The following is a 56,563-nucleotide window of genomic DNA, read 5'->3' as shown; positions in this document are numbered from 1 at the left end:
GCGCGTCAGCCCTGAAGGGCCTGCCAGAACTCGTCGAAGGACATCCGTCCGTCGCTGTCGGTGTCCTTGGCCTTGATGACCGCCTCGGCGACCGGGCCGGTGACGAACGGGTCGCCCATCTCGGCCATCGCGTGCTTGAACTCCTCCGGCGTGACCTGGCCGTCGCCGTCCGCGTCGAACCGGTCGAACGCCGCCCTGGCCTTCTCCATGTCTGCCATGTGAGGTGCCCCCTTCGTGGTGCTGCGCAGTGCTGCGCGGTGGTGATACCTGGTGATCTGACCTGCGTACATTAGCGGACCGTCAAGAGGCGTCCGGCCGCGCCCTCCGCCGGGCCAGGTAGTGGGCGGTACGGCTGCCGGGCGCGTCCGCGACCTCGGCCGGGGTGCCCGCCGCCACGATCCGGCCGCCGTCCGCGCCGCCGCCGGGACCGAGGTCGATGACGTGGTCGGCGCCGGCCACCACCCCCATGTCGTGCTCGACGACCACCACGGTGTGGCCGGCGTCGACCAGGCCGTGGAGCTGGCGCAGCAGCACCTCGGTGTCGGCGGGGTGGAGCCCGGTGGTGGGCTCGTCGAGGAGGTAGAGGGTGTGGCCGCGGCGGGTGCGCTGGAGTTCGGTGGCGAGCTTGATGCGCTGGGCCTCGCCACCGGAGAGCTCGGTGGCGGGCTGGCCGAGCCGCAGATAGCCCAGGCCCACGTCCTGGAGGGTGCGCAGGCTGCGGGCGGCGGCCGGGATGTCGGCGAGGAAGTCCGCGGCCGTGTCCACGGTCATCGCGAGGACGTCGGCGACGGTGCGGTCCCGGTAGGTGATCTCCAGGGTTTCCGGGTTGTAGCGGGCGCCGTGGCAGGCGGTGCAGGGCGCGTACGTACCGGGCAGGAAGAGCAGTTCGACGGCGACGAAGCCCTCGCCCTGGCAGGTCTCGCAGCGGCCGCCGGCGACGTTGAAGGAGAACCGTCCGGCGGTGTAGCCGCGGGCGCGGGCCGCGTCGGTGGCGGCGAAGACCTTGCGTACGGCGTCGAAGAGGCCGGTGTAGGTGGCGAGGTTGGAGCGCGGGGTACGGCCGATCGGCTTCTGGTCGACGCGCACCAGCCGGTTGATCGCCGACAGGCCCTCGGCGCCGCTGAGTTGGGCGCGGGCCATCGGCCCGGCCTCGGCCGCGTCCTCGCCGGCCTCGGGCGTCCCGTCGCCGAGGTGCTCCCGCACGGCCTCCGCGAGCACCCGGGTGACCAGCGTCGATTTGCCCGACCCCGAGACGCCGGTGACGGCGGTGAAGACGCCGAGCGGGAAGGCGGCGTCCAGACCGCGCAGATTGTGCAGGGTGACACCGCGCAGCGTGAGGGTGCCCGCGGGGCGGCGCACCGTGCGCGCGGCCGGCGGTGCGGTGTCGAAGAGGAAGCGGCGGGTGGCGGAGGCGGTGGCGTCCGCGAGCCCGGCGACCGGCCCGCTGTGCAGCACCTGTCCGCCGTGTTCCCCGGCGCGCGGGCCGATGTCCACGATCCAGTCGGCGCGCCGCACCACGTCCATGTCGTGCTCGACGACGAACAGCGAGTTGCCCGCCTCCTTGAGCCGGCCGAGCACCGTGAGCAGGGACTCGGTATCGGCCGGGTGCAGGCCGGCGGACGGTTCGTCGAGGACGTAGACGACGCCGAAGAGGCCGGAGCGCAGCTGGGTGGCCAGCCGCAGCCGCTGGAGTTCACCGGCGGACAGGGTGGGCGCGGGCCGGTCCATGCTGAGGTAGCCCAGCCCGAGTTCGGTGAGCACCTCGATGCGTGCCACCAGGTCGCGGGCCAGTGTGGGGGCCACCTCGTCGTCCGCCCGTGCGGCGGTGGGGCGCAGCAGCCCGGCGAGGGCGCCGAGCGGCATCCCGGCGAGGGCGGCGATGTCCTGGCCCTCGAACGTCACGGCCAGCGCCTCGGGGCGCAGCCGCCGCCCGGCGCACACCGGGCAGGGCTCGGCGACCATGAACCCCTGGACGCGCTTGCGCAGGGTCTCGCTCTTGGAGTCGGCGAAGGTGTGCAGCACATAGCGCCGGGCGCTCATGTACTGGCCCTTGTAGGGGCGTTGGATCCGGCCCACGTCGCGTACGGGGTGGACGGTGACGACGGGCTGTTCGTCGGTGAACAGGATCCAGTCCCGGTCGGCCCGCGGCAGCTCGCGCCACGGCCGGCCGATGTCATGGCCGAGGGCCGCGAGGATGTCTCGGAGGTTCTTGCCCTGCCAGGCGCCGGGCCAGGCGGCGATGGCGCCCTCCGCGATGGAGAGCGCCGGGTCGGGGACGAGGGACTCCTCGGTGACGCGGTGGACGGTGCCCAGGCCGTGGCACTCCGGGCAGGCCCCGGCCGCGGTGTTGGGCGAGAAGGCGTCGGAGTCGAGCCGTTCCGCCGTGCCCTCCGGGTAGTCGCCGGCGCGGGAGAAGAGCATCCGCAGGGTGTTGGAGAGGGTGGTGACGGTGCCGACCGAGGAGCGGGAGGTGGGCGCGGAGCGGCGCTGTTCCAGGGCGACCGCGGGCGGCAGTCCGGTGATGTCCTCGACCTTGGGCGCGCCGACCTGGTGGATCAGCCGCCGGGCGTAGGGGGCCACCGACTCGAAGTAGCGGCGCTGCGCCTCGGCGTAGAGGGTGCCGAAGGCGAGGGAGGACTTGCCCGATCCGGACACCCCGGTGAACGCGACCAGCGCGTCCCTCGGGATGTCCACATCGATGGTGCGCAGGTTGTGCTCACGGGCGCCGCGCACCCGTACGTACGAGTCGGCCATCCCTCCATGATCGGGCACGGCCGGCTCCGGCCGGTCACCGCCTCGGGGTGTCTCCGCCGGCGGCCGTGGCGGCGCCGATCCGCTCGCGTGCCTCCTCCCAGGGCAGCGGGGTCGCGATGACCGCGCGCAGCGCCCGGAGCTGCCGGGGCGGGAGCCCGGCCGCCAGGACGCCCACGGCGCGCCCGCCCCGCCCGTAGAGCGCGAGGAGGCGCCGCTCCGCCCGGTCCAGGACGGTGGTCTCGACCCGGTCGGCATCCGCGGTCAGCCCGTACGCCTGGAGCTTGAGGTCGTACTGGTCGGACCAGAAGTACGGCACGGGGGCGAACGGGCGCCGCTCCTGTATGGGCGCGTCGTTTCCGGCACCGGGGGCGGCGGGGGCCGTCGCGTTCAGTTCGGCCAGGAGGTTGCGGGCGGCGGCCATGCCCTGTTCGGTGGCGTTCATCCGGTGCTCGAACCGCAGCGGCCGGCCGTGCACCGGGTGGTCCCAGCGGGCCACGTCGCCCGCGGCGTAGATGCCGGGGGCGGCGGCGCAGTAGGCGTCGCAGCGCAGCCCGTCGGTGGTGTCCAGGGCCGGGTCGGTCAGCCACTCGACGGCGGGCCGGGCGCCGATCGCCAGCAGCACGAGGTCGGCGGGGAGCCGGCTGCCTCCCCCTCCCCCGGCGGCTGAGCCCGCACTGCCCGGGAGCCCCCCATTGGCCAGCCGTACGGCGGTGACCCGCGGGTCACCGGTACCGGCCGGGCCGCCGGCGGGCGCCGTCTCGAACCCGTCCACCACCCCGGTGCACAGCCGCACGCCCCGGGCCCGGTGCTCCTCGGCGAGCAGCGCGCCGACCTCGGTGCCGACGGCGGCGGCCATCGGTGTCTCCTCGATCCCGACGAGGGTGACCTCATGTCCCAACTCCCGTGCCACCGCGGCGGCTTCACAGCCCAGTACGCCGTTTCCGACGATCACCAGCCGGCGCCCGCGGCCGGCCAGCCGGGCGCGCAGCGCCAGCGCCTCGTCGAGGGTGCGCAGGGTGTGCACACCGGCGATGCGGTCGGCGCCGGGCAGGGTACGGGCCGCGACGCCGGTAGCGATGATCACGCCGGCGCAGCGGAGCTCCCCCACTCTCGACCTTGCTCGAGCGGGCGGGACCCCCACCCCACCGTCGAGAGTGAGGGTGCGGGTCGCCACGTCGAGGCCGGTGGCCCGGGTGCCGAGCCGCAGATCGAGGTCCAGCGGGGCGAGCTGCTCCTCGGTGCGCAGCCGCAGCCGGTCCGGCTCCCAGGCGCCGTGCAGCAGCTGCTTGGACAACGGCGGCCGGTCGTACGGGAGATGGGGTTCGGCGCCGATGAGGGTGAGCGGGCCGCGCCAGCCGCCGCGGCGCAGCGCCTCGGCCGCGGCGAGGCCGGCCGCGGAGGCGCCCACGACGGCGATCGGCCGGGTGGTCATGCGGGCACCTCGCTCACGGCGGCCGGGCGGAGGACATCAAGGGTGATCTTCATGCCAGCAGGCTCCAGGGGAGTCGCCGCGGGGTGAAGACGGAATCCGGCCGTGATCGAACCGGCGGGCGGCGGTGCCGGTGTCACCGCTCCGCGGGCTCACCGCCCCATCGTCAGCCCGTCGGCCGCGGCGCCCCGGCTCAGCACCGCCGCGCCGATGCTCCTGCGGATCCGGTCGTGCCCGCGGGTCGTGGCGAGATTGCGCACCCGGACCCGCGCCCCCTGCTGAACGAACTGCGGGACGTACTCGGCCGCGGTGACCCGCCAGCGCCCGCCGGCGTGGTGCGGCGGCGCGAACCGGAAGCGGGCGATGCTGCCCCAGTTGCCGCCCGGCTGCTTCATGACGCCGGAGAGCTGGTCACCGAGGCCGTAGACGACCCAGGTGCCGTTGACCTTCTCATACGGCTGCGGGGTGTGCGCACGGGTGCCGACGATCAGATCGATGTCGGGCCGGCCGCCGGTCTCGGAGGCGGTGAGCACCCGGGCCAGCCCGGTCTGCCGCGCGTCGGGGGCCGTTCGGTACTCCGTGCCCCAGTACGGGCTGACGACCACGACATCGGCGCCGGCCCGGCGGGCCGCCCGGGCATCCCTGATGATCCGCCCGGCGTCGAGCAGATTCACCGTCCACGGTGCGTACGCCGGACGCCGCGCGCTCCCGGTGCCGTAGGTGTACGCGAGGTGGGCCACCCGTGCGCCGCCCGGGGCCCGCAGCAGCGCCGGACGGGCCGCCTCGGCGGCGTCCCGGGCCGAGCCGGCATGGCGCAGCCCGACCGTGTCCAGCGCCTCCAGGGTGCGCCGCACACCCGGCACACCGCGGTCGAGGGCATGGTGGGAGGCGGTGGCACAGGACTCAAAGCCGGTCGCCTTCAGTGCGGTGGCGATCTGCGGGGGCGCCTGGAGGACGGGGTAGCCGGTGAAGGGCCCGGTCAGCGGTCCGAGCGGGGCGTCCAGATGACACAGCGCCAGGTCGGCGGCGGAGATGACCGGCCGCACGCCCTTGAGCATCGGCCGGTAGTCGTACCCGTCGTGCGGGGCGTCCCGCCGGGCCGTGGCGAGCACCTCGCGGTCGGAGGGGTGCACGTCCCCGGCGGCTACGAGGGTGAACGGCCGCCGGCCGGCGGCCCGGTTGACGGGGGCGCCGGCATGGGCCCGCGGGGTGGGTTCCGGGGAGGGCCGCGGGGCGGGCCGGGGGTCTTGGTGCGGGCGGGTGCAGCCCACGGCCAGCGCGGCGAGCAGGGCGACGGCTGCATACCGGGTGTACGCGCTCATCCCCGACAGATATCAGCAGGGACATGACCGGAAATGCCGCAAGGCGCCGATGTCCGCGGCTCTCCCCCGTACGGACTCACTCCTGCCGCCATCGGGCGGCCGGACGGCTCACGGGTTGTCCGGCTCCGTCTCCCCGGTGAGGGCCGTGGCCTCGTCCCGTGCGGCCTGTGCCTCGGCCGGGCGGTCCAGCGCGGTCAGCACATCACCAAGGGTCTGGAGGGCGCCGGCGAGATGGTGGCTGCCGAGGAGGCCGGCACAGGCACGGTGGAGGTCGACGGCTTCCTGAGCGAACGGCAGCCCTTCGGCCGGGCGGTCCAGCCTTTCCAGCATCTCGCCGAGGGTGTGCAGCGAGAGCGCGAGGCCGGCCTGGTAGCGACGGTCGTCGGTATGGGCCTCGACCACCGTCCGCCAGCGGTCGGCGGCTTCCCGGGCGAACGGCAGCGCCTCCTCCGGGCGGTCCAGCTGTAGCAGCAGCCGGACGAGGCCCCGCAAGAACAGGGCGAGCCCGAGGCCACGACGCGGGTCCGCGTCAGCCGCCGCCCGGTCACGGCCGAGGGCGACGGCTTCCTCGACATACGGCAGCCCCTCGGCCGGGCGGTCCAGCTGCCCCAGCAGCTCGCCGAGGAGGCACAGCGACCGGGCCAGAGCGATACGACGGAGGAGGGGTTCCGCTTCCGCCTCCACCGGCTCGCGACGGAGCGCAATGGATTCCTCAAGGAGCGGCAGCGCCTCGGCCCGCCGGTCGTGATCCTTCAGCCAGGCGGCGTGGTGGTACAGGGCGGCGGCGAGGGCGGGGCGCCGGCCTGGGTCGGCCTCGGCCAGGTCACGGTAGAAGGCGACGAGTTCCTCGGGCTCCTTCTCCAGGGCGAGGGCCTCGTCCCGTGCGGCCTGCGCCGCGGCCGGCCGGACCAGCGTCGTCAGCAGCTCACCGAGCGTGCCGAGGCAATCGGCGAGGAGGGCGCGATGGCGCGCGAGTTCGACGTCGGCCAGGGGGCGGCAGATCGCGACGGCTTCCTCGACGTGCGGCAGCCCCTCGGCCGGACGGTCCACCTTCGCCAGCAGCTCGCCCAGTTCGCGCAGGGACCGCGCCAGCGCGAGGCGGTAGCGAGGGTCCGCGTCGGCCTCCGCCTGACCGCGGTGCGTGGCGACGTCCTTCCTGGCCGCCCGGAGCTGTCCGCCCCACCGCAGCCTCGCCGGCATCGCGCCCCATCGGCGCCCCGCTCTCCGCACCATCGCTCCACCGTTCCCGGAACCGGCCCGCCAGGGCGCGCTCCGTCCGTCGCCTACCTGTGGACCGGCCGGTCCGGTGCCGCGGACCAGCACCTCCGCGCCCCGGCCGAGCCGCCGTCCGACGGCCGGAGCACGACGGACACCCGGGCCGCGGTCCACCACCGTCTTCCCTCCGGCCAGCCTTGATCAGCTCCGCGGCCCGCAGCGACCGCCATGCGGGTAATTCCGCGCGCGGGCCCCCGCGTGCCGCGCCCACCCCACCCGCCACAATCGGCCATCCGGGGACACTCCCCGGCGTCCCGTCGAAGGCGCGCCTAACCTCGGCCCCATGAATCGTGGATCCCCCCGCGACCGTGCCCCGCTCCATGTGACGGTGTGGGACGAGGCGACGCCCGGTGCGCCGCGGGCGGTGCTGGTGCACGGCACGATGAGCTGGGGCACGGAGTGCTTCGCGGCGCAGCGGCCGCTGGCCGGGCGGTTCCGCCTGGAAGTCGTCGACCGGCGCGGCTTCGGCGACAGCCCGGACACCGAGCGGAGCGACTACGCGCTCGACGCCGAGGATCTCGGCCAACTCCTGGGCCACGAGGCCCACTTGGTGGGTCACTCCTACGGGGCGGCCGCCGTGATGCTGGCCGCGTCGGCCCATCCGGCCGCGGTGCGGTCCCTCACCCTCATCGAGCCGTCCCCGCTGCGCACCGCGGCCGGCGATCCCACCGTGGCGGCGGCCCTGGAGCGCATCCGGGCGTCCTTCGGAGACCTCGACCCCGAGCTGAGCCCGGAGGACTATCTGCGGCACTCCACCGAGCCGTACGGGCTGCCGGTGCCGGAGCCGACCCCGCGGCTGCTGCGCGCGGTGCGGTCGGCGATGCGCGAGCGTCCCGTGTGGGATGCGGAGCTCCCGCTCGGTCCGCTGGCCGGGGCCACCATGCCCAAGACCGTCATCAACGGGACCTGGGACACCGCCCACCCCGACCACCGGGAGTTCACCGGCACGGCGCTGATGGCCTGCGGCGCGTACCTCGCCGGGGCGATCGGCGCCCGCCATGTGCGGGTGTCCGGCGCCGGCCACGCGCCGCACCAGGACCGGCCGGACGAGGTGAACGCCGTTCTCGCCCGGCTGTGGCGGAGCTGACCCGGGCGCCCGGGACCGGCCGTGCCGGGAGCCGGGCCGCTCCGCTCCTCTCCGCCCCGCCCCGCCCGTCAGGCGACGTCGATGCCGTACTCCTGCACCAGCGCCTCCAGGCCGCCGGGGAAGCCCTTGCCGCCCCCTACGAAGTCCCAGTCGCCGCCCGCCCGTTGCCGGAACGAGCCGAGCACCAGCGCGGTCTCGCCGCGGCGCCCCTCCGAGACCTCCAGCTGTCCCAGCTCCTCCCCCGACGCGTCCAGCAGCCGGATCCGGGCGTCGGTGAAGCCGGAGAGATCGGCGTCGGGGTTGACCTGGGGGTCGATCGCCGCGACCAGGACCAGCCGGTCGGCGTCCGGCGGCAGTGCCTCGAACCGCACCTGTAGCGCGGCCCGGTCGGGTGCGAAGCCGGGCAGCATCCGCACCGAGCCGTCCGGGTTGCGCGGGTTGTTGTAGAAGACGAAGTGGTCGTCGCTCAGGACGCTGGTCCCCTTGCACACCAGGGCGCAGACATCGAGGGCGACCTCGCCGGACCAGTTCATGCCGAGGACGTTGTGGTCCGGCGCCTCGTCGGCGGCGGCGGGGCCGGCCGGAGCGTCCGTGCCGAGCCGTCCGCGCAGCCCGTACCGGCCGAGCAGATCGACGAGTTCGGAGCCGGCGATCAGGCCGATCGGTTTGCCGTTGGCGAAGGTGTGGGAGCCGGGTCCGAAGCGGGAGGTCGTCACCAGCACGCCCTTGTTGGCGCCCTCGGCCTGGACCGTGCCGTAGAGGTCGCGCACGGCGGTCGGCGGGACGGTGTGGCGGTAGCGCTTGACCTGCACCACGATCTTGCCGCCGCGGATCGGGTCGGGGTCCAGCGCGTCCACATCGACCCCGCCGTCGCCGGAGCGCTGGGTGGTCACGGCCTGCATGCCCATGGCGCGGAACAGCTCGGCGATCAGGTTCTCGAAGGCGAGCGGGTCCATCTCGTACAGATCCGGTTCGCTGTCGGTGCCGTGGGCGACGACCTCGCCCCCGACGTCACCCGGCAGGCGTCCGGGGCGTACCGCGGTCCGCTGGTCGGGGCGCGCGGCGAGCTGCCCGCGCAGCCCCTCGGTCAGACACTCCACCGCGCTGACCTGCGCGAGGTGGAACGCGTCAAAGGCGCTGCGGGCCGCCATGACGGTCGCCAGATACACCTGGGCGGGGCGGCCGGTCACCGGGTCGACATCCTCCACGAACCCGTTCAGGGCCACCGAGTCCAGCGTGCCGTAGGTGTCCGCGGCGAAGAGGTCACGCAGCACCAGCAGCACGCTCTGGGCCAGCACATCGCGGTACAGCGCCCGGCGCTGCGCGGCCGGCCGGGCGGTCTCCTTCTCCTGGTCGGCGGTGGGCATGTACCGGACGGATTTGGTCTCCGGCACGATGTCGTAGCCGGGCAGCTCCCAGTCCAGGACGAGTTGGCGGGCCGCCGGGTCGTATGCGGCGGCGACCTGCCGGGGAAAGCCCTCCGGCCAGGCGGTGGAGGAGTACAGCGCGGCGGAGAAGTACTCGACGGCGGCGTCCGGGTCGCCGTCGCGCAGGCCGGACAGCAGCTCCGCCATCCCGGCGTTGTGCTGCCGGATCCCGGCGAGGGTGCCCGCGGCCCACTGGTCGTACTGCTGGCGGTAGGCCGCGAGTTGGGCCTGCCGCCGGCTCTCGGCGGCCTGCGCGGCATACCAGTCCTGCTCGTAGCGGGCGCGGGCCTCGCCCTGGGCACGGTCCCGGCGGACGCCGGCCTGCCAACCGCCCGGCGGGGCCTGATAGCGCGCCGGGTCGGGCATCGGCACCGGGGTGGCGAGGGCGCCGGGCGCGAACTCCTCGATGCGCTCGGGGCGCAGCAGCGCGGCCGGGGAGAACGCGGGGGCGCGGCAGCCCTCGGCGAGCAGGCCGGTCAGTGCGGCGACCCGGCCGTCCAGCTCCTCGGTGCGGCGGCGGGCGTCGGCCTCGCGCTGCTGCCGGTAGGCCGTCTGCCGCTCGCGGTGCATCCGCGCCATGGCCCGTTCGGCGTCCCGGGCCTGCCGTTCCTGGTCGCGCTGCTGCTGTGCTCGCGCGCGGCGCTGGGCTTCCTGCTGGCGCTGCTGCTGCCGCTGCGCCTCGGCCCAGATGGCCATTAACCCGTGGGAACGGCGGCTCATATCGCTCTGTGTCCTCCCCCCGGGGCGGCTGGCCCCCGGACCCTGTGGAAGCGGTTTCACCTGCGCTGTTGGTGAGACTTTAGCGGGGGAGGGAGCGGCCGGTCACGGTCGGGTACGAAGAATCAGCCCCCCTCGCGGGCGCCTTCGCGGGCGCCTTCGCGGGGCGGGTGCCGGCCGGCGTTCCGGGCCGGTGCCGGCCGGCGTTCCGGACCCCCGGCGGGGCCTCATCCGGCGGCCGCCGCCCGGAGCTTCGCCGCCGTGACGGCCGGGTCATAACCGTCGGGCACCCCCGGCACCAGCACCACATCGCCGTCGACATGGCGGGTGCGCAGCGGCAGGATCTCCAGGTAGGCAGGCGAGTCGTACCAGTCGCGGGCCCGTGCCATGTCGGGGAACGCGATGACGACGACGGTTCCCGGCCAGCTGCCCTCCTTGACCTCCACTTCGGCGCCGTGGACGACGAACCGGCCGCCGAACGGGTCCAGGGTCGCCTGGATCTTCTCGATGTAGTCGAAGACCTCCGGGTGCGGACCCGCGGGACGGAGGTGGGCGAGCGCGTATGCGGTCATGGGACGGCCTCCCGGTGCGTCGGTGGTGCGGTGACACCCACGTTTCCAGCCCTCGGGGTACGGGTCGATTACCTCCGGGGTCATCGTGCCGGCCGGAGGCCCTCTGGTGCGCCGGGCGGTGCGTCCGGTACCTCTCGGCAGCGAGGCCGCACCGTTCCGTCCGCCCCCCGCCCGCGCCCTCCCGCCTGTCCCCCGGTACGCCCCGCCCTCCCGGCCGTCACGAAGGGATCCCGCCATGGACGACCTCCTGCACTTCCGGGCCGCCGGCACCAGCCTGGTGCTGGATGTGTCCGGTACCGGTCTGCCGCGCGTCGTGCACTGGGGTGCCGACCTCGGTGCGGTCGCGCCCGGCCGGCTCGCCGGGCTGCGCGCCGCCGACGTCCCCCAGACCGTCCCCAACGCACTGGACGAGCCGGTCCCGCTGAGCGTGCTGCCCCAGCAGTCCGTCGGCTGGCCCGGCACCCCGGGGCTGAGCGGCCATCGTGCGGGCCGTACCGCCGCGCCCGCCTTCACCGTCCGCGGCAGGTCCGTGGAGCACGAGAGCCGGCGGCTGACCGTCGAGGCGGTGGACCCGGACGGCGGTCTGGCGCTCACGCTGGAGCTCGGGCTGACCGACGCCGGGCTGGTGCGGCTGCGCGCGGCGGTCACCAACACCGGCGACGGGCCCTACCACCTCACCGGGCTGACGCCCGCGCTGCCGGTCCCCGCGCAGGCCACCGAGCTCCTCGGTCTCACCGGCCGGCATCTGCGCGAACGCGCCCCGCAGCGGCATGCGTTCACGCTGGGCACGCATCTGCGGGAAGGCCGGCGCGGGCGCACCGGCAGCGATGCGACGCTGCTGCTGACCGCCGGGGAGGCGGGCTTCGGCTTCCGGTCCGGTGAGGTGTGGGGGCTGCATGTGGCCTGGAGCGGCAACCATCGCACGCTCGCCGAGCGCACCCCGGCCGGGCAGGCGGTGCTGGCCGGCGGCGAACTGCTGCTGCCGGGCGAGCTCCGGCTGGCCCCGGGCGCGACCTACCGCTCCCCCTGGCTCCACGGCTCCTACGGACGCCATGGCCTGGACGAGCTGGCCGGCCGCTTCCACCGCGAGCTGCGGGCCCGCGACGGCCACCCGGCCTCCCCCCGGCCGGTCACCCTCAACACCTGGGAGGCGGTCTACTTCGACCAGGACCTGGCCACCCTGGAACGGCTGGCGCGGGCCGCGGCCGAGGTCGGCGCGGAGCGGTTCGTGCTGGACGACGGCTGGTTCCGGGGGCGGCGGGACGATCACGCCGGGCTCGGCGACTGGTATGTGGACCCGGCGGTCTGGCCGGACGGGCTGCGGCCGCTGATCGACATCGTGCGGGGGCTGGGGATGCGGTTCGGGCTGTGGGTCGAGCCGGAGATGGTCAATCCGGACTCCGATCTGGCCCGTGCGCATCCGGACTGGATACTGGCCGACTCCCCGTCCCGGCTGCCCCCGGCCTCCCGCCATCAGCAGGTCCTCGATCTGGCGCGCCCCGAGGCGTACGCCTACGTCCGCGAACGGCTGGACACCCTGCTGCGCGAGCACCCCATCGACTATCTGAAGTGGGACCACAACCGGGACCTCGTGGACGCCGCGGCGCACCACCAGACCACGGCAACCTACCGGCTGATGGACGAACTGCGGGCGCTGCACCCGCAGTTGGAGATCGAGTCCTGTGCGTCCGGTGGCGCCCGGGTGGATCTGGGCGTGCTGGAACGCACCGACCGGGTGTGGACCAGCGACTGCATCGATGCGCTGGAACGGCAGCACATCCAGCGCTGGACCGGGCTGTTGCTGCCGCCGGAGCTGCTCGGCGCGCATGTCGGGGCGCCGGTCGCCCACACGACGGGGCGGCGGCACACCCTCGATTTCCGGGCCGGGACCGCGCTGTTCTGCCACTTCGGGATCGAGTGGGACCTGACGGCGGCGAGCACGGCGGAGCGGGCGCGACTGGCCGAGTGGGTGGCGCTGTACCGGACGCTGCGGCCGTTGCTGCACAGCGGGACGGTGGTGCGCGGCGACCATCCCGACCCGGCGCTGTGGGTGCACGGCGTGGTGGCCGGGGACGCCGGGCGGGCGGTGTTCGCGCTGGTGCAGATGGCCACGAGTGTGCAGACCCCGGCCGGGCGGGTGCGGCTGCCGGGGCTGGATCCGGACGCGGACTACCGGCTGTCGCCGCTGGCGCCGGGGGACCGCCCGGAGGGGCCGGTCACGTCCGCACTGCCCTGGTGGGAACGGGGCGTGACACTGCCGGGACGGGTGCTGGCCGAGGTGGGGGTGCAGGCACCGACGCTGTTCCCGGAGCGGCTGGTGCTGCTGGAGGCCGTACGGCGGTGAGGCGGTGAGCCACGTGAGCCCTTGAGCTGGTGAGCCGGTGAGCCCGTACGGCGATGAGCCGGTGGCGGGGACTGAGAAGCAACCGGTCGTCCGTAGCGGCGAGTTCGGCCCCTCGTCCGGCGCGCCGCCCGCTCCGGCACCGGAGCTACGGGCTCCTGCCCCTATTTCGCTTCGCCGTTGCCTTCTTTCCTTTATGGCATTACCTTTGTCGGGTGACTACCGGGTCGGCCATGTGCCATGAGCGAGTGAGGTTCCCGGTCACCACGTGACCGCCAGGCGGGCGCCAAGAGGCCCGCCCCCTCCGCTCTTTCAGCTTTCGCGCGCTGCGCGCTCTTCCTTTCCCGCGGGTTCGGCTCGCGTACGGGTTTCACCCTGCCTGCGCCCCACTTCCGCGCGCACCTTCCGTGCAACCGCGCGCCCTTTTCCCCAGCCGTCTTTGCGGCGCCCCCGAACCTCGGCCGAACGCCTTTCGCCCGAGGCCAATTCGCCCTGCCCGATGAGCGGTTCTCCGTCTCTCCCGCAGGGCTTCTTCGCCCTGCCCGCATATCTCAGCGGGCTCACCACACTCCCTCACTCTGGAGAAAACACCGAATATGCCGATCGATTTCAACCGACAGATCATCGAGGAGTTCCGCGCCAACGGCGGACGCGTCGGCGGCCCCTTCGAGGGTGGCCGACTGCTGCTGCTGACCACTACGGGTGCGCGGTCCGGCACCCGGCACACCACTCCGCTCGGCTACCTTCCCGACGGCGACGGACGGGTCCTGGTCATCGCCTCGGCGGGCGGCGCCCCGAAGCATCCGGCCTGGTACCACAACCTGGTGGCCCAGCCCCGTGTCACCGTCGAGGCCGGCGTCTTCACCTACGAGGCGCAGGCCGTCGTCCTGGAAGGCGCCGAACGCGACCGGGCCTTCGCCCGCGCGGCCGCGGCCGATCCCGGCTGGTCCGACTACCAGGAACGGACGGAGCGCATCCTTCCGGTGGTGGCCCTGGAGGAAATCCCGGCCGGGCCACCGCGCATCAACGCATCCTCGGCGGGCGCGGCACTCAAGGCCGTACACGACGGATTCCGCCAGGAACTCGCGCTGATCCGCAAGGAAATCGCCGCCTCGGGCCCCGGTCTCGGCGCCCAGCTCCGGGTGAACTGTCTGACCCTCTGCCAGGGGTTTCACAACCACCACACCGGTGAGGACGCCGGAATGTTCCCGATGCTCGGCCGGAACCATCCCGAACTCGCACCGGCCCTTGAGCGACTTCAGGAGGAACACAAGAAACTCGCGGTCCTCCTCGCCGCCCTACAGAAAGTCATCTCCGCCCAGGACGCCGATCCGCAGCGGGTGCTCGCCGAAGTCGAGCGGCTCACAAAGGAGGTGGAAGACCATCTCACCTATGAGGAGGAGCAATTGATTCCGGTCCTCGACGGCGGAATGTGCTGAACCGCCGGCACCACCGGGCGGGCACGACGGTCAGATCGCGCCGTCGTGTCCCGCCCAGTACGGATCCCGCAGCTGCCGCTTGAAGAGCTTTCCCGACTCATCGCGCGGCAGCCGCTCCTCGAAGACCACGGCCCGGGGGACCTTGTACCCGGCGAGCCGCGCCGCGACATGGCCACGTACCGTCTCGGCACTCAGCAGCACACCGGGTTCGGTCTCCAGATGCACGGCGAGGACCTCGCCGAACTCCTCGTCGGGGATACCGAAGACCGCCACGTCCCGGACCCCGTCGAGGGCCAGCAGACAGCCCTCGATCTCCGCGGGGTAGATGTTGACCCCGCCGGAGATGACCATGTCGTTGCGGCGGTCGCTGAGGTAGAGATAGCCGTCCGCGTCGAGGTGGCCGATGTCCCCGATGGTGACGTACCCGGGCAGGCCCGCCGCTTCCATGGCGGCGCGCTTGTCCGGGTCGCCGAGGTAGGTGAACCGGGGCCAGTCCTCGGCGGGTTTGAGGTAGATGTCCCCGGTGGCGCCGGTCGGCAGCGGTTCCCCGTCGGGGCCGAGGACCGCGACTCCGCAGGTGCCGGTGGCCCGTCCGACGGTGCCTGGGTGGGCCAGCCACTCCGCGCTGTCGCACCAGGTCACGGCGCCGGTCTCACTGCCGCCGTAGTACTCCCGCAGCACCGGCCCCAGCCAGTCGATCATGGCGTGTTTGATATGCGGCGGGCAGGGCGCCGCGGCATGCACGACCGAGGTGAGCGAGGACAGGTCGTAGCGCTCACGGACGTCCTTGGGCAGCCGCAGCAGCCGGACGAACATCGTGGGCACCACCTGCACCTGCTCGATGCGGTGGTGGGCGATCAGCCGGAGGAACTCCTCGGCGTCGAAGCGCGGCATCAGCGTGATGTCCAGTCCGGCCGCGAGCGCGAGGACGGCGTGCTGGCTGGGCGAGGCGTGGTAGAGCGGGGCGGGGATGAGCGTACGGCCACCGGGGGCGACGGCGAAGTACTCCAGGAACCGCAGCACCGCCTCCTCCAGCCGGTCCGCGGCGACGGGTTCGCGCAGCACCCCCTTGGGGCGGCCGGTGGTGCCGGAGCTGTAGATGATGGTGGGCGGGCGTTCGGCGGCGGCCTCGGGCAGCGGCGCGCGGCCCGCCAGCCAGTGGTCGAGCAGCGGGTGTTCGCCGGTGGGGGGCGGCGGGGCGATGCCACAGGCGGCCGCGACACCGGCGGGGACGGCCACCTCGACGATCCGTACGCCGTCGGGGAGCACGGCGGACACCGTGGCCAGCAGATCGGTGTGCACGAAGACGACCTTGCTGCCGCTGTCGGTGAGCACATGCCGTAGCTCGTGGTGCCGGAAGTGCCAGTTGACGGGTACCGCCGAGGCCCCGAGGAGCGCGGCGGCGGCGGTGATCTCCAGATGGGCGGGTTCGTTGCGCAGCACCACGGCGATCCGGTCGCCGGGCTCGACTCCCCACTCCGCCAGGCCGGTCGCTATCCGTGCCGCACGGTCGAGGAAGGCCGGATAGTCGCGTTCATGGCCCGCGCAGCGGATGGCCGGGGCCCCGGCGGCGGATCGGACGACGGCTTCCATGGTGCCTCCAGTGAGTGCGACCGGCTCGCTCATTGAACCGGCAAGTGGCGCTACCCGCCAGGGCGCTGACCATGCGTCAGCACCGCTTCCGGCCATCGGACGCCCCCTTCTCGGCCACTCCCCCGCACTCCTCTTAGATCCGAGGTCTTCCGGCTCACCAGCGGCCAACTCCCCCAACCCTGCGCCTTCTTCCCCAAGATGCTCCGATGTTTGTGCCGCCCGGGGTCTTCCGGTCCGGGTGCCGGGGCTGCACCATGCGGGATGGCACAGGAGGCACGTACGTGACCAACTGACCCGAGGAGCGAGCGATGCACAGCCGCACAAGACGGTTCGGGCTGCTGGGACTGACGGGGGCGCTGGGCGCCCTCCTGCTGACCGCCGGCGGCCCCGGCGCCGCCGCACAGCCCCCGCACCGGCCCACCGCCGGCCCCGGCACCAACCACGCCACCGACGATCCCTTCACCTCGGCGCGCACCTCGTGGTGGCGGCAGAGCCGCTTCGGGATGTTCATCCACTTCGGCGCGTACTCGAATCTGGAGGGCGAGTACACCCGGCCCGACGGCACGGTCTGCCGCAACGCGGAGTGGATCAAGCGCGAGTGCCGGATCCCGGACGAGGAGTACGAGCGGCAGGCGGCCACCTTCGACCCGTCCGCCTTCGACGCCCGTGCGATCGTCCGGGCGGCCCAGGACGCCGGTCAGCGCTATATCGTCATCACCGCCAAGCACCATGACGGCTATGCGATGTGGCCGACGCGGCAGAACACCTGGAATCTGCGCGACCACTCCTCCTTCGACCCGCGGCGCGACCTCCTCGCCGAGCTGAAGAAGGCCGCCGACGCCGCCGGGATCAAGCTCGGCTTCTACTACTCGATCTGGGACTGGCACGACCCGGACTTCGCCGGCCCGGGCACCTTCCCGCGCTACAAGAAGCGGATGTACGCCCAGCTCAAGGAGCTGATCGAGAACTATGACCCGGCGCTGCTGTGGTTCGACGGCGAGTGGGACACGGACAACCCCACCAACCCCTGGTCCCGCCGGGACGGTGCGGACCTCCAGGCGTATCTGCACACCCTGAACCCGCGTCTGATCGTCAACAACCGCGTCGGCAAGCGCGAGGTGGTCGACGGCGACTTCGGCACGCCGGAGCAGGAGATCCCGGCGGAGCCGGTGGACGGGCAGCTGTGGGAGAGCTGTATGACGCTCAACGACCACTGGGGCTTCGCCAAGTACGACACCCACTGGAAGTCGTCGGAGACCGTGCTGCGCAATCTGCTGGACGTGGCGAGCCGCGGCGGCAACTATCTGCTCAACGTAGGGCCGGACCGGCTCGGGCGCATCCCGCAGCCGTCCGTCGACCGGCTGCGGGAGACCGGCCGCTGGCTGGCCGCGCACGGTCAGGGCGACGCGGTGTACGGGGCCGGGCACACCGGGCTGGTGGCGGACCCGCCCTGGGGCGCGGTCTCCCGCCGCGGCAACGAGCTGTATGCCTCGGTCACCTCCTGGCCGGCCGCCGGCGCTGCCCTCCACCTCACGGCCAGGGCACCGTTCGACATCACCGCCGCCCGTGTGCTGGGCAGTTCCCAGCGGGTCGAGGTCGCCCGCTCCGGGGACGGCTTCGCTATCGCGCCGTCCGGCGCGGCCACCGATCCGCGGGCGAGCGTCATCCGGCTCACCATCCGGCCGCCGGCCGCGGCACCCGCCGGTAACGGCACCGGGCTGACGGCGCAGAGCTGGGCCAATGACTCCTTTTCCGGCCCGCCCGCGGTGACCTCCGTCGATCCGACGGTGAACAAGTCCTACCGCTTCGACGGCTCACCGGCCCCGGAGATTCCCGCCGATCACTTCAGCACCCGCTGGACCGGCAGCATCCAGCCTCGCTACGACGAGACGTACACCTTCACCACCGTCTCGGACGACACCGTGCGGCTGTGGATCGACGGCAAGCCGGTGATCGACAGCGCCACCCCGCACGGCCCGAAGACCGACAAGGGGACGGTCACCCTGAAGGCCGGTCACCGGCACCGTATCCGGATCGACCACACGGAGCAGACCGGCGAGGCCCATATGAAGCTGCTGTGGTCCAGCCCGAGCCAGGACCGGCAGATCGTGCCGCGGCGTCAGCTCTACGCCGACTGACCGCGGACGGGGCGGGAAGCGGACGGGAGCGGGGGCGGGAAATCGACCGCCCCCGTTGGGCCGTTCGGGTCACCGCGGGCCCTGAGGTGACCGGCCGTGCGTCGGGGCGCCGTTGTCGGTGCCCGCTCCTATCCTCGGGGAGCATGGACAACGACGAGATCCTGCGAACCCATGGCGAGGCTCTCGCACTCTTCGGGGCCCGGGTGCATGCCGTCCGCGACGACCAGTGGGACGCCCCCACACCGTGCACGGACTGGTCGGTGCGCGACCTGGTGAACCACCTCACCGCCGAGCAGCTGTGGGTGCCCCGCCTGGTGCGGGACGGCGCCTCGATCGCGGACGTCGGATCGGAGTATGACGGCGATGTGCTCGGGGACGACCCGGCCGGGGCCTGGGACCGCGCGGCGGTGGCCGCCGTGGCGGCGTTCGCGGAGCGCGGCGCGCTGAACCGCCCGGTCCAGCTGTCCTACGGCACCCAACGGGCCGGCGCGTACTGCACCCAGATGATGGCCGACGCGGTGGTGCACACCTGGGATCTGTCCCGTGCGACCGGCGCCGAGGAGCGGCTGCCCGGCCATCTGGCGACGGCGGCGCTGCGCGAGGTGGAGCCGTATGCCCCGGGGCTGTCCGCTTCCGGGCTGTTCGCCCCCGCGGTCGAGCCGCCGGCGGACGCCGACGCGCTCACCCGGCTGCTGTGCCTGCTCGGGCGCCGGCCCTGACCCGGGAGGAGGAGGCCCTCGGGTCAGGGCCGGCGCCACACCTGAGATCAGCCGATCAGTCGATGCCGCGGAAGATATTCGGCTCGGCGGGATCGTCCTCGCAACCGGCCAGGCGCACCGGGCCACAGCGGTCCCAGACCTCCAGATTGCGGACTTCCTTGATCCGACCTGGCCGCTCGCCCTGCTTCAAACGGGGCTGCTTGTGTTGAGCCTTGTGCAAAGCCACCACGCACTCCTTCATCGAGGTATTGGTTCCGACGCGGTGGCGCCTTGTTCACAAACCGGGAGGTCAGCCAAGGTTTGTGGCGTTCCCGCGACGGGCCAATGGTGTTGGCGTCTCCCAGAAAGGTCGTCCGTCGCCCCTCAGAGTAACGACGCCACACGCGGCGCGCTCGACGTTTTCCCTTGCGAAAGTCAAGTCCTCGAAAAGCGCGAATATTGCCGCCCTCAACGACGGGGGAAAAGGGTGATTTTTGTGATGCACATCACTCACTCCAATGGCCCTGCGGTTGCTGCATTCGCCTCGCTCCCTACGCTGGGGAAGGAGCGAAGGATCCAGCCATCGGGGCCGCGCGCCATGCGGCAGAGCGTGCGGTCTCGGTGCTACCCATGGGCGGGTGGCATGGTTCTCCGATTCCGGTTACTGGCTGGGGCGGCTGGTCTTCCAGCGCACGCTGGCCGTTCTCTATGTGGTCGCCTTCCTCGCGGCGGCGCGGCAGTTCCGGGCGCTGATCGGTGCCCGCGGCATGCTGCCGGTGCCCGCGTATGTGGCGATGGTGCCGTTCCGCGCGGCGCCCTCGGTCTTCCACTGGCACTACTCGGACCGCTTCTTCGCCCTGTGGTCGTGGAGCGGGGTCCTGCTCGCCGCGGCCGTGGCGGCGGGGGCCGCGGACGCCGTGCCGCTGTGGGCGTCGATGGTGCTGTGGGCCGTGCTGTGGGCGATGTATCTGTCCATCATGAACGTCGGGCAGACCTGGTACGGCTTCGGCTGGGAGTCGCTGCTGCTGGAGGCGGGCGCGCTGTCGGTGTTCCTCGGTAACGCCGAGACCGCTCCCCCGGTGACGGTCATGTGGCTGCTGCGATGGCTGCTGTTCCGGGTGGAGTTCGGGGCCGGGCTGATCAAGATGCGCGGTGACACCTGCTGGCGGGATCTGACCTGCCTCTACTACCACCATGAGACCCAGCCGATGCCGGGGCCGCTGAGCTGGTTCTTCCACCATCTGCCCAAGCCGCTCCACCGGGTCGAGGTGGCCGCCAACCATGTCGCCCAACTCGCCGTACCCATCCTGCTGTTCACGCCGCAGCCGGTCGCCGGATGGGCGGCGCTCGTGATGCTGGCCACCCAGCTGTGGCTGGTGCTGTCCGGCAACTTCGCCTGGCTGAACTGGGTGACCATCGCGCTCGCCCTGTCGGCGGCCGCCCCGCTGTGGGCGCAGCCCGCCGCGCCGCTGCCGGCGCCGCCCGTCTGGTTCGAGGTCCTGGTCCTCCTCGCCACCGCCGGGGTCCTCGCGCTCAGCTACCGCCCGGCCCGCAATCTGCTGGCCCGGCAGCAGCTGATGAACACCTCCTACGAGTCGCTGCATCTGGTCAACTCGTACGGCGCGTTCGGCAGTATCACCCGGGTCCGCCGGGAGATCGTGGTGGAGGGGACGGCGGACGCGGTGACCGGGCCGGACACCACCTGGCTCGCGTACGAGTTCCACGGCAAGCCGGGCGAGGTGCGCCGGCTGCCGCGCCAGTTCGCGCCGTATCACCTGCGGCTGGACTGGCTGATGTGGTTCGCCGCGCTGTCACCGGCCTACGCACAGGCGTGGTTCGTGCCGTTCGTGGCCCGGCTGCTGGAGAACGACCGGGACACCCTGCGGCTGCTGCGCGGCAATCCGTTCCCCGATCTGCCGCCGGCCCGGATCCGGGCCCGGGTCTTCCGCTACCGCTTCACGACCTGGCGGGAACTGCGGGATACCGGGGCGTGGTGGCATCGCACCGAGGAGCGGGAGTTTCTGCCGCCGCTCGCGCGGTCAGCTCTGCGCGGAAGGCGATGACCATATCGCGCGCATGGCGCAGTCCGATGCGTACGAAGTCCTTTTCCAGCGCGTCGAGTTCGGCCAGGGTCTCGTGCTCGTCGCGGCCGAGGTGGGCGCGGGACTTGGCGAGGCCGAGCCGGGAGAGCGCCTCGCCACGGGGCTCCTGCATCTCGCGGAACTCCGCCAGCGAGAGGGTGTAGGTCTCCCGCGCGGACTCGTAACGGCCCGCCCGGTAGAAGACGTTGGCGCGCATCTTGTGGTTGTACGCGAGCGCGCTCGCCAGGTCCATGGTGCGGCAGATGGTCTCCGCCTCGGACAGCAGCGCCAGCGCCCGCTCCGTCTCGCCCTGTACGGACAGGACATCGGCGACGCCGCGCAGCGACCAGGCGCGCCCGCGGAAGTCATCGGCCTCGGCGGCGATCCGGGCGGACTCCTCGAACAGCTCCAGGGCCTTGTCGTAGCCGCCGGTGTTGCGGTGCATCTGGGCTATGCCGGACATCGCCCAGACCATGTGCCGGGCCTCGCCGTGCGCCCGGCCCTGTTCGAGCAGCTGCTCATGGAGCTCGGCGACCGCGGCGTAGTCGCCCTGTATGCGGCCGGTCTCGGCGAGGCCGGCGAGTGAGTAGCCGTGGGCGAGGCGGTCGCCGCTGCCGTCGGCCAGCGCGACGGCGTGGGTGAGCAGCCGGCGGGCGAGCGGCAGGGTCCCGCACTGGCGGGCCAGGGTGCCGCCGCTCCACAGGGCCCAGGCCATGGCGCCCGGGTCGCCGGCGGTGCGGGCGCTGCGGTAGCTCTCCCGCCAGGCGTCGCCCGCCGCCGTCACCCGGCCGAGCCGGCGGTTGGCCTCGGCGACCGCGAGCGCGGCCCGGGACCGCTCCAGTGGTGTGCTCGCGTCGGCGTGTGCCCGGCTCGCCGTCGCCAGCACCTCCTCGTAGGAGGAGTTCACACCCAGGGCCGAACCCAACTCACCCTGATATTCCGGGGCGAATGCCTTGCCGTACATATATCCGTGGCCCTCTCGACTCATCTCCGTGCCTTGATCAACAACCTACGAGCGGTGAGGGGTCCGGCGAATCAGTCCGCGTATGGGTTGTGCCGTACGACTCGAGTGCTACGGATGAGGACCATGGTCATCTTGAGGATGTAGGGGTCCGTCAGGGTCATCCCTCCGAAGGAAGACCCCGCGGGCCCGGTGCACCGCACCCCGCGGGGTGCTCTGCTTGCCCGAGCGGGCAGGACAGGACACCCTGCTGACGACCACCCGATCACGGACCACCGACCGCGAGCACGAGGTGTGGCATGGGAGCAGAAGACACGGGATCACCGGCCGGGACCGGGACCGGCCGCCGGCGGTTCCTCGGCACCGTCGCGGGGCTCACCGCGGCGGCCGGGACGGGGCTGCTGTCGGTCCGGGACCCCGGACCGGCCGGGGCCACCCACCGCCCGGGGCCCCGCCCGCCCCGCGTCCGTCCGCTCTTCCTGGGGACCTACACCTCGGTCCCGGGCGGCGGCACCGGCGTCGGGTTCGGCACGTACGACACCGTGACCGGGGAGATCACCGCCGGCGGGGTGGTGGAGGGGGTCGCCGATCCCTCCTACCTCGCCCTGGCGCCGTCCGGCCGGACGCTCTACGCGGTCAACGAGCGGGAGCAGGGCGGGGTGACCGCCATGGCGCTGCGGCCGGACGGGCCGCCCGCGGTGCTGGGCACCCGGTCCACCGGCGGCGCGGGCCCCTGCCATCTGTCGGTGCATCCCGGCGGGCGCTGGCTGCTCAGCGCCAACTACCTCTCCGGCAGCGTCGCCGTGCATCCGGTCGACCCGGCCACCGGCGCCCTGGGCGAGCGCACGGATCTGGTCACCCACTCCAGCCCGCCACCCGGCCCCGGCCAGGACGGGCCGCACGCCCACCAGATCCTCACCGCCCCGGACGGCCGCCATGTACTGGCCGTGGACCTCGGCAACGACACCGTCTACACCTACCGGCTCGACACCTCGGCCGGAAAGCTGAGCCAGGTGTCGTACGCGTCGCTGCGGCCCGGGGCCGGCCCCCGGCATCTGACCTTTCATCCCTCCGGCGACGTCGCCTACCTCGCGAACGAGGTCGACAACACGGTCGTGGTCTGCCGCTACGACCGCCGCAGCGGACGGCTCACGCCCGGTGCGCCGCAGTCCACCGGCACCGGTCCGGGCACCAGCTTTCCCGCCCAGATCCTGGTCACCAGGGGCGGCCACTTCGCCTATCTCGCCAACCGCGGGCACAACAGCCTGACCCGCTATGCCGTGGAGGCGGCCGGGGCCCGGCTGCGGCTGCTGGACACCGTGCCCGTGGGCGGGGACTTCCCCCGGCAGATCGCCTTCTCGCCGGATCAGCGCCGGCTGTTCGCGGCGAACCAGAAGTCGGGGTCGGTGACGGTGTTCGCGGTGGACGCCCGGACCGGGGCGCTGCGGCGCACGGGAGCCCCGTTCACGGCGCCGGTCCCGGTGTGCGTACTGCCGCGGTGAGCACGGCACTCGGGCCGCTCCGGCCCCCGCCGTGACGTTCCGCAGACGGAAACACCGCGGCAACCGCGCCGCAGGACGGGCTCACTAGCGTCAGCCGGATGAGCACGGGAACGGTACGGGACGACGGCACGGCACGGCATGACAGCACGAGCGGGCCGCCGGCCGCGGCGGGCGGCTTGCAACTCCTACGGCGCGGAAGGGGCCGGCCGACGCGGTCTGGGCCGCGCCGGCCGGCGGAGACTCCTAGGCGGCCTGCTGCTCGTAGCCCACGAGCCGGACGCAGACGGCGAGGCCCTCGATGGCCTGCTCCAGCTCCGCGAGGCCCGGGTAGCTGGGCGCGATCCGTATGGTGGCGTCACGCGGGTCGTCGCCGTACGGGTGGGTGGCGCCGGCCGGGGTCAGCACGATGCCCGCCTCGGCGGCCCGGCGCACGACCTCCTTGGCGCAGCCGTCCGGCACTTCGAGGGTGACGAAGTAGCCGCCCTTGGGATCGGTCCACCGGGCGAGCCCGGTGCCGCCGAGCTCCGTCTCCAGAATCCGGGCCACCAGCTCGAACTTCGGCTGGAGCAGGGCGCGCTGGCGCTCCATGTGGGCCCGCACCCCGTCGGCGTCCCGCAGGAACATCGCGTGCCGCAGCTGGTTGACCTTGTCCGGGCCGATCGACCGCTTGGCGTTGTTGCCCAGCAGCCACTGCACATTCGCGGGCGACGAGCCGAAGAAGGCGACGCCGGCGCCCGCCGCGGTGATCTTCGAGGTGGAGCCGAACACGAACGCGCGGTCCGGGTTCCCGGCCTCCGCGCACGCGGCGAGCAGATCGGCTATCTCGGCCGGCTCGTCGGTGAGGTGGTGGGCGGCGTACGCGTTGTCCCAGAAGATCCGGAAGTCGGGCGCGGCGGTGCTCATCGCGGCCAGGCGTGCCACCGTCGCGTCGCTGTAGCAGACCCCGTCCGGGTTGCTGTACTTCGGGACGCACCAGATGCCCTTGACGGCCGGGTCCTCGGCGACCAGCCGCTCCACGACCGCCATGTCCGGCCCCTCGGCCGTCATCGGCACCGGGATCATCTCGATCCCGAACCGCTCACAGAGCGCGAAGTGCCGGTCGTACCCCGGAACCGGGCACAGGAACGCGATCCGCTCCTGGTCCACCCAGCGCGACTCGGCTCCCGGCAGCACGCTCAGCAGGGCGTGTACCAGGCAGTCGTGCATCAGCTCAAGGCTGGAGTTGCCCGCCGCGAGGAGCTGCCCGACCGGCACCTGGAGCACCTCGGCGAAGATCTCCCGGATCTCCGGCAGCCCCTGAAGCCCACCGTAGTTGCGCACGTCCGTGCCGTCGGCGGCGGTGTGCCGCCCGGCCGGCAGGCTCAGCAGGTCCGTGGAGAGGTCGAGCTGCTCGGGCGCCGGCTTGCCCCGGGTGAGGTTCAGCGAGAGCCCCCGCCCGGCGAGATCCTGATAGTCCTTGCGGGCACGCTCCAGCAGCCCGCTCAGGGCTTCGGCGCTCAGCTCGGTGGTCATGGTGTTTCCTCTCAGGCCGGTGGCGCCGCGGGGACGGCGCCCGGGGCTTCGGTACTGCCTGCCGAGGATACAAACCGCCGTTCGAACGCCCCGGCCAGCCCCGGGTGGATCTTGCTCGGGCCCGGCCTGGTGGGGTTCTCCGCCGCTCCTCTATGCCTGTTTGAGGCTTTTCGTCAGGTATGCGCATGGGTGGGCATTCTCCGAGGTATGCGCAGATGGTCGCGGCCCCGCCCCAGATGCACCGGCCCGCCGCCGGCCGGCCAGGCACCCCGGGTGGCCGGGCGCCGGGCCAGGGCGGGCCGGGGAGCGTGGCGTTCGGGGGAAGGCCGGGTGTCGCAGAGGGGGGCCGGGGGGCGCGGCTCGTACGTTCGGGCGGCATGACGAACGCATCGGCTGATCGCGCTTCCGGCCCCACCCGCCGCACCACGCTGACCGGGCTCGTCGGCGGGGCCGGGGCCCTCCTGGCCGCCGGGTGCAGCGCGTCGCCGGCGACGGCGCCCCCCACCCGTCGCACGGCCCGGGCCTACGCCTCGGCGAGCGATCCCACGCCCGGCGTGATGACGCTCTTCAAGGACCCCGCCTTCAACTTCAACGGGCTCCTCGCGCTCGGTGGATCCGGTTACGGCTCCGCCGAGGTGGGCGAGGTCCTCACCGCCGTGAACGCGATCAACAAGGCCGGGCTGTCCGCGCAGACGTACACCGCGACCTTCAAGTCGCTCGGCGACCAGCTGCGGAAACCGCCCGGCAGCGGTGAGCCCGACACGCAGACCACCCGTTTCCGTGCGCTGCGGGCCGCGCAGTACTACGCACAGGCGCTGTTCTTCGTCCTCGGCTCCGACACCCCCGGCAGCGAGGAGGCGCTCTACAAGGCGGGACGCGGCGCCTGGGACGCGTTCTGCGAGCGGTGCGACCCGGTTCCGGTGACGGCACGCATCCGGTACGGGAAGACGCCGCTGCCGGTGTGGTTCTTCCGGCCGGACAGCTCGGGCGAGCGGCGCCCGACCGTGATCCTCACGAACGGCAGCGACGGGCAGAACGTCGACATGTGGACCTACGGCGTGGCGGCCGCTCTTCAGCGCGGCTGGAACGCCCTGGTCTACGACGGGCCCGGCCAGGGCCAGTTGCTCTTCGTCGACCAGGTGGTCTTCACCCCGCGCTGGGAGCAGGTCGTCACCCCGCTCGTCGACTGGCTGTCCGCCCGCCCGGACGTGGACACCGGCAAGATCGCCCTGACCGGGCTGAGCATGGCCGGGGACCTGGCTCCCCGGGCGGCGGCCTTCGAGCACCGGATCGCCGCGCTGGTGGCGATGCCCGGCGTGCTCTCGCCCTGGCTGGGCTTCCCGCCGGAGATCCGGGAGATCCTCACCCCGGACAAGGCGAAGACCAACGAGATCTGGAACAAGGAGGTGGTCCCCGGCATGTCGCCGGCCGAGGCCGCGACGATGAAGAAACGCATCGAGCCCTTCTCGGTACCGGCGATGCTCGCGGCCCGTGCGGGCAAGATGTTCACCGACTTCTACACCCCGGCCACCCTCATCAAGTCGCTGGACATCACGGACGTCGTACGCCGCATCAAGATGCCCACGCTGGTGCTGGACTACGAGTTCGAGCAGTTCTATCCCGGGCAGCCGCGGCAGCTGTTCGAGAAGCTGACGGCCCCCAAGGACTATGTGAAGCTCACCGCGGCCACCGGCGCACAGCTGCACTGCTCCCCGATGGCCCCGCAGCAGCACTGTGAGGTCGTCTTCGACTGGCTGGACGAGAAACTGTCCGGCGGCTGAGCCCCGCTGCGGCGTAGGCACCGGGCGCGCCGGGGGCCCGTCGGCGTCCGTGCGCGGGCCGTACTGCGCGGTCCGTACTGGGCTGCATACGAGAGCCCTAGCCCGCCAGGTACTGCCGTAGCAGATCGCGCAGCTCGGTCTCGAACTCCGCGTAGGTGCGGCGGAGTTGTGCGCCCGGCCAGTCGTCCGGCAGGAGTTCGGCGGGCAGCAGCGGGTCGGCGAGGAGATGGCGGAGGGCGGCCGCCGCGACCGTGAAGCGGTCGGCGTGGGTGCCGGCACGGTCCAGTGCGGCCGACAGGGCACCGGCCCGCCCGGCCCAGCCGGTCAGGTCCCACAGCCGGCCGGCGAGCGCGACCGGATCGTCGTCCGGGGTGCCGGTGAACCAGGTGCACTGGTCGGTGACGACGGCGGGGCGGGGCCGGTCGAGGTTGGCGGGGCGCAGCCAGCTGCCCTCGCGGAGCTCGGCCAGCCGGAGCCCGGCCATGGCCTGGCGCAGTGCGGTGCGCTCGGCCGCCGGGCGGCGTTCCGGGGTGGCGACGACGGCGATCTCCCAGCCGCCGCTCCAGGGGACGGTCCGCGGCGAGCGGCTCTCGTCCTGCCGGGTCTGGCGGGCCAGCAGCCGGGTGGTGAGGGCGTACGAGCCATCGGTCTGCCGCAGGTCACCGGCGGCCACCATCCGGGAGAGCGCGACCCGGACGGTGCCCTCGGCGATGCCGAAGAGCTCGCCGACCCGTACCAGGGCGCGGGCGGGCAGCCGGGGCGGGTGATGCCCGAGGAGGGTGCTCAGCACGATGGAGCGGGCGGTGAGCGGGCGCAGCGCGAGCGCGGCGGCCTCGGTGTCGTCGATCGTGCGGATGCGGTCGTCGTTCATATGTGCCGGAAATTCTAACGAGCGCGGCTCCGGACGGCATTACAGTCTTCCCACGGCTGTTCGGCTTCTGTAACGTCAACGGTATGACCGTCACCCATGAAGTCGTGAATCAGGCCCCGCCGCTGACCGGGTTCAGCACGGCGGACGAGCCGGCCCTGCTGGAGGCGCTGCGCCGGGACGGCGCCGAGTGGGGCGTGCGGGAGGTGACCGAGCTCGGCGCGCTGGCGGGTTCCGCGGCGGTGCAGGACCAGGCCCGCTGGGCGGAGGAGCAGCCGCCGCGGCTGCACACCCACGACCGGTTCGGGCACCGGATCGACGAGGTCGCCTTCCACCCGGCCTGGCATCAGCTGATGACCGTCGCGGTGGAGCACGGGCTGCATGCCGCGCCCTGGGCCGACGGCCGCTCCGGGGCGCATCTGGTGCGCGCCGCGAAGTTCTACGTCTGGTCGCAGGCCGAGGCGGGACACGGCTGTCCGATCTCGATGACCTACGCCGCCGTGCCCGCGCTGCGTGCCGCTCCGGAGCTCGCCGCGCAGTACGAGCCGCTGCTCGCCGCGCGCGCCTACGACTTCGGGCTGCGGGCGCCGCTGACCAAGTCGGGCCTGATCGCCGGCATGTCGATGACGGAGAAGCAGGGCGGCTCCGACGTACGGACCAACACCACGCGCGCGCTGCCGGCCGACGACGGCACCTACCGCCTCACCGGCCACAAGTGGTTCACCTCGGCGCCGATGAGCGATGTCTTCCTGGCGCTGGCGCAGACCGAGGAGGGGCTGAGCTGCTTCCTGGTGCCCCGGGTGCTGCCGGACGGCACGCTCAACGGGATGCGGCTGATGCGGCTCAAGGACAAGCTGGGCAACCGCTCCAACGCGTCCTCCGAGATCGAGTACGACGAGGCGGTGGCCTGGCCGGTCGGCGAGCCGGGCCGTGGGGTGCGGACCATCGTCGAGATGGTGAACATGACCCGGCTGGACTGTGTGCTGGGGTCGGCGGCCGGGATGCGGGCCGGGCTGCGGCAGGCGCTGCACCACACCGCGCACCGGCGGGCGTTCGGGCGGGAGCTGGACCGCCAGCCGCTGATGCGTGCGGTGCTGGCCGATCTGGCGGTCGAGTCGGAGGCGGCGACCCTGCTGGGGATGCGGCTGGCGACGGCGGTGGACCGCTCGCAGGCCGGGGACGCCGGGGAGGCGGCGCTGCGCCGGCTGGCGCTGGCGGCCGGGAAGTACTGGGTGTGCAAGCGGGGCAGCACTCACGCGGCGGAGGCGCTGGAGTGTCTGGGCGGCAATGGCTATGTCGAGGACTCCGGCATGCCGCGGCTCTATCGGGAGGCGCCGCTGCTGTCCATCTGGGAGGGCTCGGGCAATGTCGCCGCGCTCGATGTGCTGCGGGCCCTGGGCAAGGAGCCGGCCGCGCTGGACGCGTTCCTCGCCGAGGTGGAGACCGCGGCGGGCGCCGACCGGCGGCTGGACGCGGCGGTGGCCGGGGTCCGCAAGATGCTCGGCGGGCTCGCCGATCCGGAGCGGGCGCAGCTGAGGGCGCGGTCGCTGGCGGAGCGGATGGCGCTGGTGCTCCAGGGTTCGCTGCTGGTGCGGCACAGCCACCCGGCGGTCGCCGACGCGTTCTGCGCCTCGCGGCTCGACGGGGAGTGGGGCCATGCCTTCGGCACCCTGCCGGCCGGCGCGGATCTGACCTCGGTCCTGGAGCGGGCCCGGCCGGGCGCGGCGGATGCGGCCGGGAACGCTTCCTGATGTCCGTACGGGTGGAGCGCGCCGGGCCGGTGACGACGGTGGTGCTGTCCCGGCCCGCCGCCCGCAATGCCGTGGACGGTGTGACCGCCCGGCAACTCGCGGACGCCTTCCGTGAGTTCGATGCCGATGAGGATGCCCGGGTCGCGGTGTTGTGGGGCGAGGGCGGGACGTTCTGCTCCGGTGCCGATCTGAAGGCGATCGGCACCGAGCGCGGCAACCGCGTGGCCCCGGACGGGGACGGGCCGATGGGCCCGACCCGGATGCGGCTCGGCAAGCCGGTGATCGCGGCGGTCGCTGGCCATGCGGTGGCCGGCGGTCTGGAGCTGGCGCTCTGGTGCGATCTCCGGGTGGCGGAGGAGGACGCGGTGTTCGGGGTGTTCTGCCGGCGCTGGGGCGTACCGCTGATCGACGGCGGTACGGTGCGGCTGCCGCGGCTGATCGGCGCGAGCCGGGCGATGGACCTGGTGCTGACGGGGCGTCCGGTCCCGGCGGCGGAGGCGCTGGACATCGGGCTGGTCCACCGGGTGGTGCCGGCCGGCTCGGCGCGCGCGGAGGCGGAGTCGCTGGCCGCGGAGCTCGCCCGCCTGCCGCAGGCGTGTCTGCGCAGCGACCGGGCCTCCCTGCTGGACCAGGAGGGCCGGGACGAGGAGTCGGCGATGGCCGCGGAGCTCCGTTACGGACAGTCGGTGCTGCCCGAGGCGGCACAGGGCGCGGCGCGGTTCACCGCGGGGGCGGGGCGGCACGGCGCGCCGGACGGCGGCCGGGCGCCGGGAGCCCCGCGCCCACGGAGCCGGTCCGCCCCGGGACCGCGCCGGACTCCTCCCGCTCCGGCCCCGGTCACGGCGGCTGACGGCGGCCGGGGGCCCGCCGCCCCGCGGACGGCCGGTGTCGTTGAACGCCCGTGGCTCTCCGCGTACCGTCGCTCTGCCCCGCCGTCGCCGCCGTCCTCCAGGAGCCCGCCATGCGCGATCTGAACTACCCCGAGGAGGGCGGCACCCGGCACACCCCGCTGCCGCCCGGCTACCACCACCTCCGCGAGGAGCTGCCGCTGGGCCACGGCCGCGCGGTGCTGACCGCGGCGGGCGAGGCGATCACCACCTTCCGGATGCATCGCGCGGCGGGCACCGGAATCCGCTCGGACGCCCCACGGGCCGCGCCGGGCGTGCAGGTCGAGGTGTCGCTGGGGTTCGGGCCGCTGCGGCTGCGGGCGCCGTGCACCGTGGTGTGGACGGTGGCCGAGGAGAACCGCATCGGGTTCGGGTACGGGGCCCGGCAGGGGCATCCGGAATGCGGTGAGGAGGCGTTCGTCGCCGAGCTGCGCGCGGACGGCTCGGTCTGGTTCACGGTGACCGCCTTCAGCCGGCCCGCCCGGACGATCACCCGCCTCGGGGGCCCGCTGGTCCCGGTCTTCCAGCGCCAGTACGTCCGTCATCTCGGCCGGACCCTCCGCCGCCTCGCGAACAGTCCGTGAATTCCGCCTGCCGGGAACCGGCCACCGCCGCCCGCCGCGGCATCCATCACGACACCCGTCGGGCCCGGCCGGCTCCGGCGGCAGCGCGCTCGCCACGACTTCCGCTCACGCCCTGATAGCCCCTGGAATACGGGTAGTTACCGACGCGTAGCATCGCGGCTGCCGATCGCCATACGTCCACTTCCGCTTCATCTTTTCGTCACCATCGCCACTGGCGACCATGAAAGAAAACCAGACATGTGTGATGACGAACTGATCCCGCCGCAGGCGGATATGACCGAGCGGGAGTGGCTGCGGGCCGGATCGGAGGCGACGGCCGGGGGGCCGTCGATGCGGACGACGGGGCGCGTTCCGCAGTGGGTGAACCGGCGGACCCTGCTGGGCGGTGCGATGGCCGGTGCGGCGCTCGCGGTGCTGCCTTCGCCGGCCCAGTCGCCCGCGTCCGCCGCGCCGCGGCTCGGGGGTCCGGGAGCCTTTCCGTTCCCCGAACACCCCAATGGCAAGGGCGAGTTCGCCGTCCTGGTGACCGGTGACGCGGGGACGGGGGACGAGGCCCAGTACGCGGTGGCGGCCGCCGCCCGGGACCTCTGCCGGTCCGAGGGGATCGGCCTCGCCGTCGGCCTCGGCGACAACATTTACGAGAACGGGCCGGAATCCGACGATGACTCGGAGTTCCAGGACAAGTTCGAGAAGCCCAACAGCGGGATCGATGTGCCCTGGCTGATGGTGCTGGGCAACCACGACTGCTCGGGGCTGATCCCCGGCAGCGGCGGCGACCCGTCCCGCGGTGACCGCGAGGTCGCCTACGCCGCCACCTCACGGCGCTGGTACATGCCGAGCCGCTACTACAGCGTGCCGCTGCCCGCCGCCGATCCGCTGGTGGAGTTCTTCGCCATCGACACCATCCCCTGGTCGTCGTACGTGGCCCAGCTCGACCCGCACTACCGCTGGGACGGGCCGTACATGCGCGAGCAGCGGAGCTGGCTGGACGGCGCGCTGCGCGCCTCGCGGGCCCGCTGGAAGGTGGTGATCGGCCACCATCCGTACCTCAACAACGGCAAGCACGGCAGCGCCGGTTCCTACGACGGCTTCGAGATCGGCAACTACACCAGCGGCGTCCACCTCAAGGACATGTACGAGAACGTGGTCTGCGGACGGGCTGATCTGATCCTGTCCGGTCATGACCACACGCTTCAGATCCTGGAGCCGACGGCCCGTACGGGCGGCACCCGGCAGGTGGTGTGCGGTGCGTCGGCCAAGACGGAGGACGGCACGGCACACTTCGGGCACCCGGCGGCCTGGCAGAACTTCTCCGACCACGGATTCATGGTGCTGAAGGTGTCCGGCGCCCGGCTGACCATCGACGCGTACACCGTCGACGTGGCGACCCGGAAGGCCACCCTGGCCCACCGCACCCGCCAGACCCGCCCGGTGGCGGCCCCGGCCGGCGCACCCGCCTGACGACGGCGGCCGTCCCGGGGCGCGCTCCCGGGACGGCGTTCACGGGGGTCCGGCGGTGCTCAGGGGTGCATACGGGCGCCCTTGAGCACCTTGTCGACCGCGTTGCGCGGTCCGTACACGGCGAGACCCACCAGGTCCAGCCCGTCCTTCGGTACCGCCCGGACCGCCGCGCGGTTGTCCCGGTCGTTGCCGGTGACGAAGAGGCCGGAGGTGAACACCGCCCGGGGAAGCGCGCGGGACAGGGCGCGGCCGTGCGCGGCGGTCAGGGTCTCCTTCGTCCCTTCGAAGACCAGGACGGGCTGGCGGAACATGGGCAGATAGGGGGTGCCGTCGGCATCGGCGTACGGCTCCCCGATGACCTCGGGGAGCTCGGAGCCGAGGCCGCTGACCAGGAACGCGGTCACATTCAGCCGCTGCCAGGGCTCCAGGTCCTCGCGCAGCAGCACGGCGATCTTGGTCTCGAAACGTACGGCGGTGTTCTCGTTCGTCATGCCTCCGAGCGTGCCGCCCACCCCGTCACGCCTTCTTGTACGTTCTTGGCATCCTCGCTGGTCAGGGCGAGAACGAGGGGGCCGGGCGGATGCCGGTCGGCGCTCCCGGCCGGCCCGGCCTTCCCGGCGTACCGGAAATGCGGGGCCCGCGGCCCGCGCCTAGGGTGTTCGCATGGCCGCGTTCCGGTGGATATCGGCCCCGGTCAACGGCCCGCGACCGAGGGCACGCGGGGTGCTCGGCGCGGCGTCGCGGGCTGCCGTCCCGATGCGCCGCCGCCCGCGGGAAACGGGCCCGCACGTCCCGCGCGGCGGGGTCACGAGGCACGGCGCACCATGACCGGCCCGCCCGTGGAACCGTCCGACAAGGACTATGACCCCCGGACCGACCGGGCGTGGCGGCATGTCGCGGAGGACGCCCCCGGGGTGTCGCACCGGGAGCCCATCGGACTGCGCGAGCGGCTCTCGCTCAACCGGATGGGCACCTTCGACTGGGATCTGGATCGCGGGTCCATGGACCTGGACGCCGGTGCCATGGAGGTCTTCGACCTCCGCCCGGGCGAATATGACGGCGCGCCGATGTCCCTGGTCACCCGGGTGCCGCCGGAGGAGGGGCTGCGGCTCGACGAGGCGCTCTCCCAGGCCCTCCAGGACGGCCACTCGTCGTACGGCGCCTACTTCCGGCTCCAGTGCCGCGACGGGACCCAGCGCTGGACGCACTCCCAGGGGCGGATTCTGCACGACGCGGACGGGAAGCCGTACCGGATCATCGGCATCGTCCGGGAGGCGACCAGCGAGCTGGCGGACTCCGCGCTGCTGCGTTCGCTCCAGCAGGAGCGGCAGCGGCAGACCGTGATGGTGCAGCAGACCACCGCCGCGCTGGCCCGTGCGCTGTCCGTCAGGGATGTGACCCGGGTGCTCACCGGGGCCGGCGGCGCCCGGCGGTTCGGCGCGGACGGGCTGGTCCTGGGGCTGGTCGAGAACGACGAGTTCGAGGTCATCGCCACCGCCGGGCTGGAGGGCGAGGTGCCCGACGACATGATCACCTCACGGCTGGACGCTCCCCTCCCGCTGGCCGACGCGGCGCGCTCCCGGCGGTCCATCTTCCTCAGCAGCCGTGGCGAGCTGATCGCCCGCTATCCGCGGCTGCGCCCGTACACCGATGTGCTGCCGGCGGGCAGCGCGGCGTTCCTGCCGCTGATCGCGCAGGACACCGTCATCGGTGCGCTGGGGCTGTTCAACGCCGAGCCGGCGGTGCAGTCGCCGGAGGCCAGGAACCTGGCGCTGGCGCTGGCCGGTGTCGTCGCGCAGTCGGTGCAGCGGGCGACCCTCTTCGATCAGGAGCGGGAGTTCGCGACGGGGCTTCAGGAGACGATGCTGCCGCGCCGGCTGCCGCCCCTCACGGGCGGCGCGGTCACCGTGCGCTACCACCCGGCGAGCGTCGGGCGGGACATCGGCGGCGACTGGTACGACGTGATCGCGCTGCCCCAGGGGCGGACCGGGCTGGTGGTCGGCGATGTGCAGGGCCACGACACCCATGCGGCCGCCGTGATGGGCCAGCTGCGGATCGCGCTGCGCGCCTACGCCAGCGAGGGGCACTCCCCGGAGACCGTGCTGGTGCGGGCCTCCCGCTTCCTGGCCGAGCTGGACACCGAGCGCTTCGCGACGTGTACGTACATCCAGGCCGACCTGGAATCCGGGGCGCTGCACGTCGCGCGGGCCGGCCATCTCGGCCCGCTGATCAGCAACAGCTCCCGGCACATCGACTGGCCCGAGGTACGCGGCGGGCTGCCGCTGGGCCTGGCCACGCACTTCGGGCACGACCACTTCCCGGAGACCCAGCTGTTCCTGGAGCCGGGGTCGACGCTGCTGCTGTGCACCGACGGCCTGGTGGAACAGCCCGGCCGGGACATCTCCGCCGGTATCGACGCGCTGTCCGCGGCGGTCCGCGCCGGGCCCACGGACCTGGAGGCGCTCGCCGACCGGCTCTCGGACCATCTGTGGGCCGATCCCGGCTCGGAGGACGATATGGCCCTCCTGCTGATGCACCGGCTGCCCGGCCCCGGGGGCGCCACCACCCCGCGGCTGCGGCTGCATGTCCATCAGGCCGATCCGTCGGGCACCGCGGAGGTCCGCTCCGCGCTGCGCCGCACACTGGACCAGTGGCGGGCGGGCACCGTGATGCACAACATCGAGGTCGCCGCCTCCGAGCTGATCGCCAACGCGCTGACGCACACCGAGAGCGGCGCCCTGGTCTCCGTGGAGCTGCTGCCCGGCACCCCGCGCCGGATCCGGCTGGAGGTCGAGGACCGCTCCAGCCGCTGGCCACGGCGCCGCAGCCCCGGCGAGACCGCCACCTCCGGCCGGGGCCTGATGCTGGTCGAGGCGCTCGCCGACGAATGGGGCGCGGAGCCGCGGGGCGCGGGCAAGGCCCTGTGGTGCGAGTTCGCGGTGCCGGACACGGCGGATATGACGCACTGAATTCCCGTGCCGGGCAAGCCACTTGGCCGCAACCTCAGCTCATGGACGGCCGTCCACCGGCTCTCGGACCACCAGCAGGCCGGGCCGTCATCGGCGGGTGAGGTCCTCCTGCGCCGGGGGGCGGCGGCCCGCTCCGGGCCACAGGGGGGCCGAGCCGACCAACCTGGCCGTTGGACGACTCGGCCTAACCGGAAAGTACCCGCTCACGCCCCCGCCGAAAACCGCTCCGGCAGGCGCGCCATCGGGGTCAACTCCCGTGCGGGTCTTGGGCCGTCACTCCTCCGGCCCGTACCACAGCGTCGTCATGTTGCAGAACTCCCGCATGCCGTGCCCGGAGAGCTCGCGTCCGTAGCCGGAGCGCTTGACGCCGCCGAAGGGGAGGCCCGGGTGGGAGGCGGTCATCCCGTTGAAGAAGACCCCGCCGGCCTGAAGATCGCGGGCCAGCCGGTCCTGTTCGTCGGGGTCCCGGGTCCAGGCGTTGGAACTGAGCCCGAACGGGGTGCCGTTGGCGACCCGCACCGCCTCGTCCAGGTCGGCGACGCGGTAGAGCGTGGCGACCGGACCGAACGCCTCCTCCTGGTCGATGCGCATCTCGGAGGTGATGCCGGACAGCACCGTCGGCTCGTAGAACCAGCCCGCGCGGTGCTGCGGTGGCCGCTGTCCGCCGCACAGCGCGGTGGCGCCCTTGTGGACCGCGTCATCGACGAGCTCCTCCAGGTCGGAGCGGCCCTGTTCGCTGGAGAGCGGCCCGACTTCGGTGTTCTCGTCCATCGGGTCGCCGACGGTCAGCGCGGCCATACGGCCGGTGAACCGCTCGGCGAACGCGTCGTAGACGTCCTCGTGCACGATGAACCGCTTGGCCGCGATACACGACTGCCCGTTGTTCTGGACGCGCGCGGTGACGCCGACGCGGGCCGCCTTGTCGAGGTCGGCGGAGGGGAGCACGAGGAACGGGTCGCTGCCGCCGAGTTCGAGGACGGTCTTCTTGACCTCGTCGCCGGAGACGGCGGCCACCGCGCGGCCGGCCGGTTCGCTGCCGGTGAGGGTCGCGGCGGCGATCCGCGGGTCACGCAGGATGTCCTCGACGGCGCCGGAACCGATCAGCAGGGTCTGGAAACAGCCCTCTGGGTAGCCGGCGCGGCGGAAGAGCTCCTCGATGTAGAGGGCGGTCTGCGGAACGTTCGAGGCGTGCTTGAGCAGCCCGGTGTTGCCCGCCATCAGGGCGGGCGCGGCGAACCGTACGACCTGCCAGAGCGGGAAGTTCCAGGGCATCACCGCGAGCACGGTGCCGAGGGGGCGGTAGCGCACCACGGCGCGGCGCGCGCCGGAGTCGCTGACGTCGGCGGGGTCGGGGTGCTCATCGGCGAGCAGCGCCTCGGCGTGGGTGGCGTACCAGCGCATGGTCTTGGCGCACTTCGCGGCCTCCGCGCGCGCCTGGGCCAGCGGTTTGCCCATCTCCGTGGTCATGGTGCGGGCGATGCCGTCCTGGTCGGCGTCGAGCAGGTCGGCGGCCTTGAGGAGCAGTTCCCCGCGGCGGGCGAAGCTCGTGGTCCGGTGCTCCTGGAAAGCCTGCTCCGCCCGGACCAGATGATCTTCGATCTCGCCCGCGTTGAGCGCGTCGAAGGTCTTCAGGGTCTCGCCGGTGGCCGGGTTGACCGTGGCGATGGCCATGATCAGCACCTCCTTGGTGGTGCGGGGACGTGGTACCCGCGGTATACGGGGCGAAAGTCCGGGCGGCTCCTAGGAGAGCGGCGAAGGAGCCGGGGACGGCTCCGGGACCGGGTCGGGATCGGGTCCGGGCGGACGGGGTATCGGCGACGGTTCCGGCGGTATGGGTTCGGGCGGCGCGGGCGGGACCGGCGGGCCGGGGAGCGGGTCCGGGACGGGGTTCGGCGGTGGGCCCCCCGGATCCGGCGTGGGCTGTGGATCTCGGTCGAGCGTGCGCGCACTGCACGTATACGGTTGCCGCTGCACTGCGGGCCTCCAGAATGAGACGGCTAGTGGCACATCAGCCCCCGTACCCGAGTTTCGCCCGTCCATGGCCCCGGCGCACGGCGGATTGCCGCGGACGGGTTGCGCGCGGGCGGGGCACGGCGTATATGACCCGATCGGGCGTCGCCGGGCACACCGGTCGCGCCCTACCGTGCGGTCATGCCCATGACGCGGAACGGGACAGGGACGAGATCGCGGTCGAGGTCGAGATCGAGGACGCGCCTGGCGGGGGCCGGCGGCGGGCTCGGGGGCGGGGCGCTGCCGGGGAGGGCCCGGAGCAGGCTCTGCGCCGGGGCCGTGGCGCTGCTGTCGGCGGTCGGTCCGGCGCTGGGGGTGCCCGCCGCCCCCGGTGCGGCGGCCGCGCCACCCGCCGTCTCCCCCGCCCCCGGCGTCGCCCTCCCCGCGGCCATGGCCGACACCGGCGGCGGCACCCAGCTGATCACCGCCCGTGCGGCCACCCTCAGCTCCACCACGGGAACCGTGCAGTGGTGGCAGCGCCACAACGGCCGCTGGCAGCAGCGGGGTTCGGCGCCGGCCCGCTTCGGATCCGGCGGACTGGCCGAGGGCGGCAGCCGGGTGCAGGGCACCTCGACCACCCCGACCGGCCTGTACGACCTCCCGTTCGGCTTCGGGACCGCCGCGCCACCGTCCGGCACCACGGTCCCGTACCGCAGGGTCGGCCCACACTCCTGGTGGTGCGAGGACAACGCCTCCGCCTCCTACAACCGCTGGGTGGACCCGCTGCCGCCCGACTGCGCGGCCGCCGAGTCCGAGCGGCTGGCCGGCTACCCGACGCAGTACAGCCGGGCCCTGGTCATCGGCTTCAACTACCACCGCCCGGTGCACGGCCGCGGAGCCGGAATCTTCCTCCATGTCCACGGGAAGGGCGCCACGGCCGGCTGTGTGTCCGTACCGGCCGGGGCGATGGCGCGCATCCTGTCCTGGGTCCGGCCGTCCGCGCATCCACATATGGCCATCGGGACGGCGTCCGGGCCGACGGCGCTGACGCGCTACTGACCGGGGGCGCGGGGCGCGGCGTACGGCTTACGGCTCACGGCGGGGAAGGTGATCCGCAGTGGCGCCGAACTCCCGCCTGCCCGACGGGATCTGATCCGGTGCTGCTGTAGGGGCGCGCCGGGGGCACACCCGCACCCGGCGCTCGACGGGCCGCGTGCTGTCCCATGGGCGGCTCCCCTCACGGCTGTGGGTCGCGGGCGTCGTAGCGGGCGAAGGCGCGGCGCCCCAGGCCGAGGGCCGTGACGGTCAGGATGCAGGCCAGGCCGCCGCCGATGACCGCGGTGGCCGGGGAGGTCAGGTCGGCCGCCGAGCCGGCGAGGAAGTCGCCGAGGCGGGGGCCGCCGGCGACCACGACGATGAAGACGCCCTGGAGCCGGCCGCGCATCGCGTCCGGCGTCGCCGCCTGGAGCATGGTGCTGCGGAAGACCATCGAGACGGTGTCCGCGCAGCCGGCCACGGCGAGGAAGAACAGCCCCAGCCACAACTGCCGGGAGAGCCCGAAGCAGGCGATGGCCGCACCCCAGGCCGCCACCGCGATCAGGATGGCCAGGCCGTGCCGGCGGATCCCGCCGAGCCAGCCGGAGAACAGCCCGCCCAATACGGCGCCCACCGCGGGCGCGGCGACCAGCAGGCCGACGGTCTTGGCGTCCCCGCCGAACCAGAGCACCGCGACCGCCGGGAACAGTGCGCGCGGCTGGGCGAGCACCATCGCCGCCAGGTCGGAGAAGAAGGTCATCCGCAGATTCGGACGGGTGGCGAGAAAGCGCAGGCCGTCCAGTACGGAGGCCCGGCGCCGCGGCCCCTCCCCCTGGTCGGGACGCATGGACGGCAGCCGCCACATCGCGTACAGCGAGCCGCTGAAGGCCACCACGTCGATCAGATACGCGGTCTGATAGCCCCACAGCCCCACGATGACCCCGCCCAGCATCGGCCCGCCCATCAGGCCGAGGTTGCTGGTCAGGGAGTTGAGGGCGTTGGCGGCCGGCAGCTGCTCGGTGGGCAGCAGCCGCGGGATCATCGAGCTGCGGGCCGGTGAGTTCATCGCGAAGCAGACGGCCTGGAAGGCGACGACGGTGTAGAGCAGCCAGACCCGGTGGTATCCGGCCAGCGCGGCGGCGGCCAGCGCCAGGGACATCACGGTCGCGCCCATGGCGCTGTAGAGGCCCAGTTTGCGGCGGTCGACGGTGTCGGCGATGGCGCCGCCGTACAGCCCGAAGATGACCAGCGGCACCAGGGAGCACAGACCCACCAGGCCGACCGCGAAGGTGGAGTGGGTGATGGCATAGACCTGGAGGGAGACCGCGAGCGCGGTCATCTGCTGGCCCATCCAGGAGATGGTGTTGCCGCACCAGAGACGGCGGTAGTCCGGGGAGGTGCGCAGCGGGGTCAGATCGGCGAATATCCGGGAGCGCAGCGGTATTTCGCCCTTTTCGGCGGTCGTTGTAGGGGGCACGCGGCAGTAAAGCACGTGACGGGGGCGCGGTGGGGCGCCGGGGCGGGAAGCGGCGCTCCGGCCGCTTGCCCCTTACGGCCGGAGCGTACGGGCGGTCCCCCTCACCACCGCCACCGGGTGGCCGCGGCGATCTCCTCCGGCTCGCAGTCGGCGAAGTGGGCCTCCTCGGCGCGCCGGACCGCGAGCACCGCGCCGTGCAGGACCTCGCCCATCGCCTCGTACAGCGGGGCGGACTTCTCCAGCCGGTCGGCCGCCTCGGTGAGGGTGGCGGGGAGCCGTACGATGCCGCGCCGGGCGCGTTCGCGGACGCCGAGGGTGCCGGGGTCGCCGGCGTGCGGTGCCGGCAGCTGGGCCGCGGTCTCGATGCCGTGCAGTCCGGCGGCGAGGACCGCGCCGACCGCGAGATACGGATTGGCGGCGGCATCGAAGGTCTTGACCTCGGCATGGCCGCCGTCCGGGTCGTCGGGCGCGCCGGTGATCAGGCGCAGCGCCGCCTCCCGGTTCTCCACGCCCCAGCACTGGTATACGCCGGCCCAGTGGGAGGGCTGGAGCCGCAGATAGCTGGCGGGCGAGGGGCAGCCGATGGCGAGCAGGGCGGGCAGCGCGTTCAGGACGCCGCCGAGGAAGGCCACCGCGTCCGGGGCCAGGCCCCAGGAGGCGTCCGGCGTGCGGTGCAGGCTGTCGCCGTCGCGGTACAGGCCGAGGTGGAGGTGGCAGCCGTTGCCGACCTGGCCGGCGACGAACGACGGGGCGAAGGAGGCGCGCAGGCCGTGCCGGACGGAGACGGCGCGGACGGTCTCGCGGACCAGCACCACGTCGTCGGCGGCGCGGACCGGGTCGGCCGGGGCGGTGGTGACCTCGAACTGGCCGGGCGCGTACTCGGGGTGGAGCTGGAGGACGTCGATGCCCTGGACGGTCAGCGCCTCGGTGACATCGCGGAGGTAGTCGGAGAGTTCCACGACCCGGGTCATGCCGTACGCGGGGCCCGCGCAGGGGTAGTCGAAGGTCTCGTCCGGGCCGGTGGCGGCCGCGTGCGGCCCGTCCGGGGCGCGGGTGACCACCCATTCCGTTTCGAAGCCCATCCGCAGCTCCAGCCCGGCCGCGCCGGCCCGCTCCACCATCCGCCGGGCGAACTGCCGCTGGCAGGCGGGGTGCGGCCGGCCGAGCTGGTCGTAGCGGTCCACCGGCGCCCAGGCCCAGCCGGGCTGTGCGGCGAGTACGGTGACGCGGTCCAGGTCGGGGAAGAGCCGCAGGTCACCGTCGGGCCCGCCGAGGTGCTCGGATTCGGTGATGGCGTCGTCGGACGTGAAGACGTCGAAGACGGGCGACATCCCGACGCCGCGCTCCGCGGCGGCCGCGAGCCGTTGCACCGGAATGGTCTTGACGCGGGTGACGCCTGCGTTGTCCACCCAGGTCAGCGCCACGTTCCGGACGCCTTCCGCCTCCAGCCGCGCCGCCAACTGGCGGGCTTCCTGGCGCTGTTCCGCAGCCCGCGTTCCCATAGAGCCGTCCTCACTCGACCGTGCCGAAGCCCCGGCACCCGTACCCGTACCCGCTGAGCGCCCGTGCCGGTCCGGCTCGGCGCCGGCCGGTCAGGAGCAGTTGAACTCGCACCATACGCACTTTCCGCTGCCGCGCGGTTCCACACCCCAGACATCGGCCAGCCGGTCCACGAGGAGCAGACCGCGGCCGGAGACGCCGGCCTCGCCCGGTTCCCGGCGTCGCGGCAGGCTGCTGGAGTGGTCCTCGACCTCCAGCCGCAGCAGCCGCCCGACGCTGTGCGGCATACGGATGTTGACGACGGCCTCGCCGTCGGTGTGCAGCAGCGCATTGGTGATCAGCTCGTCGGCGACCAGTTCGATCTCCTCGGCACGGTCCGCCGCGCCCCAGGCGCGCACGGCGGCCCGGATCATGTGCCGGGCGGCGGAGAGGCCCTCGGGGTCGGCGGGCGCGATGTGCTGGCGGAACCGTCCGACGATGTCGTGCTCCGGGGCGCCCAGCCGGCGCAGCAGAAGCAGCGCCATATCGTCCTCCCCGGTCCGGTCGCCCGCCGATTCGCAGAGCCGGTCGGCGAGTTGCTGGACGTCCTGGGGCCCGTCGCGGACCTCGCGGGCCAGCTCCCGCATCCCGATGTCGAGGTCGGTGCCGGGCTGTTCGACGATGCCGTCGGTGCACAGCAGCAGGGTGTCGCCGGGGGCGAGCTGGACCGTGGTGACCGGGTAGTCGAGCCGCCGGAATTCGGACGAGATACCCAGCGGCAGCCCGCCGGCCACCGGCAGCCGGCGGCAGATGCCCTCGGCGTGCCGCAGCAGCGGGTCGATATGGCCGGCCCGGACGATCCGGGCCGAGCCGGTGCTCAGGTCGGCGTCGACATAGATACAGGTGGCGAAGCGGTCGGTGTCCAGCTCGTTGAGGAAGGCGGAGGCGCGGCCCATGACGGTGGCGGGGGCGTGGCCCTCGGCGGCGTAGGCGCGCAGCACGATCCGCAGCTGGCCCATCAGCGCCGCGGCCTGGGTGTCATGTCCCTGGACGTCACCGATGACGGCGGCGACCCGGCCGTCGGGCAGCGGGATCACGTCGTACCAGTCGCCGCCGATGTCCCGGCCCATCCGGGCGGAGCGGTAGCGGACGGCGATCTGGGCGCCCGGGATGCCGGGGATCCGGCGCGGCAGCATGGCCTGCTGGAGGCCGGCGGCGAGATCGTGCTCCTGGTCGTAGAGCATGGCGCGGGCCAGGCTCTGCGCGATGCTGCTGCCGAGCGCCACCAGGACGTTGCGCTCCTGGTCGCGGAAGTCGCTCTCCCGCTCGAAGAACAGGCCGATCACCCCGATGGGGCGGCCCTGCGCGATCAGCGGCAGATAGGCGGCGGAGTTGACGTTCAGCGGCTCGATGGCCGGCCACAGCCGGGGCCACTTGTGCCGGAACTCCGCGCGGCTGCCCACATAGCGCGGGGTGAGGGTGCGGACGACCTCGCTCATCGGGAACTCGTCGCCCACCCGCGTGTATTCGAGGTCGGGGACAAAGCTGCCCGCCTTGCCCTCGGAGATCAGCCGGATGCGTCCCGCCTCGACCAGGCCCAGGATCACGTTCTCCGCGCCCAGCCGGCTCAGCCCCTGCTCATCGGCGAGCACCGCGATCACTTCACCGACCGTCCTGGCGTGGGCCAGGGCGGCGGTGGTGCGTTCGACGACGCTGGTGTGCCGCCGGCGCTCCTCGTCCCCGGCGAGCCGCTCCGCCGCGTGGGTGTATTCGTGGCTGGCGTCGCGGACCACCCCGATGATCCGGCGCGGCCGGCCGGTGCTGTCCCGGCGGATGCTGCCCTGGCTGTGCGTCCAGCGCAGCTCACCGTCGCGCAGCCGGACCCGGAAGTAGGCGCCGTAGGAGTCGCTGCCGTCCTTGAGCGCCCGGGCGACCAGGGCGTCCAGACGGGCCGCCTCATGGGCCGGGACGCGCGTGTTGAGGGTGGCCGGGCGGTCGTCGTACTCCGCCGGAAGCATGTCGAAGACCTCGAGGGCGGGCGGGTCCATATGCATCAGCCCGCTGTCGAGGTCCCAGTCGAAGCCGCCCATGCCGTTGAGGGCCAGGGTCAGGTCCGGGTGGGCGGGCCAGTCGTCCGGCACCGACACGGTGGGCCGCTTCGCTCCCCGGTCAGCCATGTCGTCACTTTGCCACATTCACCCGGATTGCGGCGTGCCCAGCCCATTTATCCGTACTCACGGCGACAGCGGTCGCCGCACTACTGACTCTCCTCTCAGGTTGCCCACACCCTCGCACCCTGAACCCCTTCACAACAGGCCCATACGTCCGCACCCTCCCCCCGGCCGTTGCGATGTTCTCAACACGCTGTTACGGTCCCGGACCATGGAGGACACCCCCGGAGACCGGGTCACCGACGACGCCGGAGAGGTCACGGAGCGTGTCCGGCAGGTGATCGGCCGGCTCGGATGCAGCCAGCGCGAGTTCGCCCGCCGGATCGTGATGGACCCCTCGAAGCTGTCCAGGTCGCTGGGTGGCACCCGGCGCTTCACGCTGGCGGAGATCGTGCGGATCGCCGATATCGGGGCGGTCGACACCGGCTGGCTGCTCGGTGCCCCGGAGCGGCCCGCGGCGCCGCCCGGCCGCGAGCCGGTCGCCGTGCCCGAGGGCGGCCGGCCGCTCCAGTTCGTACGGGAGACCGTCCGGCTGATCGCCGAGCACGGCTTCCACGGCGTACGGGTCGCCGATATCGCCGCCGCCTGCGGCACCAGCCCGGCCGCCGTCCACTACCACTTCCCCGGCCGCGACGAACTGCTGGAAGCGGCGGTGCGCTGGTGCATGGACGAGGACACCGCGCGCCGCGCCGCGGAGTCGGCCGCGGCCCCCGACGCCGGTGCCGAGCTGCTCCAGCTGATCGCGCTACAGATCCCGCGCACCGAGCAGCAGCGCCGCCAGTGGCTGGTCTGGCTCGATCTGTGGGCCGAGGCCGCCCGCTCCACCGCCGTGGGGCGGCTGCACGAGCACTACTACCGGCAGTGGCGCACCACCGTCGCCGAGGTCGTCCGCCGCGGCGTCGGCCAGCGCGTCTTCCGCACCGTCGATCCGGAGTTCACCGCGCTCCGGCTGACCGCGCTGATCGACGGCCTGGCCACCCAGGTACTCGCCACCGCTCCGGACAGCACCGGCCCCGACACCATGCACACCGCGCTGCTCGCCTTCGTGCAGAGCGAACTCACCCTCGCCCCCGCGGTCTGACGCCGTTTTCCGCCGAGCCCGAGCCCCTTAGGACCGAGGCACCCACCCCCGTAGACCGAGGCACCCGCCCCGTAGAAGGGACCCCCGTGAACCACGAGGTCATCATCACCTGCGCGCTCACCGGCGCCGGTGACACCGTCCGCCGCTCCCCGCACGTCCCCGTGACGCCCGAGCAGATAGCCGCTTCGGCCGTCGAGGCGGCGGCCGCGGGCGCCGCCGTGGTGCACATCCATGTCCGCGACCCCGGGACCGGCGAACCGTCGCGCGACCCGCGGCTGTACGCCGAGGTGGTCGAGCGGATCAAGGAGACCGGCACCGACGTCGTCATCAACCTCACCGCCGGCATGGGCGGCGACCTGGTGATCGACCCCGACCGGCCGCTCCGGCAGCTGCCCGGGACGGACCTGGTGAGCGGCCTGGAGCGGCTGCCGCACGTCGAGGAGCTGCTGCCCGACATCTGCACCCTGGACTGCGGCTCGCTCAACTTCGGCGACGGTTCCAACCTCTATGTCTCCACCCCCGACATGCTGCGGGCGGGCGCGAAGCGCATCCAGGAGCTCGGCGTACGGCCCGAGCTGGAGATCTTCGACACCGGTCAGCTGTGGTTCGCCAAGCAGCTGCTGGCCGAGGGGCTGCTGGACGACCCGACCGTCTTCCAGCTCTGTATGGGCATCCCGTGGGGCGCACCGGCCGACCCGGGGGTACTTCAGTCGATGGTCCACATGCTGCCCGAGGGCGCCCGGTGGGCGAGCTTCGCCCTCGGCCGGATGCAGATGCCGTGGGTCGCCCAGTCGATCCTGCTCGGGGGGCATGTGCGGGTGGGTCTGGAGGACAACCTGTACCTCAGCAAGGGCGTCCAGGCCACGAACGGACAGCTGGTCGAACGCGCCGTCCAGATCACCGAGTTGCTCGGCGCCACGGTCGCCACGCCCGACCGGGCCCGCGCCCTCCTGGGCCTCAAGCCCCGCACCTGACCCACGGCCGCACCGCCCCGTTCCCCTTCCCTCTCCTCCCCGCCACCTGGAGCCGCTCCCTCATGCCGGAAACCACCCCTGCCCCCTGTGCCCCCGAGGACGTGCGCCGCGTCGCCTGTATCGGCGCCGGAGTGATCGGCGGCGGCTGGGTCGCCCACTTCCTCGCCCGTGGCTACGACGTCACCGCCTGGGACCCGGCCGCGGACGCCGAGGACCGGCTGCGCCACCTGGTGGCCGCCGCCTGGCCCGCGCTGGAACAGATAGGACTGGCCGACGGCGCCTCGCCGGACCGGCTGACGATCGCCGGCACCCTCGCCGAGGCGGTCGCCGACGCCGACTTCGTCCAGGAAAGCGCCCCCGAGAAGCTGGAGTTGAAGCGCTCCCTGCTCGCCGAGCTGGCCGCCGCCACCCGGCCGGGCGTGGTCATCGCCTCCTCCACCTCGGGCTACCCGATGACCGATATGCAGACGGCGGACGGGAACGCCGGCCGCCTCGTGGTCGGCCACCCCTTCAACCCGCCGTACCTCATCCCGCTGGTGGAGGTCGTCGGCGGCGAGCGGACGGACCCGGAGGCCGTCGCCTGGGCCTCCCGCTTCTACGGAGCGGCGGGCAAGTCCGTGATCACCATGGACCGCGAACTGCCCGGCTTCATCGCCAACCGCCTCCAGGAGGCGCTCTGGCGCGAGGCGCTCCACATGGTCGCCAACGGCGAGGCCACGGTCGAGGACATCGATGCCTCGATCACCGAAGGGCCCGGCCTGCGCTGGGCGTTCATGGGCCCCTGCCTGACCTTCGCACTGGCCGGCGGCGAGGGCGGGATGGCCCATATGCTCGACCACTTCGGCCCGTCCCTGAAGTCGCCGTGGACCCGCCTGGAGGCGCCCGAGCTGGACCGTGCGCTGCGCGACGCCATGGTCGACGGCTGCCGGGAGGCCGCGGGCGACCGTACGTACGCGGATCTGGTCGCCGCCCGCGACCAGGGCGTCATCGACGTCCTGCGCGCCACGGGCCGGCTGGGGAGCACCCGCCGATGAGCGACGCCACCACGGGCGGCCTGCCCCTCTTCCGCCAAACGGTCCGGGACGAGTGGATCGACTACAACGGCCATCTCAGCGAGGCGTACTACGTCCTGGTCTTCGGCTTCGCGACCGACGCCCTGATGGACGCGGCCGGCCTCGACGCCGCCTACCGGGAGCGCACCGGCTGCTCCCTGTACACGGTCGAGGCCCATGTCCGCTATCTCCGCGAGGTCGCCCGCGACAGCCAACTCACGGTCCGTACAACCGTGTTGGGCGTGGACGGCAAGAAGCTCCGGCTGGTCCATGAGATGTTCGCCGGGGAACCCTCCGGCGAGCCGGTGGCCACCGAGGAACTGTTCACCCTGCACATCGACCAGGCCACCGGCCGCTCGGCCGCGCTGCCCCCGACGGCCCGCGAGCGCCTCGCCGGCCTGATCACGCCCGCGCCGGAGTGGGCGGGGCGCGGTATCCGCGAGGTGTGAGGCGGGGCGCGGTATCCGCGAGGTGTGCGGCGACGGCGCGGCGTCCGCGAGGTGTGCGGCGGCGGCGCACGGGCTGGCTGGCTGGCGCGACGGGACGGCGCCCGCCCGTGGCCCCGTGGTGCCCCGCCCGCCCCGCTCCCTCCCGGTGCGATGCTGGACCGGGAGGGAGTCACCTCCCCCGCCCACCGAAGGGAAGTGACCATGAGCACCACCCGAGGCCACCGCATCGACGTCGAAGAAGGCACCGACCACGTCCGCGTCGAGATCGGCGGACAGCTGATCGCCGAGAGCCGCCGCCCGCTGCTCCTGTCCGAGACCGGCTATCCGGTGCGCTACTACCTCCCTCCCGAGGACGTACGCACCGAGCTGCTCACCCCGTCCGACACGCATACCGTCTGCCCCTTCAAGGGCACCGCCTCCTACTGGTCGCTCGCCGGCGGCCCGGAGGACATCGTGTGGGCCTACCCGGAGCCGCACCCCGAGGTCACCCGGATCAAGGACCATTTCTGCTTCTACGAGGTCGAGTTGGTCTGAGCCGTAGCGGCCCGGCGCCCCGCCCGAGGGGAATAGGAAAGAAACCTGACAATGGCCGGGCGCCCGCCGGTACGGCAGCGCGCGCCCGGCCCCCCCGGCGACGCCGGCCGGCCGCACGGCGCACAATCGAAGCGTGAACGACGCGGACAGCCCCCACGACCGGCCCGGCCCCCACGACCGGCCCCTGCCGTCCCGCCCGGCCGCCCCGCACCGGGCGGTCGACGAGGGCGGCGATCCGGCCTGCTGGCTGGACCAGGTGTGTGATGCCTGCGGCCGGATCAGGGAACGGCCCGGCAGTGCGGTCTGCGAGCACTGTGGAGCCGGGACGGAAACGGACGGCGCTGGCGACGGCGCGGGCGCGGCCACAGAAGCGGGCGACGGCGCGGGCGCGGCCGCAGAAGCGGGCGACGGCGCGGGCGCGGCCGCAGAAGCGGGCGACGGCGCGGGCGCGGCCGCAGAAGCGGGCGACGGCGCGGGCGCGGCCACAGAAGCGGGCGACGGCGCGGGCGCGGCCGCAGAAGCGGGCGAGGGCGCTGGCGACCGCATCGCCGCCGGCTCCGGTGCCCCCGACCCCGCCGGGCCGCGCCGCCGGGACCGTGACGAGGAGGGGCGGGCCCGTAACGCCCGCCCACGTGACGGGCTCGGCCGGCCGCTGCCGTACGGCTCCCCCGGCGTGGCCCGGCAGCCCGAGGGCGTGCCCCGGACGCCCGCGCAGTCGCTGGCCGAGGCACAGCGGCTGCTCGACGGCGGGATGCCGTTCCATGCCCATGAGGTCCTGGAGGACGCCTGGAAGGCGGCGCCGCAGGAGGAGCGCGAGCTCTGGCGGGGGCTGGCCCAGCTCGCGGTGGGACTCACCCATGCGGCGCGCGGCAACACCGCGGGCGGAACGGCGCTGCTCGACCGGGGCGCGACGGCCATCGCGCCGTACGAGAAGACCGCCCCCTACGGGATCGACATCACGGGACTCCTGTCCTGGGCCCGGGAGTTGACCGGGCGTCTGACCGGCTCCGGGCCCGTACCGGCGGCGGAGACCGCGCCCCGGCTGCGGCGACGGGAGACATGACCGAAAGACGCCCCACCGGGGACCAGGGGCGGGCCGACCCGCCGGGCCCCCTAGGGGTGTCACTTCGATCTCTACGCGGCCCCTCCCCTCCGTCCGCTGCGGCCGCGAGCCTGCCACCACCTGGCGAGCAGCGGGCCCAGGCCCAGTGCCGCGACGCCGGCGCCGCCCGCCCCGAGGACGAGGGTGGTGCGCCAGGGCGCGCCGCCACGGGCTGCGGCTCCGGTGACCTCGGCCGCCGCCGGGCGCATCGGACCGGCCCCGTCGTCGGCGGCGCGTACGGCATGCAGGGTGCCCACCGGCTGGGCCGTGCCGGCGGTGCGGAAGCCCCAGTCCAGCAGGGCCGCGGCTTCCTTGTAGACGCCGTTGTACGCCTGCGACTGGGGGTTCAGGACGGTGACCAGGAGGGTGCGGCCGTTCCGGCGCGCGGCGGCGATCAGGGTGTTGCCGGCCTTGCTGGTGTAGCCGTTCTTGACGCCGATGATGCCGGGGTAGCGGGCCATTCCGTGCGAGCCCGCCAGCAGGCGGTTGGTGTTCTCGATCCGCGTGGCGCCGCCCGCGCCGGGGAACGTGGCGCGGGTGGTGGCGCAGTAGCGGGCGAAGTCCTCGTTGGCGAGCCCGGCGCGGGCGAAGACGGTCAGGTCGTGGGCGGAGGACACCTGACCGGGCGCGTCATAACCGTCCGGGGACTTGACGGTGGTGTCGCGGGCGCCGAGCTTCCGGGCGGTCTCCTGCATCTCCTCCGCCGTGGTCCGCCAGCCGCCGTTCATCGCGGCCAGCACATGCACCGCGTCGTTACCGGAGCGCAGGAAGACCCCGCGCCACAGGTCGCCGACGGTGTAGCTGCGACCCTGCCGGACGCCGACGACACTGCTGCCGGCCCCGACCCCCGCGAGGTCGGCGGAGCTGACCCGGCGTACCGTGCCCGCCGAGAACTTCGGCAGGACGGTGACCGCGAACAGCGTCTTGAGGGTGCTGGCCGGGGCGAGCTTGCGGTGCGGGCTCTTCGCGGCCAGCACGTTGCCGGTGTCCGCGTCGGCCACCATCCAGGACAGCGCGGACAGGCCGCTGGGCAGCCTCGCGGTGCCGGGGTCGGTGGGCGCCTGTACCCCGGCGGCGGGCTGACGGGCCGTCGCCCCGTTGGCCGCGGCCGGTATGGACGTCAGCGAGACACCGGCGACGGCGATCAGCGCCACCACACCGGCCTTCCTGGACACACCTGCGTCAATTGCCATGCCGTCACGCTAAGAAGCGGTGCGGTGGACCGCAGCGCGGTTGAGCCAGTCGGCTCAGGGCCGCGCCGAACCACCGGGCGTGTCGCAACTGCAACAGGTGCAAAGAAGGACCCGCCCGGTGCGACGGGGGATGCACACCGGGCGGGTCTCAGGAACCTTTCTACCGCATGAGCGAACGGTTATGCCTCAAAAACTTGTTCGTTTGCCGATTACCAGGTGACGGGCAGCGAAATCAGGCCACGCGCCCGCAGCGCCCGACGATGCCGCAAATCACCACGCGGGACGGCCAGTCGCAGCTCCGGGAAGCGGCCGAGGAGCGCCTCGAGCGCCGTGACGGCCTCCAGCCGGGCCAGCGGATCACCGAGACAGTGATGGATGCCGTGCCCCATCCCGAGGTGCCCGGAGAGGTCCCGGCCGCGGTCCAGCACGTCCGGTTCGGGGAAACGCGCGGGGTCGCGGTTCGCGGACGCGATCGACAGCAGCACGCTCTCCCCGGCCGGGATCCGTACGCCGCCGATCTCCATGTCCTCGATGGGGAAGCGACGGATCGCCACCGGATACGGGTTGTCGAAGCGGAGGAACTCCTCCACCGCCGCCGGGAGTTCGGCCGGATTGCGATGCAACTGCCGGAGCTGGTCCGGGTGGTCGAGCAGGGCGAGCACCGCGTTGCCGATGAGATGGGCCGTGCTCTCGTATCCGGCGAAGAGGATCAGGAAGGCGAGCGAGGTCAGTTCGTCCTCGGTGAGCCGGTCGTCCTCCTCGCCGGGGGCCGCCTCGTCGCGCACCGCGATCAGATCCGAGAGCAGGTCGTCGCCCGGTTCCGCGCGCTTGGCCGCGATCAGTCCGGTGTAGAAGGTCAGCATCGCCCCGATCGCCTCCTTCATCAGCTCCGGCCGGCTCGGGTCCGGGGTGATGAGGGCGTCCGACCAGGCCAGGAAATCGGGGCGGTCACGGTGCGGGATGCCCAGCAGATCGCAGATCACGGCGATCGACAGCGGCCCGGCGTAGTCGGTGATCAGCTCCGCGCGGCCGCGCTCCGCCATCGCGTCCAGCAGTTCATCGGCGATCCGCCGGGTGGGCGCGCGCAGCGCCTCGACCCGGCCCGTGGTGAAACCCTTGACCACCAGCCGGCGCACCCTGGTGTGGTCCGGCGGGTCCATGTTCAGCAGATTCGCGTCCAGCGCGGGCGGCAGGGCGAAACCGCGGTAACCGCCCGGCGCGGCATGCCGCTTGTCCAGGGAGAGCCGGGGGTCGGCGAGGGCGCGGCGGACGTCGTCGTAGCGGGTCACCAGCCAGGCGGGGTGCCCGTCGGCTCCGGTGATCCGGTGCACCGGTCCGGCGTCCCGCAGCGCGGCGTAGGCGGCGTACGGATCGTCGAGGAGGGGCGTCATATCGATGGGGGCGTCGGGGCCGGTCTCGGCGGTGTTCTGCATGAGCCCGACCCTAGGCCGTGTCGTTCCCCCTCCCGTCCGGCGCACGCCATCCAGCGACGGCCCCGGTGACGGCCCCTAGGGCGGCACCGGTCCGATGGGCCGGTGCCGCCCGGGTGGTACGGGCGGCCCGGACCCCCGTGCCGGGCCACCCCGTCTGTGGTGCTTCCTCAGCCGTGCGCCACCGAGCTCCGCTGGCGCAGTTCGGTGAGCACGGTGTCGATCAGCGGCGAGTGGTAGACATCCGCGACCAGTGCCAAGTGCTCGTACTCCGCGGTGAGTTCGGCCGGGTCCGTGCCGTTGGCGACCACCACGCTGTCGGCGCCGTGCTCGGGGACATGGCCCACCGCACGGTTCTCCAGTCCACGGCGGAGCGCGGCGGCCTCCGCGACGGCGGCCAGCTGCCGGTCGTCGAGCGCGACCGCGCGGGCCCGCTCGCGGGCGATGTCGACGGCGTCGGACTCCACATGACGGCGGATGCCGCGCTGTACGTCCCGGATCTCGGCCATCTGCCGGTTGGCCCGCCACTCCAGATCGGCGAACGGCCAGCGCACGGACCACGCCGGGGAGCCCATCGTGACCTCGGGGGTCTGTGCGGTGACGGTCCGCCAGAGCGGGGAGAGGCGGCGCAGCCGGCGCCAGGCGGCGACCCGGGGGCCGGCCGCCGGCAGCGCGAATCCGGCGAGGACCATCAGCGCCGCGACCGAGGCGCTCAACGGGGCCACCCCGTTGGAGAGCCACAGCGCCGGGTGGCCCGTCCAGGACAGGACGAAGCCGATGACCTTGCAGGAGCAGTAGACCAGGCCGAGCCAGCAGCCCGCGGCCAGCACCCGCAGACCGCGCGCCAGGTGGGTGCCGCCGAGTTGTGCGGCGTAGCGGGGGCAGAGGGTCCCCAGGGCCGCCGAACTCAATCCGAAAATGGCCAAATACAGCACCAGGAACAGCATGACTCCCGGGGAGTCGGTATAGGCGGTGCTGAAGTCACGGGGGTGCTCGACGGCGTCCGGACGGCCGACCGCGAAGCCGGTGATCGCCACCGCCCACAGCGCGGCCACACTCCCGACGGCGACGCGCGCGCGGCGCCGTACCCGGACCCGCGCCTGCGCGCCCTCGCCCGCCGTCCAGCGCAGCAGCAACACCAGCGCACCGGCGGCGAACACCACGACGGAGGAGTAGAGGAACACCATGGCGAGGTTGGCCACGCCCACCAGCCGGTCGAAGGCGCGGTAGACGCTGGGCGCGGAGAAGAGGAAGACCGTCGCCACCCCGCCGGTCATCACACAGGCCAGTCCCAGATCCGCGTTGCTGCGGTCCCGGAACCACGCGACGGACTTGTACCCGACGATCGCCCAGGCGGCGACCCCGAACGACAGATAGATGACGTCAAACACGCGGGCCCCCGTCCTGCGCCGCGCCCGCCCCCGCGCCGTCGGTCCGCTCGTCCCCGGCCGGGGTCTCCTGCCGCCGGATGTGCTGGAGCGCGGGCCCGAGCGCCGCCGCGAGTTCGGCCGCCCGGCCCTCCAGCGGCAGGGCGCGTTCGGCCGCGGACGGCGCCACCCGCTCCATCAGGAGCGTGCCGAGCACTTCGGTCTCCCGCTCGGCGAGGTTGTCATAGCCGTGATGCCGGGCGAAGCCCATGGTCAGGCCCATCCGCCGCATGGCGGTGGCGACATCGACGGACGGCGTCCACAGCTTCAGCGCGTCCTCGGTGACCGCCGGATCCTGGCCGTGTCCCAACAGCAGGTGGCTCAGCTCGTGCAGCACGATGTGCGCCTGGTGCCACGGTGAGGTCTTGAGCTCGTAGAAGACCCAGTAGCCGTCGTCGGTGACGGCCGTCATCCCCGAGACCACCCCGCCCAGGCTCATCGGCACCAGATGGACGGGCCGCGCCACCCGCGCGGCGACGATGTCACACATCCCGCGCAAATCGGTCGTGGCCGGCAGCGCCAGCTCCTTGATGAGCCGCTTGCACCGCCGGCGTATCTGCCCCACTCGCATGCTCGTCCCGTCCTCGTCTCCGCCCCGCTGCCAGGAAGAGAAGATCTGGCCGCGCTCCGCGGTCCGCACCGGTTCACTCACCGCGTCGGTCACCGCCCTGCTCCGGCGGATCGGCCGGCAGGTTCATCTGCTGCCGGAACTGGGAGATGATCGTCGTCAGGCTGTCCTGCACCTCCGGCGGCAGCCCGACGGAGCGCAGCGCGATCGCGCGCACCCGCTGGTCCCGCATCGCCGCCAGGAAACGGACCTCTTCCTCCACCCGCGCGGCCTGCGGCTGCGAGAGGTCCCCCAGCAGATAACCGACCGGTACGGCAAAGAACTTGGCCAGCGCGCGCAGCAGCTCCGGGCTCGGGTTCGTACGCCTGCCGGTGCGCAGCATCGACAGATACTGCTCGGTGACCTTGACCCCGCCGTACTCCTCCGCTCCCCCGCTGATCTCCTCGGCCACAAAGGCGTTGGTATACGGGGCCCCCGGCGGATGCATGTTCGCGAAGAGGTGGTTGAGCCGTTCCGCGAGCACGCTGCCCGCCCCCTTGGACCGGCTGTCTCCCCCCACGTTCATCTCTACCGTCCCCCGTCGATTGAGCCCAACGAACAGTTAAGGCTCCGTCACCTCGCACTCATCCTGACACGCCAGGAACGCGGTGCACCAGTCCACTTACGGACAGTAGGGATCGCCGGACTTAACCGGGAGTTGAGCGACGAAGGGCGCAGGTCACACGGAGCGTCACACACAGCACGCCGACCGGGGCGTCCGACGGGCTCACGCCCCCCTACTAAGCTGCCGGGCCATGACGGTGACGAACATGCGCCAAGGAACATGCCCTGCCTGCGGTGCACAAGAGGTCTACGCCCTGAAGGCGATCAAGAGGCAGTTCATGGTGGAGCTCGGCTATTGGGGGGCGGAGGACATTCCGAGCCAGGTGCTGGTCTGCGTGGAGTGCGGCCGCTGCGAGCGCTACCTCCAGCTCACGGACGAGCACAAGAAGAAGATCAGGGACGAGGCGCAGCGCGTACCGGGATGAAAGCCGGATCCGGCCTTCGAGCAGGAGCCGGTCACCCGCCGGCCGCCCACCCCGGCACCGTCGGCAGCACCTTCTCGGCGACCCGGAGCAGCACCGCGTCGTCCGGCACGGCGCCGTCCGCGCGCCACAGCGACACCTCGAAGGAACCGCCGCTGTCCTTCGCGTCCTGGGCCACGGTGAGGGTGCGGGCCGGGACTCCGGGACCGCTGTCGGTGTCGCTGCCGTCGAGGCGGAAGCGGATGCTGATGGTGCGGTCCGCGTAGACGACCGCCGGGCGGTCCAGAACCGTCCGCTGCCGCGCGCCGTCCCCCAGAAGCGCGGCGGACCCGGCCACCGGGTGACCGTCGTAGGTGGCCGACAGCGTGACGGTGCAGGTCTCGAACTCGACCTGGGCAGACGGGGTGGCGATCTCCTTGCCGTTGCCGAGCTTGACGGAGCTGCCGCTGCCGCCGGCGGTCTTCGCGGCCTGCCCCGGCGTGCCCAGCAGCTCGGCCAGGTCGGGGCGGTTCAGCGCCGCGCACAGTTGCGCCCCGGAGACGTGCCGGGACTTCTTCTCGGCCTCCCCGCCCGAGCAGGTGGCGGGCGGCTGGGCGCCGTCCGATGACGACGACGTCCCCTGGAACGCCCACAGACCGATACCGAGGGCCGCCACCAGCGCCACGGCCGCGACGGCCTGCCCCCACGCGCCCGCACCCTCCGCGGACGTGCCCTTCGCGGACGTGCCCTTCGAGGACGCACCCTCCGCGGGCGCGCCACCATCGTCCACCATGTCCCCCACCTGCCATGATCCCCCGATAAGTGCCCCCGGACCTTAACCCGCGATCATCAGGCGGACAAGGAATTTCGCCGTCACCACGGCGCCGGCCCGCCCTGCCCGCTCCTGCCGCGGCCCGGTGGCACCGCCGGCTCGGCTCATGGCTCGCCGCCGGGTCCCTGGTCGGCCGGGGCGCCGCCCGGTCCCTAGTCGGCGCGGCCCGTCGCCGCCACCGTGACGCCCAGCCCGATCATCGCGAAGCCGCCCGCCCCGCCCACCATCGACAGACGACGGTCCGAGCGGGCGAACCAGGAGCGGGCCGCCGAGGCACCCAGGCCCCACAGGGTGTCCGTGATCAGGCCGATGGCGACCGGGACCAGGCCCAACACCATCATCTGGAGGGGGACGTGGCCCGCCGCGTGGTCCACGAACTGTGGCAGCACCGCGGCGAAGAAGACGATGCCCTTCGGGTTGGTGACGCCCACGAAAATCCCGTCCAGGATCGTGCGCAGATCGCCACGCCGCTCGCTCACCGGGGCCTCCATGGCCGCCGCGCGCATCTCCTTGCGGTGCCGGAACGCCTGCACCCCCAGATAGACGAGGTACGCCGCTCCGGCCATCTTCACGCCCATGAACACCGCCGCCGAGCTCTCCACCAGCGCACCGAGGCCCCACGCCACAGCGATCACCAGGACGTACGAACCCACCAGATTGCCGAGGACCGTGGCGAGCGCGGTGCGGCGGCCGTGTGCGAGGGCTCTGCCGATCACGAACAGCACACTCGGCCCCGGAATCACGATCACCAGCAGCGACATCGCCGCGAACGCGAGAATGCTCTCCGTGGACACCATGTGTCCGTCACCTCCTGAATTGCGTTCCAGGGGCTCATACAAACAGAGGGCGGACCGTCCGCTCCAGGCCCATCCACATACCGATATCGCCAGGCACCGGCAGGGGCTGCCCCGCACGCAGCGGATCTCGCACGCAGGCGCGGCCGCATGGGTCATGAGGCTCGGCGGGCCCCAACCCGCCAGGCACGCAGGGCATTTGAGCGGAACGGGTCCGGTACGGAGCGCTCCCGCGCTGCTGCCCACGCGCTCCCGAACGCACAGAAGGGGCCATCCGAAGATGACCCCTACCTGCGCTTGCACCGTCGGGACGACAGGATTTGAACCTGCGACCCCTTGACCCCCAGTCAAGTGCGCTACCAAGCTGCGCCACGTCCCGGTGCCCGATCCGGCCGGGATGTCCCGGCTGACCGCGCACGAGAACAATACCGCATGTCAGAGGGTGGGGGCTGCCACTTTCCCGTCTCCCGGCGGGGCGGCGGGTGCGAGATGAGTAGCTGTACTCATGCGCCGGTGTCACCGTGCCGCCACGCTACGCGCATGACTACTCCATCGATTCAGCGGCCGACGACCACGGCCTTCTTCGTGCAGGCCGCGATCTCCTTCGGGCTGTCGCTGGTGGCGCTGGTGATCGGGATCATCAAGCTGCCGGTGGGGCCGTGGGAGCGGGGTTTTCTCGCCCTCGGTCTGATTTTCGTGGTGTCCTCGGCGTTCACGCTGGCGAAGTGCGTGCGCGACCGCCAGGAGGTCGAGGAGGTGACGAACCGGGTGGACAAGGCCCGGATCGACAAGCTCCTCATCGAGCAGGACGTCTTCAAGCCGGGGCAGGTCTGACCCCGGCGGCCGCGGGCCGGGGATCTCC

Annotated in this window: 45 protein-coding genes, 1 tRNA gene and 1 pseudogene; 22 read left to right on the top strand and 25 right to left on the bottom strand. The window is 73.0% G+C overall.

The features are described from left to right. Positions 1-5: 5 nt before the first annotated feature. The 5 genes from ACFWJW_RS17640 to ACFWJW_RS17620 all read right to left on the bottom strand — a co-directional run bounded on the left by ACFWJW_RS17640 (position 6) and on the right by ACFWJW_RS17620 (position 6,705). Positions 6-218 (bottom strand): EF-hand domain-containing protein, encoded by a 213-nt coding sequence (locus ACFWJW_RS17640; protein WP_387241487.1) that lies wholly within the window; start codon positions 216-218, stop codon positions 6-8. 82 nt (positions 219-300) lie between these two features. Beyond that, a complete protein-coding gene (gene uvrA, locus ACFWJW_RS17635) occupies positions 301-2,754 on the bottom strand; it encodes an excinuclease ABC subunit UvrA (RefSeq protein WP_387241484.1) in 2,454 nt (817 codons plus the stop codon). Positions 2,755-2,788: 34 nt separating this feature from the next. Then, complete coding sequence (locus tag ACFWJW_RS17630; protein WP_387241481.1) at positions 2,789-4,186, bottom strand: NAD(P)/FAD-dependent oxidoreductase; 1,398 nt, start codon at positions 4,184-4,186, stop codon at positions 2,789-2,791. A gap of 149 nt (positions 4,187-4,335) precedes the next feature. Next, positions 4,336-5,505 (bottom strand): CapA family protein, encoded by a 1,170-nt coding sequence (locus ACFWJW_RS17625; protein ID WP_387241478.1) that lies wholly within the window; start codon positions 5,503-5,505, stop codon positions 4,336-4,338. A gap of 108 nt (positions 5,506-5,613) precedes the next feature. After that, the gene (locus ACFWJW_RS17620; protein WP_387241475.1) at positions 5,614-6,705 is read right to left on the bottom strand and encodes a tetratricopeptide repeat protein; all 1,092 of its coding nucleotides are present in this window, start codon (positions 6,703-6,705) and stop codon (positions 5,614-5,616) included. A 358-nt stretch (positions 6,706-7,063) separates the two neighbouring features. Here ACFWJW_RS17620 and ACFWJW_RS17615 point away from each other — a divergent pair, with 358 nt between their 5' ends. Next, entirely contained in the window at positions 7,064-7,867 is an 804-nt protein-coding gene (locus ACFWJW_RS17615; RefSeq protein ID WP_387241472.1) for an alpha/beta fold hydrolase, read from the top strand. A gap of 68 nt (positions 7,868-7,935) precedes the next feature. On the opposite strand, the gene ACFWJW_RS17610 is transcribed toward ACFWJW_RS17615, so the two are convergent. Together ACFWJW_RS17610 and ACFWJW_RS17605 are read right to left on the bottom strand one after the other, a co-directional pair. Then, positions 7,936-9,990, bottom strand: a complete 2,055-nt coding sequence (locus ACFWJW_RS17610) for a restriction endonuclease (protein ID WP_387241469.1) — start codon at positions 9,988-9,990, stop codon at positions 7,936-7,938. A 248-nt stretch (positions 9,991-10,238) separates the two neighbouring features. Then, positions 10,239-10,583 (bottom strand): DUF1330 domain-containing protein, encoded by a 345-nt coding sequence (locus ACFWJW_RS17605; RefSeq protein ID WP_387241466.1) that lies wholly within the window; start codon positions 10,581-10,583, stop codon positions 10,239-10,241. 235 nt (positions 10,584-10,818) lie between these two features. On the opposite strand from ACFWJW_RS17605, the gene ACFWJW_RS17600 reads away from it, so the two are divergent. Then, positions 10,819-12,927 carry an alpha-galactosidase gene (locus tag ACFWJW_RS17600; protein ID WP_387241463.1) on the top strand — a complete coding sequence of 703 codons (2,109 nt, stop codon included), beginning with the start codon at positions 10,819-10,821 and terminating at the stop codon, positions 12,925-12,927. A 593-nt stretch (positions 12,928-13,520) separates the two neighbouring features. After that, positions 13,521-14,363, top strand: coding sequence for a nitroreductase/quinone reductase family protein (locus tag ACFWJW_RS17595; protein ID WP_387241460.1), 843 nt, complete (start codon positions 13,521-13,523; stop codon positions 14,361-14,363). 30 nt (positions 14,364-14,393) lie between these two features. Here the strand turns inward: ACFWJW_RS17595 and ACFWJW_RS17590 are convergent, their stop codons facing one another. Then, positions 14,394-15,956, bottom strand: a complete 1,563-nt coding sequence (locus ACFWJW_RS17590; protein ID WP_387241457.1) for an AMP-binding protein — start codon at positions 15,954-15,956, stop codon at positions 14,394-14,396. A gap of 308 nt (positions 15,957-16,264) precedes the next feature. Here ACFWJW_RS17590 and ACFWJW_RS17585 point away from each other — a divergent pair, with 308 nt between their 5' ends. After that, positions 16,265-18,094 carry an alpha-L-fucosidase gene (locus ACFWJW_RS17585; protein WP_387241454.1) on the top strand — a complete coding sequence of 610 codons (1,830 nt, stop codon included), beginning with the start codon at positions 16,265-16,267 and terminating at the stop codon, positions 18,092-18,094. A 143-nt stretch (positions 18,095-18,237) separates the two neighbouring features. Continuing rightward, positions 18,238-18,813, top strand: a complete 576-nt coding sequence (locus tag ACFWJW_RS17580) for a TIGR03086 family metal-binding protein (protein WP_387241451.1) — start codon at positions 18,238-18,240, stop codon at positions 18,811-18,813. A gap of 55 nt (positions 18,814-18,868) precedes the next feature. On the opposite strand, the gene ACFWJW_RS17575 is transcribed toward ACFWJW_RS17580, so the two are convergent. Next, a complete protein-coding gene (locus ACFWJW_RS17575; protein WP_387241448.1) occupies positions 18,869-19,039 on the bottom strand; it encodes a hypothetical protein in 171 nt (56 codons plus the stop codon). Between the two features lie 391 nt (positions 19,040-19,430). Between ACFWJW_RS17575 and ACFWJW_RS17570 the strand changes: the two genes are divergently transcribed. Continuing rightward, on the top strand, positions 19,431-20,855 hold the full coding sequence (locus ACFWJW_RS17570; protein WP_387241445.1) for a lipase maturation factor family protein: 1,425 nt from the start codon (positions 19,431-19,433) through the stop codon (positions 20,853-20,855). Here the strand turns inward: ACFWJW_RS17570 and ACFWJW_RS17565 are convergent. After that, positions 20,749-21,837 carry a tetratricopeptide repeat protein gene (locus tag ACFWJW_RS17565; RefSeq protein WP_387241641.1) on the bottom strand — a complete coding sequence of 363 codons (1,089 nt, stop codon included), beginning with the start codon at positions 21,835-21,837 and terminating at the stop codon, positions 20,749-20,751. The genes ACFWJW_RS17570 and ACFWJW_RS17565 overlap by 107 nt on opposite strands. Positions 21,838-22,133: 296 nt before the next feature. Here ACFWJW_RS17565 and ACFWJW_RS17560 point away from each other — a divergent pair, with 296 nt between their 5' ends. Then, positions 22,134-23,336, top strand: coding sequence for a lactonase family protein (locus ACFWJW_RS17560; RefSeq protein WP_387241442.1), 1,203 nt, complete (start codon positions 22,134-22,136; stop codon positions 23,334-23,336). A 243-nt stretch (positions 23,337-23,579) separates the two neighbouring features. Here ACFWJW_RS17560 and ACFWJW_RS17555 read toward each other — a convergent pair whose 3' ends face one another. Next, positions 23,580-24,848, bottom strand: coding sequence for an aminotransferase class I/II-fold pyridoxal phosphate-dependent enzyme (locus ACFWJW_RS17555; protein WP_387241438.1), 1,269 nt, complete (start codon positions 24,846-24,848; stop codon positions 23,580-23,582). 377 nt (positions 24,849-25,225) lie between these two features. On the opposite strand from ACFWJW_RS17555, the gene ACFWJW_RS17550 reads away from it, so the two are divergent. Then, complete coding sequence (locus ACFWJW_RS17550; protein ID WP_387241434.1) at positions 25,226-26,629, top strand: alpha/beta hydrolase family protein; 1,404 nt, start codon at positions 25,226-25,228, stop codon at positions 26,627-26,629. Positions 26,630-26,726: 97 nt separating this feature from the next. Here the strand turns inward: ACFWJW_RS17550 and ACFWJW_RS17545 are convergent, their stop codons facing one another. Then, positions 26,727-27,500: a PaaX family transcriptional regulator C-terminal domain-containing protein gene (locus ACFWJW_RS17545; RefSeq protein WP_387241431.1), complete on the bottom strand. Its 774-nt coding sequence runs from the start codon at positions 27,498-27,500 to the stop codon at positions 26,727-26,729. A gap of 83 nt (positions 27,501-27,583) precedes the next feature. On the opposite strand from ACFWJW_RS17545, the gene ACFWJW_RS17540 reads away from it, so the two are divergent. From ACFWJW_RS17540 to ACFWJW_RS17525, 4 genes and pseudogenes are all read left to right on the top strand, one after another. Then, on the top strand, positions 27,584-29,248 hold the full coding sequence (locus ACFWJW_RS17540) for an acyl-CoA dehydrogenase family protein (RefSeq protein ID WP_387241428.1): 1,665 nt from the start codon (positions 27,584-27,586) through the stop codon (positions 29,246-29,248). Continuing rightward, a pseudogene (locus ACFWJW_RS17535) lies at positions 29,248-30,003 on the top strand (crotonase/enoyl-CoA hydratase family protein); the annotation flags it as partial. The gene ACFWJW_RS17540 and the pseudogene ACFWJW_RS17535, both read left to right, overlap by 1 nt. Positions 30,004-30,209: 206 nt before the next feature. Further along, positions 30,210-30,719, top strand: a complete 510-nt coding sequence (locus ACFWJW_RS17530) for a DUF1990 family protein (protein WP_387241425.1) — start codon at positions 30,210-30,212, stop codon at positions 30,717-30,719. Between the two features lie 237 nt (positions 30,720-30,956). Beyond that, positions 30,957-32,180, top strand: a complete 1,224-nt coding sequence (locus ACFWJW_RS17525; protein ID WP_387241422.1) for a metallophosphoesterase — start codon at positions 30,957-30,959, stop codon at positions 32,178-32,180. Positions 32,181-32,239: 59 nt separating this feature from the next. On the opposite strand, the gene ACFWJW_RS17520 is transcribed toward ACFWJW_RS17525, so the two are convergent. After that, complete coding sequence (locus ACFWJW_RS17520; RefSeq protein WP_387241419.1) at positions 32,240-32,671, bottom strand: DUF2000 family protein; 432 nt, start codon at positions 32,669-32,671, stop codon at positions 32,240-32,242. 333 nt (positions 32,672-33,004) lie between these two features. On the opposite strand from ACFWJW_RS17520, the gene ACFWJW_RS17515 reads away from it, so the two are divergent. Then, positions 33,005-35,149 carry a SpoIIE family protein phosphatase gene (locus tag ACFWJW_RS17515; RefSeq protein WP_387241415.1) on the top strand — a complete coding sequence of 715 codons (2,145 nt, stop codon included), beginning with the start codon at positions 33,005-33,007 and terminating at the stop codon, positions 35,147-35,149. Positions 35,150-35,422: 273 nt separating this feature from the next. Here the strand turns inward: ACFWJW_RS17515 and ACFWJW_RS17510 are convergent, their stop codons facing one another. After that, the gene (locus ACFWJW_RS17510) at positions 35,423-36,820 is read right to left on the bottom strand and encodes an NADP-dependent succinic semialdehyde dehydrogenase (RefSeq protein WP_387241412.1); all 1,398 of its coding nucleotides are present in this window, start codon (positions 36,818-36,820) and stop codon (positions 35,423-35,425) included. 618 nt (positions 36,821-37,438) lie between these two features. Between ACFWJW_RS17510 and ACFWJW_RS17505 the strand changes: the two genes are divergently transcribed. Next, on the top strand, positions 37,439-38,158 hold the full coding sequence (locus ACFWJW_RS17505; protein ID WP_387241409.1) for a L,D-transpeptidase: 720 nt from the start codon (positions 37,439-37,441) through the stop codon (positions 38,156-38,158). Positions 38,159-38,336: 178 nt separating this feature from the next. On the opposite strand, the gene ACFWJW_RS17500 is transcribed toward ACFWJW_RS17505, so the two are convergent. The 3 genes from ACFWJW_RS17500 to ACFWJW_RS17490 all read right to left on the bottom strand — a co-directional run bounded on the left by ACFWJW_RS17500 (position 38,337) and on the right by ACFWJW_RS17490 (position 43,267). After that, complete coding sequence (locus tag ACFWJW_RS17500) at positions 38,337-39,611, bottom strand: MFS transporter (RefSeq protein ID WP_387241406.1); 1,275 nt, start codon at positions 39,609-39,611, stop codon at positions 38,337-38,339. Positions 39,612-39,712: 101 nt separating this feature from the next. Next, a complete protein-coding gene (locus ACFWJW_RS17495) occupies positions 39,713-41,113 on the bottom strand; it encodes a glutamine synthetase family protein (RefSeq protein WP_387241403.1) in 1,401 nt (466 codons plus the stop codon). A 90-nt stretch (positions 41,114-41,203) separates the two neighbouring features. Next, entirely contained in the window at positions 41,204-43,267 is a 2,064-nt protein-coding gene (locus tag ACFWJW_RS17490; protein ID WP_387241400.1) for a SpoIIE family protein phosphatase, read from the bottom strand. A 205-nt stretch (positions 43,268-43,472) separates the two neighbouring features. On the opposite strand from ACFWJW_RS17490, the gene ACFWJW_RS17485 reads away from it, so the two are divergent. The 6 genes from ACFWJW_RS17485 to ACFWJW_RS17460 all read left to right on the top strand — a co-directional run bounded on the left by ACFWJW_RS17485 (position 43,473) and on the right by ACFWJW_RS17460 (position 48,414). Then, on the top strand, positions 43,473-44,342 hold the full coding sequence (locus ACFWJW_RS17485; RefSeq protein WP_387241397.1) for a TetR family transcriptional regulator C-terminal domain-containing protein: 870 nt from the start codon (positions 43,473-43,475) through the stop codon (positions 44,340-44,342). Positions 44,343-44,428: 86 nt separating this feature from the next. Beyond that, positions 44,429-45,316 carry a 3-keto-5-aminohexanoate cleavage protein gene (locus ACFWJW_RS17480; RefSeq protein ID WP_387241394.1) on the top strand — a complete coding sequence of 296 codons (888 nt, stop codon included), beginning with the start codon at positions 44,429-44,431 and terminating at the stop codon, positions 45,314-45,316. 62 nt (positions 45,317-45,378) lie between these two features. After that, a complete protein-coding gene (locus ACFWJW_RS17475; protein ID WP_387241391.1) occupies positions 45,379-46,350 on the top strand; it encodes a 3-hydroxyacyl-CoA dehydrogenase NAD-binding domain-containing protein in 972 nt (323 codons plus the stop codon). Then, a complete protein-coding gene (locus tag ACFWJW_RS17470) occupies positions 46,347-46,817 on the top strand; it encodes a thioesterase family protein (RefSeq protein ID WP_387241388.1) in 471 nt (156 codons plus the stop codon). Before ACFWJW_RS17475 ends, ACFWJW_RS17470 begins: the two co-directional genes overlap by 4 nt. Before the next feature lie 201 nt (positions 46,818-47,018). Further along, positions 47,019-47,351, top strand: coding sequence for a DUF427 domain-containing protein (locus tag ACFWJW_RS17465; RefSeq protein WP_387241385.1), 333 nt, complete (start codon positions 47,019-47,021; stop codon positions 47,349-47,351). Between the two features lie 544 nt (positions 47,352-47,895). Next, positions 47,896-48,414: a DUF309 domain-containing protein gene (locus ACFWJW_RS17460; protein ID WP_387241638.1), complete on the top strand. Its 519-nt coding sequence runs from the start codon at positions 47,896-47,898 to the stop codon at positions 48,412-48,414. Positions 48,415-48,485: 71 nt separating this feature from the next. Here ACFWJW_RS17460 and ACFWJW_RS17455 read toward each other — a convergent pair whose 3' ends face one another. The 5 genes from ACFWJW_RS17455 to ACFWJW_RS17435 form a co-directional block, all read right to left on the bottom strand. Continuing rightward, complete coding sequence (locus ACFWJW_RS17455; protein ID WP_387241382.1) at positions 48,486-49,646, bottom strand: D-alanyl-D-alanine carboxypeptidase family protein; 1,161 nt, start codon at positions 49,644-49,646, stop codon at positions 48,486-48,488. A gap of 209 nt (positions 49,647-49,855) precedes the next feature. Next, positions 49,856-51,079 carry a cytochrome P450 gene (locus tag ACFWJW_RS17450; RefSeq protein ID WP_387241379.1) on the bottom strand — a complete coding sequence of 408 codons (1,224 nt, stop codon included), beginning with the start codon at positions 51,077-51,079 and terminating at the stop codon, positions 49,856-49,858. A 167-nt stretch (positions 51,080-51,246) separates the two neighbouring features. Further along, positions 51,247-52,467, bottom strand: coding sequence for an MAB_1171c family putative transporter (locus tag ACFWJW_RS17445; RefSeq protein ID WP_387241376.1), 1,221 nt, complete (start codon positions 52,465-52,467; stop codon positions 51,247-51,249). Beyond that, on the bottom strand, positions 52,460-53,068 hold the full coding sequence (locus ACFWJW_RS17440) for a hypothetical protein (RefSeq protein WP_387241635.1): 609 nt from the start codon (positions 53,066-53,068) through the stop codon (positions 52,460-52,462). The genes ACFWJW_RS17445 and ACFWJW_RS17440 overlap by 8 nt, the downstream gene beginning before the upstream one ends. 79 nt (positions 53,069-53,147) lie before the next feature. Further along, a complete protein-coding gene (locus ACFWJW_RS17435) occupies positions 53,148-53,636 on the bottom strand; it encodes a helix-turn-helix domain-containing protein (RefSeq protein WP_387241373.1) in 489 nt (162 codons plus the stop codon). A gap of 229 nt (positions 53,637-53,865) precedes the next feature. On the opposite strand from ACFWJW_RS17435, the gene ACFWJW_RS17430 reads away from it, so the two are divergent. Continuing rightward, positions 53,866-54,099 (top strand): hypothetical protein, encoded by a 234-nt coding sequence (locus ACFWJW_RS17430; protein ID WP_387241370.1) that lies wholly within the window; start codon positions 53,866-53,868, stop codon positions 54,097-54,099. Positions 54,100-54,130: 31 nt separating this feature from the next. Here the strand turns inward: ACFWJW_RS17430 and ACFWJW_RS17425 are convergent, their stop codons facing one another. The 3 genes from ACFWJW_RS17425 to ACFWJW_RS17415 all read right to left on the bottom strand — a co-directional run bounded on the left by ACFWJW_RS17425 (position 54,131) and on the right by ACFWJW_RS17415 (position 56,080). Then, entirely contained in the window at positions 54,131-54,868 is a 738-nt protein-coding gene (locus ACFWJW_RS17425) for a DUF6215 domain-containing protein (protein WP_387241366.1), read from the bottom strand. Between the two features lie 191 nt (positions 54,869-55,059). Beyond that, positions 55,060-55,704 (bottom strand): LysE family translocator, encoded by a 645-nt coding sequence (locus ACFWJW_RS17420; protein WP_387241364.1) that lies wholly within the window; start codon positions 55,702-55,704, stop codon positions 55,060-55,062. 302 nt (positions 55,705-56,006) lie between these two features. Next, positions 56,007-56,080 (bottom strand) — tRNA-Pro (locus ACFWJW_RS17415). 161 nt (positions 56,081-56,241) lie between these two features. Between ACFWJW_RS17415 and ACFWJW_RS17410 the strand changes: the two genes are divergently transcribed. Continuing rightward, positions 56,242-56,535 carry a YiaA/YiaB family inner membrane protein gene (locus ACFWJW_RS17410; RefSeq protein ID WP_085922519.1) on the top strand — a complete coding sequence of 98 codons (294 nt, stop codon included), beginning with the start codon at positions 56,242-56,244 and terminating at the stop codon, positions 56,533-56,535. The last annotated feature ends 28 nt before the right edge of the window (positions 56,536-56,563 follow it).

Source organism: Streptomyces sp. NPDC127097 (assembly GCF_042724075.1).
Taxonomy (GTDB): domain Bacteria; phylum Actinomycetota; class Actinomycetes; order Streptomycetales; family Streptomycetaceae; genus Streptomyces.
Note: the sequence above shows the minus strand (reverse complement) of the source record. Positions and strands in the feature narration are given on the sequence as shown.

Excerpts from the sequence above, each read along its gene's own strand:
- ACFWJW_RS17640 (WP_387241487.1), bottom strand. The coding sequence starts at position 218 with ATGGCAGACATGGAGAAGGCCAGGGCGGCGTTCGACCGGTTCGACGCG.
- uvrA (WP_387241484.1), bottom strand. The coding sequence starts at position 2,754 with ATGGCCGACTCGTACGTACGGGTGCGCGGCGCCCGTGAGCACAACCTG.
- ACFWJW_RS17630 (WP_387241481.1), bottom strand. The coding sequence starts at position 4,186 with ATGACCACCCGGCCGATCGCCGTCGTGGGCGCCTCCGCGGCCGGCCTC.
- ACFWJW_RS17625 (WP_387241478.1), bottom strand. The coding sequence starts at position 5,505 with ATGAGCGCGTACACCCGGTATGCAGCCGTCGCCCTGCTCGCCGCGCTG.
- ACFWJW_RS17620 (WP_387241475.1), bottom strand. The coding sequence starts at position 6,705 with ATGCCGGCGAGGCTGCGGTGGGGCGGACAGCTCCGGGCGGCCAGGAAG.
- ACFWJW_RS17615 (WP_387241472.1), top strand. The coding sequence starts at position 7,064 with ATGAATCGTGGATCCCCCCGCGACCGTGCCCCGCTCCATGTGACGGTG.
- ACFWJW_RS17610 (WP_387241469.1), bottom strand. The coding sequence starts at position 9,990 with ATGGCCATCTGGGCCGAGGCGCAGCGGCAGCAGCAGCGCCAGCAGGAA.
- ACFWJW_RS17605 (WP_387241466.1), bottom strand. The coding sequence starts at position 10,583 with ATGACCGCATACGCGCTCGCCCACCTCCGTCCCGCGGGTCCGCACCCG.
- ACFWJW_RS17600 (WP_387241463.1), top strand. The coding sequence starts at position 10,819 with ATGGACGACCTCCTGCACTTCCGGGCCGCCGGCACCAGCCTGGTGCTG.
- ACFWJW_RS17595 (WP_387241460.1), top strand. The coding sequence starts at position 13,521 with ATGCCGATCGATTTCAACCGACAGATCATCGAGGAGTTCCGCGCCAAC.
- ACFWJW_RS17590 (WP_387241457.1), bottom strand. The coding sequence starts at position 15,956 with ATGGAAGCCGTCGTCCGATCCGCCGCCGGGGCCCCGGCCATCCGCTGC.
- ACFWJW_RS17585 (WP_387241454.1), top strand. The coding sequence starts at position 16,265 with ATGCACAGCCGCACAAGACGGTTCGGGCTGCTGGGACTGACGGGGGCG.
- ACFWJW_RS17580 (WP_387241451.1), top strand. The coding sequence starts at position 18,238 with ATGGACAACGACGAGATCCTGCGAACCCATGGCGAGGCTCTCGCACTC.
- ACFWJW_RS17565 (WP_387241641.1), bottom strand. The coding sequence starts at position 21,837 with ATGTACGGCAAGGCATTCGCCCCGGAATATCAGGGTGAGTTGGGTTCG.
- ACFWJW_RS17560 (WP_387241442.1), top strand. The coding sequence starts at position 22,134 with ATGGGAGCAGAAGACACGGGATCACCGGCCGGGACCGGGACCGGCCGC.
- ACFWJW_RS17555 (WP_387241438.1), bottom strand. The coding sequence starts at position 24,848 with ATGACCACCGAGCTGAGCGCCGAAGCCCTGAGCGGGCTGCTGGAGCGT.
- ACFWJW_RS17550 (WP_387241434.1), top strand. The coding sequence starts at position 25,226 with ATGACGAACGCATCGGCTGATCGCGCTTCCGGCCCCACCCGCCGCACC.
- ACFWJW_RS17545 (WP_387241431.1), bottom strand. The coding sequence starts at position 27,500 with ATGAACGACGACCGCATCCGCACGATCGACGACACCGAGGCCGCCGCG.
- ACFWJW_RS17540 (WP_387241428.1), top strand. The coding sequence starts at position 27,584 with ATGACCGTCACCCATGAAGTCGTGAATCAGGCCCCGCCGCTGACCGGG.
- ACFWJW_RS17530 (WP_387241425.1), top strand. The coding sequence starts at position 30,210 with ATGCGCGATCTGAACTACCCCGAGGAGGGCGGCACCCGGCACACCCCG.
- ACFWJW_RS17525 (WP_387241422.1), top strand. The coding sequence starts at position 30,957 with ATGTGTGATGACGAACTGATCCCGCCGCAGGCGGATATGACCGAGCGG.
- ACFWJW_RS17520 (WP_387241419.1), bottom strand. The coding sequence starts at position 32,671 with ATGACGAACGAGAACACCGCCGTACGTTTCGAGACCAAGATCGCCGTG.
- ACFWJW_RS17515 (WP_387241415.1), top strand. The coding sequence starts at position 33,005 with ATGACCGGCCCGCCCGTGGAACCGTCCGACAAGGACTATGACCCCCGG.
- ACFWJW_RS17510 (WP_387241412.1), bottom strand. The coding sequence starts at position 36,820 with ATGGCCATCGCCACGGTCAACCCGGCCACCGGCGAGACCCTGAAGACC.
- ACFWJW_RS17495 (WP_387241403.1), bottom strand. The coding sequence starts at position 41,113 with ATGGGAACGCGGGCTGCGGAACAGCGCCAGGAAGCCCGCCAGTTGGCG.
- ACFWJW_RS17490 (WP_387241400.1), bottom strand. The coding sequence starts at position 43,267 with ATGGCTGACCGGGGAGCGAAGCGGCCCACCGTGTCGGTGCCGGACGAC.
- ACFWJW_RS17485 (WP_387241397.1), top strand. The coding sequence starts at position 43,473 with ATGGAGGACACCCCCGGAGACCGGGTCACCGACGACGCCGGAGAGGTC.
- ACFWJW_RS17475 (WP_387241391.1), top strand. The coding sequence starts at position 45,379 with ATGCCGGAAACCACCCCTGCCCCCTGTGCCCCCGAGGACGTGCGCCGC.
- ACFWJW_RS17470 (WP_387241388.1), top strand. The coding sequence starts at position 46,347 with ATGAGCGACGCCACCACGGGCGGCCTGCCCCTCTTCCGCCAAACGGTC.
- ACFWJW_RS17465 (WP_387241385.1), top strand. The coding sequence starts at position 47,019 with ATGAGCACCACCCGAGGCCACCGCATCGACGTCGAAGAAGGCACCGAC.
- ACFWJW_RS17455 (WP_387241382.1), bottom strand. The coding sequence starts at position 49,646 with ATGGCAATTGACGCAGGTGTGTCCAGGAAGGCCGGTGTGGTGGCGCTG.
- ACFWJW_RS17450 (WP_387241379.1), bottom strand. The coding sequence starts at position 51,079 with ATGCAGAACACCGCCGAGACCGGCCCCGACGCCCCCATCGATATGACG.
- ACFWJW_RS17435 (WP_387241373.1), bottom strand. The coding sequence starts at position 53,636 with ATGAACGTGGGGGGAGACAGCCGGTCCAAGGGGGCGGGCAGCGTGCTC.
- ACFWJW_RS17430 (WP_387241370.1), top strand. The coding sequence starts at position 53,866 with ATGACGGTGACGAACATGCGCCAAGGAACATGCCCTGCCTGCGGTGCA.
- ACFWJW_RS17425 (WP_387241366.1), bottom strand. The coding sequence starts at position 54,868 with ATGGTGGACGATGGTGGCGCGCCCGCGGAGGGTGCGTCCTCGAAGGGC.
- ACFWJW_RS17420 (WP_387241364.1), bottom strand. The coding sequence starts at position 55,704 with ATGGTGTCCACGGAGAGCATTCTCGCGTTCGCGGCGATGTCGCTGCTG.
- ACFWJW_RS17410 (WP_085922519.1), top strand. The coding sequence starts at position 56,242 with ATGACTACTCCATCGATTCAGCGGCCGACGACCACGGCCTTCTTCGTG.